The following is a 57,340-nucleotide window of genomic DNA, read 5'->3' on the forward strand; positions in this document are numbered from 1 at the left end:
TACGTGGACCCCACCATCAACGACTACGTGTCCCGACTCGTCGACGCGACCCGCAGCGCGACCGAGGTCCGACTGGGGGTCAGCGTCCGCGGCGCGCTCTCCCTCGTGCGTGCCGCGAAGACCCACGCCGCCGGACGCGGACGGCACTACGTCGTACCCGATGACGTCAAGGCCCTCGCCGAACCGGTGCTCGCGCACCGCCTGATCCTCGACCCCGAGGCGGAGTTCGACGGCGTGACGGCATCGAACATGATCGCCCAGGTGCTGATCGAGACGCCGCCGCCGTCAGCGAGGCAGGCCGGGTGACCTTCCAGACCCGCACGTCGATCCCGGAGGAGGCCGCGAAGCAGGGCCTCCTCGCGGTGACGATCGCGCGCGTGGTCGTGGCGGCTCGGCGAGCGGCATCCGTCGTCGAACGGTGGACGCGCGCGGGGCGCAGCGTGGTGACGCCCCTCGGGTGGGGTGTGCTGGCGGGATCCGTCGTCGCCCTGGTCCTCGCGTACGGGCTCGGATGGCTCGAACTGGCGATCCTCGGGTGGGGCGCGGTCGTCGTGCTCGCGGCCGCGTCGGCGTGGCTCGTCGGCCGCGGCGCCGGCGCCATCGAGCTCACGCTTCCCGTGCCGCGGGTGGCGGTCGGGGAGTCCGCGGAGGCGCGCCTCGTCGCGCACAACCCCGGGCGCCGACGCTTCTCGGGCGCGCGGCTCGAGATCCCCGTGGGGCGAAGGGTCGTCTCGCGGTTCGTGCCCGCGCTGCCCCGCGGCGGAACGTTCGACGAGCGCGTGGCGATCCCGACGGAACGGCGCGGCGTGGTCGAGGTCGGCCCCGTGCGCACGGTGCGCGCCGACCCGGTCGGGCTGATGCGACGCGAGATCGTCTGGTCCGACGTGCGGATGCTGCACGTGCACCCTCGTACGGTCGCCGTGTCCGCACTCAGCACGGGCTTCCTGCGGGACCTGGAGGGTTCGCCGACGCGCGACCTCACGGCGAGCGACATCGCGTTCCACGCGCTGCGCGAGTACCAGCCCGGCGACGACCGTCGGTACATCCACTGGCGGAGTTCGGCGAAGACCGGCACGTTCATGGTCCGCCAGTTCGAGGAGACGCGACGCAGCCGCCTGATGGTGCTGCTCGACCTCGCGGCGGACGCGTACGAGGACGCGGAGGACTTCGAGCTCGCAGTGAGCGTTGCGGCGTCCATCGGGGCTCGCGCCATCCGCGACGCCAGGAGCCTCGCGTTCGTGGTCTCCGGCCGGGAGCGCCTGCGGCGCGAGCCCGCGATGCGCGGCGAGCCCGGCGCGAGTCGCGGGGCCTCGGCGGCGGCCGTCGCCGGCGGCGGTGCGTCCCGACGCCGGCAGCCGGCCATCGCGGAACTGCCGACGGCGTCGCGCGACCGGCTGCTCGACGCGCTGTGCCTCGTCGAGGCCGACGACCGCGCGTCGAGCCTCGCCGACACCGCACGCGCAGCGGCCGAGTCGGTCTCGGGAGTGTCCCTCGCCTTCGTCGTCACCGGGGGCGCACGTTCGGTCGCCGACCTCAGGCAGGCGGCGTCGCGCCTCCCGCTCGGCATCGAGGCCGTGGCGGTGCGCAGCTCCGCGGAGGGCGAGGCGACGGCACGATCGGTCGGCGGACTGTCGGTCTACGGGATCGGCTACCTCGAGGACCTGACCGCGATGCTCGCGAGGACGGCGTCCGTCGCATGAGCACGGCGACCGGCGCACGCCGCGCGAGCTCCGCGCAGGATCGGACGCGCGCCCGGATCGCGGGCGGCAGCCTCGGGTCCGCGATCGTGAGCACGGTCATGATCGTCGCGGTCGTGGCGACGGCCATGCTGCCGTGGTGGCCGATCTACGAGAGTCCGGCGTTCGTGCACGCGGCCGGGGTGGCGATCCTCGCCGGAGCCGCGATCGGGTTCGCCGGCGCAGCGTGGGCATGGCCCTCGTGGGCGGTCGCATCCGCGATCGCGGCGGCCTACCTCGTGCTCGGCGTGCCCGTGGCCGTGCCGACGAGCGCATACGCGGAGGTCCTGCCGACCGCCGAGGGACTCGTGGAACTCGTCGCCGCGGTGGCGCTGTCCTGGAAGCAGCTCGTGACGATCTCCGTCCCGGTCGGCTCCTACCAGTCGCTGCTCGTCCCCCCGTTCCTCCTCGGGCTGATCGTGACCGCGACGGCCGTGACCATCGCGTTGCGCACGGCGCGAGCGTCAGCGGCGCTGCTCCCTCCCGCCCTCCTCCTCGTCGTCGGCGTCGTGCTCGGCGTCGTCCACGACGAGGTGGCCTTCGAGGCGGGGGTCGCATTCCTCGTGGCCTCGATCGCCTGGCTCGTGCGCGTGGGCATCGCGGAGCGTCGGAGGGCCGTCGTCGAACGCTCCGGCGAGTCCGCCCTCGCGGACGTCCGTCGGATCATCGGTGCGACCCTCGTCGCGGCCGTCGCCCTCGTGGGCGCGACCGCGGCCACGCTCGTGCTCCCTCCGGGGCCACGGGACGTGGTCCGCGCGGAGCTCCGCCCGCCGTTCGAGCCGAGCGACTACGACAGCCCGCTCGCCGCGTTCAGGGCGGCGTTCGCGCCCGAGGTCGCCGATGTCGAGATGCTCCGGGTCGCGGGCCTCCCGGCGGGCACGGGGCTGCGGATCGCCACGCTCGACACCTACGACGGCATCGTCTACTCGGTCGGCGACAGCGACCGCTCCGGCGCATCCGGGCAGTTCTCGCGGCTGCCCTACCGGCTCGACCAGTCGGCGACGCCCGGCGAGGCGGTTCGGCTCGACGTCGCCGTGCTCGCCTACGACGACGTCTGGGTGCCCGGTGTCGGCCGTCTCGAGCGCATCGCGTTCGCCGGCGAGCGAGCGAGCACGCTCGAGGACGAGCTCGCGTACAACGACGTGACCGGCACGGCCGCAGTGCGGTCCGGCCTCGAGCGCGACGATCGGTACACCGCCGACTCGATCGCCTGGATCGAACCGGTCGACCTCGCCGAACTCCGTCCCGGTGGCGCGATCCTGCCCGATTCCCCGGACCCTCCGGACGCGCTGCTGCGTCTGCTGGACCGCTGGACGAGATCCTCCGACGAGCCGGGCGTGCGGCTCGCCGGAATCATCGAGGGCTTCCACCGCGAGGGGTACGTGAGCCACGGCATCGGCGAGGACGAGGTGCCCAGCCGTTCCGGGCACGCCCTCGACCGGATCGCGGAGCTCGCCACCGCGAAGCCCATGGTCGGCGACGGCGAGCAGTACGCCGTCGCGGCGGCGATGCTCGCGCGATCCATCGGCTTCCCGACACGTGTCGTGGTCGGGTACCTCCCGTCGGGCGACGACCCGGCCGTGGACGGCGACGTGGTCTTCCGCAGCCCGGACCTCCAGGCCTGGATCGAGGTCCAGGCCGACGACGGCGCGTGGGTCTCGGTCGATCCGAACCCGGAGGTCCGGCCGATCCCGGAGCGACAGCCCGACGAACCGACGGTGGTCTCGCGACCGCAGTCCGCGCTCCCGCCCCCGGAGGACCCGACCCCCGTCGAGGACCGCGCCGCCGAGCCCGACTCCGGCTCCGACGATCCCGATCGCGGCGCGGGGTGGCTCGACGCGGTCCTGGCCGTCCTCCGCGTCGCGGGCATCGTGCTCGCCGCGCTCGCCCTGCTCGCCAGCCCGTTCCTCGCGGTCATCGCGGCGAAGGCCCGTCGGCGGCGGCTGCGCCGGCAGGCGAGGACGCTGGAGGGGCGCATCGAAGGCGGGTGGGAGGAGTTCGCCGACCAGGCGACCGACTACGGATACCCCATGGCGCAGACCGCCACGCGCGCCGAGCAGGCCGCCGTCGTCGGCGGCCTGGGCCCCGCGGTGCTCGCCTCGGTGGTGGATCGGGCCGTGTTCGGGCCCGACGGCCCCGGAGACGGCGACGACGAGCGGGTCTGGGCGGCAGTCGCTGAACTGCAGCGCCGCATGGACGAGCCGCTCTCCTGGCTCGAACGCGCGAGGGCGCGCGTCTCGCTCGGGTCGCTCGGCGGGTACGCTGGCTCGCGGAAGGGAGCCGGGACGTGAACTGCCGGATCTGCGGTGCGACGTTGCCCGACGGGGCGATGTTCTGCGGCGAGTGCGGAAGCTCGACCTCCGCGACGCCTGAATCGCGGCGGCCGCACGACCCCCGGCCCGGAGACACCTACGTCATCCACCGGTCCGATTCCGGCGTGCTGAGCGTCCCGCTCGGCGAGACGCCCGATGCCGGCCGACAGGACTCCGTCGACGTCCTCGGTTCCGAGCGGGACGCGGAGTCGTCGGATCCGGAGATGGCGGCATCGGAGCCGCCGTCCGAGTCCGAGGCGGCGCCATCCGCTCGTTTCGTCCTGACCTTCACGACCGGCGAGGTGGTCACCATCCGGGGCAGCGGACTGGTCGGGCGCCGACCGCTCGCCGAGCCGGGGGAGTCGTTCGACCACCTCGTGCAGATCGTCGATCGGGGGCTGTCGGTCTCGAAGACCCACCTCGAGTTCGGGGAGCACGAGGGCGACCTGTGGGTCGCGGATCGCTTCTCCGCGAACGGCACCGTCGTCCGGCGCCCGGGCGAGGGCGGCGTCCGATGCGAGCCGGGCCGCCGAGTGCTCGTGCCGAGGGGCAGCCGCGTGGAGATCGGCGAGCAGGCCTTCGTCGTGGCCTGACCGCGGCGGACCCGTCCTCCACGGGCGCTGCGGCGTACCGGTGATCCCGCGCGTCCTCGCGCGAGGCGCGGATGCCGGCCGGGCTCTGATCTGCTCGAGGCATGACGGATGCGGCAGCGACGAGCCTCGACGCGCTGCCGGCGCTGCACCTGCCGCCCGCGCCGCCGGAGCCGCCGCGTCCGCCGTTCCCGTGGATCGCGACCGCCGCGCCGGTCGCAGGGGCACTGGCGATCTGGGCGTTCACGGGGTCGGTCCTCTCGCTCGCCTTCGCCGCGCTCGGCCCGCTCGTCGCGATCGCCGCCACGCTCGACGCGCGTCGGAGCGCGCGGCGCGCACGCCGGACGCATCTCGTCGACCGCGAGGAGGCGCTCGGGCGGCTCCGGGCGGAGGTGGCACGGCGCCACGACCTCGAGCGCGCGGCGGCATGGCGGGAGATGCCCGCCGCTCGCTCGCTGCCGGATCGCGGTGCTCCGGCCTGGGGGGCGAGGCCGCCCGAGGCGGTCGTGATCGGATCGGGCACGGTCGCGAGTCGCGTGACGATCGAAGGCGCGCCGGGGGAGGATCCGGACGCCCTCCGCCTGGTCGCCGGTGCCGCGCTGCTCGCCGACGCACCCGTGCTCGTGACGCTCGGGGGCGGAATCGGCTTCATCGGGGAACCGGCGCTGGCGCGGGCCGCGGCGCGCGCCGCGATCCTGCAGGTCGCAGAGGCGACCGATCCGTCGAGCTGCCGCGTCGCCGGGCCCACGGCGGGCTGGGAGTGGCTCGCCGCCCTCCCGCATCGGGCTTCGGGGGCGGGCGCCGCAGTCCTCCGCGTCATCGAGGCGGATGCCCGAGCCGACGGCGCCCATGCGCCGACGACGCCCGTCCGAGCGAACGACCGCGACGGCGAAGGCGACCTGGTCGCGATCGCGTCCGACGCCGCGTCCCTCCCGCCCGGGCTGCGAACCGTGGTCCACGTGACGACACCGCGACATGCGCTCGTCCAGGTCACCGGCGCGGCCCCCCGCGCGGTCGTGCCGGAACTCCTCTCCGTGGCGGAGGCTCGGAGCGCGGCGGACCGGCTCGCCCGGGTCGCGACGCGTGCGGGCATCGCATCGGGTTCGCCGGTACTCCCGGACTCCGTCGGGCTGGGCGACCTCCTGCCGGCTCCGGATCCGACGGCGGATCGCTCGAGCCTCGCTGCGACCGTCGGCGTCGGCTTCGGCGGTCCGCTCGTGATCGACCTCGTCGCGGGCCCGCACGCCCTGGTCGCGGGGACCTCCGGCAGCGGCAAGAGCGAACTCCTCGTCGCATGGATCGCGGCGATGGCCGCACGCCACGCGCCCGACCGGGTGGCGTTCCTGCTGGTCGACTTCAAGGGCGGCGCGTCGTTCGAGCCGGTCCGCGGGTTGCCGCACGTGACCGGCCTGGTCACCGACCTCGACGAGGACGAGGCGGCACGCGCGGTCGAGAGCATCCGGGCGGAACTGCGTCATCGGGAGCGCGTGCTGGCCGCCGCACGCGTGCGGAGCATCGCGGAGCTGCCCGGCGATGCCGACCTCCCGCGACTGGTCGTGGTCATCGACGAGTTCCAGGCGATGATCGAGCGCTTCGGCGACCTCGGCGCGGTGATGGCGGATGTCGCGGCGCGCGGCCGATCGCTGGGCGTGCACCTCGTGCTCGCGGCGCAGCGCCCGAACGGCGTCGTCCGGGAGCAGGTGAGCGCGAACTGCGGCATCCGGGTGTCCCTGCGCGTCCTCGAGCGCGCCGACAGCGTCGCGGTGCTCGGTGTCGATCGCGCCGCCCGGCTCGACCCGGCCCGCCCCGGGCGCGCCCTGGTGGATGCCGGTGACGCCCGGGTGGTCGAGTTCCAGTCGGCGCTCGCGGACCGCGAGGCGATCGCCCGGATCGCCGCGCGGCATGCCCGGTCCGCGCCGCCGCGCCGGCCATGGCTCGATCCGCTGCCGTCGTGCATCACTCCGGATGACGTCGACGCGGTGCTCGGCACGGGCGCGGCCGACGTCGGTCGCGACGGCCCGACCGCGCCGGGCCGGCTGCTGCTCGGCGTCGCCGACGAGCCCGCGGCCCAGCGTCGTGCCGCGGTGACGTGGACCCCCGAGGTCGACGGGGCGCTCATGCTGCTCGGTGCACCGGGTTCCGGGCGAACGGCCCTCCTCGAGGCGCTCGCGACCCAGGTCGCGCGTCGCCTGGGCGAGGCCGCCGTGCTGCGCCTCGAGGGCCCGCGCAGCGCAGTATGGGATGCGCTCGTGATGCTCCGACGGCACGCATCGGGATGGCGTCGGCCCGACGAGGACGCACCCGACGTGCGGCTCGTGGTGGTCGACGACGTCGACCTGCGCTTCGCGGGGTGGCCCGAGGAGCACCGGCTGGCTGCGCTGGACACGCTCGGGGAGCTCATGCGGGCGACCCGCGGGGGAGGACCCGCACTCGCCCTCGCGGCAGGTCGCACCGCCGCGCTCGGCGCGGGCCTCCGCGACGCGGCGGCTCGGCACGTGCTGCTGCGGCACCCGAGTCGCGCCGACCTGGTCCACGCCGGCGGCGACGGTCGCCTGCATCGCGCCGACGCCCCTCCCGGCGCCGGTCAATGGCTCGGACGCCCGGCGCAGTTCCTGCGCGCGGACCGCACGGCGCCCGCCGCGCCGCGGATCGAGGCCCCGCCACTCCGTCTCGACCCCGCACGTCCGGTCGCGGTCGTCTCCGCGCGGCCGGGTGCGGACGCCGACGTGATCGGCCGGATCGCTCCGGGAATCGAGCTCTTCCGCCTCGCCGACGGCCCGGAGGCCGTGCGGCGTGCCCAGCATGCGATCGACGAGTCGTCCGCGGAGGTTGGCGTGGTCGTCGTCGGCGACGCCGACGCCTGGGCGGCGAACTGGAGCCTCGCGGCCGCCGCCCGGGCGAGGGCGGAGCTGGTCGTCCATGGCGGGAGCCAGGAGCTGCGCGTCCTGGTCCGCGACGCCGGCCTGCCGCCGCTCCTCGACGTCGATCGCGACCAGTGCTGGCGCATCCGCTCCGACCGGACGACGGAACGCGCGGCGTGGCCTCCGGCATGACGACGAATTCCACCTGTCGTGAGCCGGTATGGGTACTGATTCCGTGCGTGACGTTCGCAGAAATTAACGATTTGGACATCATCTGCTGCTTTCCGCCACGCAGTGTGTCAGTATCTTCGCACCCCTGCACGCGCATGCATGTCGATTGGAGACCTCGTGAGCAGCCGTCCCCTTCCCCAGGACCCCGTCGTCCGCGCCCTCGTCGCGCAGGCCCGCCAGGCGCAGCTGACGCGCCGCGGCCTGCTCGCCGGAGCGGGAGCCGGTGCATCCGCGCTCGCGCTCGCCGCCTGCTCGACCGGCGGCGGCCAGGCCAGGCCGACCGCCGCGACGGACACGTCCGACACGGACAAGACGCTCAACTGGGCCAACTGGGCCGCGTACATCGACGAGGACGACGACGGGAACTACCCCACGCTCGTCCGGTTCACCGAGGAGACCGGCATCGAGGTCAACTACGAGGTCGCGGTCGACGACAACAACACGTACTACGGCAAGGTCAAGGACCAGCTCGCCCTCGGCCAGGACATCGGGGCCGACACGGTGTGCCTCACCGACTGGATGGTCTCGCGCTGGATCCGCCTCGGGTACACGCAGGAGCTCGACCACGGGAACATCCCGAACATCGCCAACCTCGCGCCCGCGCTCGCGAACCCGAGCTTCGACGAGGGCCGTGCCCACTCGCTCCCGTGGCAGGGCGGCTTCGCCGGCATCTGCTGGAACACCGAGAAGGTGCCGGGCGGACTCGAGACCGTCCAGGACCTCTGGAGCTCCGAGCTGAAGGGCCGTGTCGGCGTGCTCTCCGAGATGCGCGACACGATGGGGCTGATCATGCTCCAGAACGGCGTGGACATCGCGAGCCCCGACTGGGGCGACGCCGAGTTCGACGCGGCGATCGAGATCCTCGACGAGCAGGTCGCGAACGGCCAGATCCGCAACATCAAGGGGAACTCGTACCTCGAGGACCTCAAGAGCGAGGACACGCTCGCGGCCATCTGCTGGTCGGGCGACATCACGGTCCTGAACGCCGAGGCCGGCGACAAGTGGCAGTTCGCCATTCCTTCGGCGGGCGGAACGCTGTGGAACGACAACTTCCTGATCCCCATCGGCTCCCCCCGCAAGGCGAACGCCGAGACGCTGATCAACTACTACTACGAGCCCGAGGTCGCGGCCGAGGTCGCGGCGTGGGTGAACTACATCACGCCCGTCGTCGGGGCGCAGGAGGCCGCGGTCGCGATCGACCCCGAGCTGGCCGAGAACCAGCTGATCTTCCCCAACGAGGAGACGCTCTCGAACGCGTTCATCTTCCGTGCGCTCTCCGGCGCCGAGGAGCAGAAGTACCAGACGCAGTTCCAGCAGATCCTCCTGGGTTCGTGATGTCGATCCGAGAGTTCGCCGAAAGCGGCGCCGACCTCGAGCTGGTCGGCATCCAGAAGCGGTTCCCGGGCTTCACGGCGATCGAGGAGCTCGACCTGACGATCCCGGCCGGGTCGTTCTTCGCGCTGCTCGGCCCGTCCGGCTGCGGCAAGACGACGACCCTCCGCCTCGTCGCGGGGCTCGAGGAGCCGACCGCCGGTCGCATCCTGATCGGCGGCAAGGACGTCACCGACACGAAGGCGCACCAGCGCCCCGTGAACACGGTGTTCCAGAGCTACGCGCTGTTCCCGCACATGTCGATCATCGACAACGTCGCGTTCGGCTTGAAGCGCCGTCGCATCGCGGACGCCGAGGCGAAGGCGCACGAGGCACTGAAGCTCGTCGAGCTCGACCACCTCGCGCAGCGACGCCCGGCGCAGCTCTCAGGCGGGCAGCAGCAGCGCGTCGCGCTCGCCCGCGCGATCGTGAACCGGCCTGCGCTGCTGCTGCTCGACGAGCCGCTCGGCGCGCTCGACCTGAAGCTCCGCCGCCAGATGCAGCTCGAGCTGAAGACGATCCAGGAGGAGGTCGGCCTCACCTTCCTGCACGTCACGCACGACCAGGAGGAGGCCATGACCATGGCCGACACGGTCGCGGTGATGAACAAGGGCGCGATCGAGCAGATGGGCGCTCCCGAGGAGCTCTACGAGCTGCCTCGCACCGCGTTCGTCGCGAACTTCCTCGGCAAGTCGAACCTGTTCACCGGAGACGTCGTCGGCACGACCGACACGGCGATGACCGTCGACGCGAGCGGTCACCGGATCACGATCGCGACGGCGCGTGCGCAGCGCCACCAGGGGCTCGTCACGGTGGGCGTCCGACCCGAGAAGGTCACGCTCCACGCGGAGCAGCCCGAGGAGGTCGCCGGTCGCAACCTGCTCGGGCCCGGTCGGGTGATCGACGTCTCGTTCGCCGGGGTCAGCACGGAATACATCGTCGCCGTTCCGGGCGTGGGCACGATCTCGGTCTTCGCCCAGAACATGAGCTTCGGCCCGGTCGCCCACGAGGGCTCCGAGGTCTGGCTCAGCTGGGACGTCGAGCACGGCTTCGGGCTCTCCGACGAACCCGACGAGTCGTCGCGATTCCCGGCCGACGCCGACACGCAGTCGATCGCGGTGCAGCGCCGGGAAGCGCTCCTCACGGAGCTCGAGGGCAGCTGAGCCATGGCCTTCGCAGCATTCGCGACGACGGAGGCGCAGCCGCAGACGGCACGGAGGAAGAGCCCCATCGCGCTCTTCCTCCTCCTGCCCGGCATCCTCTACCTCGTCCTGTTCTTCCTCACGCCGCTGATCTCCCTGATCCTGACCTCGCTGCAGGCCCCGAGCGAGTTCGGAGACATCGGCGTCTACGACTACGCGTTCAACTGGCAGAACTACGTCGCCGTCATCGAGAGCTACTGGCCGCACATCCTCCGCTCGTTCGGCTACGCCCTGCTCGCCACGGTGTTCGCGCTCCTGTTCAGCTATCCGATCGCGTACTTCATCGGTGTCAAGGCGCGGCGCAGGCCGCTCCTGCAGAGCCTGCTCCTGGTGCTCGTCATCGCCCCGTTCTTCATCAGCTTCCTGCTGCGCACGCTCGCGTGGAAGCAGATCCTGTCGGACGAGTCGCTGATCATCACCTCGCTCAAGGCGCTGTCGCTGCTCGCACCCGACGCGTACTTCGCCGGAACGCCGTTCGCGGTCGTGTTCGGCCTGACGTACAACTTCATCCCGTTCATGACGCTGCCGCTCTACACGGCGCTCGAGCGACTCGACACGCGCTACCTCGAGGCGGGCAGCGACCTGTACGCGAACTCCTTCACGGTGTTCCGCAAGGTCACGATCCCGCTGTCGATGCCCGGCATCGTCGCGGGCACGCTCCTCACGTTCATCCCCGCGGCCGGTGACTACATCAACGCCAGCCGCGACTTCCTCGGAGGCCCGGACACCCAGATGATGGGCAACGTGATCGAGGCGAACTTCCTCGTCCTGCTGAACTACCCGGCGGCCGCGGCGCTCTCGATCATCCTGATGGCGGCGATCCTCGTGCTCGTCGGCGTGTACGTGAAGCGATCCGGAACGGAGGACCTGCTGTGAGCGGCGAAGTCCAGGCGGCGGCCGTCCTCGGCGGCCTCGCCGAGAGCGAGGAACTCGAGGACCGGCGCGGGCCGCAGCGGCCCCGTCGACGCAGGATCGGCCTCGGCGACTGGCTGCTGCCCGTCTACGTCGTCCTCGCGTTCATCTTCCTCCTCATCCCGATCGCCTACACCTTCGTGTTCTCGTTCAACGACTCGCTGAAGTCGAACATCGCCTGGCGCGGGTTCACCTTCGACAAGTGGCTGAACGTCTGCAACGTCGAGGGCGGAGCGGTGTGCGAGGCCTTCGGGAACAGCATCGTCATCGGCCTCGTGTCGACGGTGGTCGCGACGACGCTCGGCACCATGATCGCGATCGCGCTCGTCCGCTACCGCTTCCGAGCGCGCTCGTCGATCAGCCTCCTGCTGTTCCTGCCGATGGCGACGCCCGAGGTGGTCCTCGGTGCGGGACTCGCGGCGCAGTTCCTGGCCGTCGGCGTGCCGAAGGACATGCTGACGATCATCCTCGCGCACACGATGTTCTGCATCAGCTTCGTGGTCGTCACGGTCAAGGCCCGCGTGGCGAGCCTCGACCCGGCCCTCGAGGAGGCAGGACGCGACCTGTACGGCTCCCCGCGGGAGGTGTTCTGGCGCATCACGTTCCCGCTGCTGACGCCCGGAATCATGGCGGCCGCGCTGCTGTCGTTCGCGCTGAGCTTCGACGACTTCATCATCACGAACTTCAACTCCGGTTCGGTGACGACGTTCCCGAAGTACATCTACATCTCGGCCTCTCGCGGCATCCCGGCCGAGGCGAATGTGATCGCGTCGGCGGTGTTCATCGTCGCACTCGCGATCGTGGTCATCGCGCAGGTGTCGCGTGCGGCTCGCGCCAAGAGGCTCGCAGCCGAGATGACCTGACCGGCACGCCCGACGAGGGAGGCCGCGACCCGTCGAGGGTCGCGGCCTCTCTGCGTCGAGGAGCGGGACGCAGGGCCCGAACGACGCTAGACCGTGGCGCGGATGCGGCCGACGACGCGCCCGCCGCCGAGCACGTCGAGACCGAGCTCCGGCTCGAGCGCATCGACGGCGGATGCCTCGAGCGCGCCGGCTCCGACGAGGAGCCGTGCCGCGACGACGACGGATGCGCGCGGGGAGCCGTCGAGCATCTTGAGCGCGACGGTGGTGCCGTCGGCGGCGGTCATGACCTGGACGCCCTCGGCTCCGAACTTGGAGAAGACGCCCAGGCGGTCGATCCCGACCGAGTCCGGTCGCCCGGGGCCGGCGATCGCCCACCCGTTCGCGCGCACGCCCTCGGCCAGCGCCGCCCCCTCGCGGAACAGCGCGAAGGGCGACGACGTCGACGACGACGCGATCTTCTGGATGCCGCGCGCGAGCGCCGTGAGTCCGACGGCATGCACCGGAGCGCCGCAGCCGTCGATCACGGTCGCCGACGGCCGCTCGCCGGTGAGGCGCTCGAACACGTCGAGGATGCGCTTCTGCAGCGGATGGTCGAGGTCGAGGTAGTCTCCCATCGACCAGCCGTTCGCATGGCAGGCGAGGAGCATCGCGGCATGCTTCCCCGAGCAGTTCATGGTGATCGGCTCGGGTCTCGTGCCGGCCCGCACGAGCTCGTCGCGGGACGCGCGGTCGGTCGGGAACTCGGCAGGGCAGCGCAGCGCCGACGCGGGCAGCCCTGCGCGTGCGAGCAGCCCGCGCACGAGTGCGACGTGCCCGGGCGTGCCGCTGTGGCTCGCGGTCGCGATCGCGGCGTCCTCGCCGCGGAGCGTGACCCCCGAGGTCATCACGGCGAGCGCCTGGAACGGCTTCATGCTGGAGCGGGGGAGCACCGGAGCGCTGGTGTCGCCGAGCTCGCGCACCACCTCGCCCTCGGGTGCGAGGACGACGGCGGAGCCGACGTGGCGCGACTCGATGAAGCCGCCGCGCTCGACGACGGCGAGCTGGGCTGCGGCCGAGGCCGTGAAGGTCTCGCCCACGGCTCAGGCGAGGGTCGCGAACGCGTCGTCGAGCACGCCGAGGGCGTCCTCGATGAGCTCGTCGGTCATCCGCAGGCTCGGCAGGAACCGGAGCACGTTGCCCCAGGTGCCCGCGCTCAGGAACAGCACGCCCTGCTGTGCGGCGTGGGCGACGATGGCGGAGACGGCGGCCGCGTTCGGGGCCTTGGTCGTCTCGGCGGTGCCGGACTCGACGAGTTCGATCGCGATCATCGCGCCGCGCCCGCGGATGTCGCCGATCACGTCGTACTTCGCGCGCAGCCGCTCGAGGCCCGCCGTGAGCGCGGCCTCGATGCGCCGGGCCTCGGCGAGGAGGTCCTCCTCCTCGATGGTCTCGAACACGGCCACGGCCGCCGCGCACGCGACCGGGTTGCCGCCGAAGGTCCCGCCGAGGCCGCCGGGGTGCGAGGCGTCCATGATCTCGGCGCGGCCGGTGACGGCGGCGAGCGGGAACCCCGCGGCGATGCCCTTCGCCGTGAGCACGAGGTCGGGTGTCCAGCCGAAGTGCTCCGACGCGTAGTAGGCGCCGGTCCGCGCCATCCCCGACTGGATCTCGTCGGCGATCATGACGACGCCGTTCGCGGTGCACCAGTCCTGCAGCGCGGGCAGGTAGCCGTCGGCGTAGACCATGAAGCCGCCCTCGCCCTGGATCGGCTCGACGACGAGGCAGGCGAGGTCGGATGCGCCGACGACCTTGTCGAGGTAGCCGATCGTGCGGGCCGCGGCCTCCTCGCCGCTGAGGCCGTCGCGGTAGGGGTACGAGCTCGGCGCGTGGTAGACGTCGCCGGCGAGCGGGCCGAACCCGGTCGCGTACGGCATGGCCTTGTAGTTCATCGCCATCGTGAGGTTCGTGCGCCCGTGGTAGGCGTGGTCGAGCACCGCGACGGCACGGCGGCCGGTGTGCTTGCGGGCGATCTTCACGCCGTTCTCGACCGCCTCGGCGCCCGAGTTCACGAGCACGGACTTCTTCGCGAAGTCGCCCGGCGTGTGCGCGGCGAGCAGCTCCGCGACGCGCACGTACTCCTCGTAGGGCGTGATGGTGAACAGCGTGTGCAGCACGTCGCGCGACTGCGCGGCGGCGGCCTCGACGACCCGTGCGGGCGTGTGGCCGGCCGTCGTCACGCCGATGCCGGCGCCGAAGTCGAGGAACCGATTGCCGTCGACGTCCTCGAGGACCGCACCGTGGGCACGCTCGATGTACACGGGGAGGACGCTCGACACGCCCGCCGACACGACGGCGTTGCGGCGCGCCTGAAGCTCCTGCGAGCGGGGACCGGGAACGGCGGTGACGATCCGTCGCTCCTGCGGCACGGTGGCCGATTCGGCCGACTCGGCGGGCACGGATTCGACGGGGATCCAGGTGTCAGTCATGATCGGACCAGCTTAACCCCGAGGCCGGTGCGCGACGTCGGCGGCCGGGTGCAGGATCGACGGCGGCGGGCGAGGCCCGCACCGCGTGACGGGAGGGATCGACATGCTCGGCGAGCACCACTACGCGATCGAGCTCGAGTGGCAGGGCGACCGCGGCGAGGGCACCTCGTCGTACCGGTCGTACGGCCGCCGGCACGCCGTGCGGGCGGCAGGCAAGCTGCACGAGATCGCCGGATCGAGCGACCGCGCCTTCCACGGCGACCGTGATCGCTGGAATCCGGAGGAGCTCGTGCTCGCCGCGCTCAGCGAATGCCACATGCTCTCGTACCTGCACGTCGCCGTGAACCACGGCGTCGTCGTGGTCGGCTACGAGGATGCCGCGACCGCGACGATGCGCGAGGACGGGCGCGGCGGAGGGCGGCTCGAGGTCGCGGTCCTGCGCCCGCGCGTCACGGTCGCCGAGGCGTCGATGCGCGAGCTCGCCGAGTCGCTGCACCACGAGGCGTCCGAGAAGTGCTTCATCGCGGCATCCGTCGCCTTCCCCGTCCGGCACGAGCCGACGACGCTCGTCCGCGGCGTCTAGGGCGCGACGCCGAGCGGATCAGGGAAGCGACTGGGTCGGCGCGAGCGCCGTGCCGGGCGGAGCGGGTGCCGGGCAGGGGTAGCCGCCGACGAGGCGAGAGCACGGCGGGAAGTACGCCGGGAGGCGTTCGTCGTGCGGGTCGCCGAACCACCGGTTCCAGATGCGCCAGAAGTTCAGGTTGCCGTAGGCCGAGCAGTCGTCCCCGGCCGACGGGTCGGCGAGGACGGCGTCGTTCGGCTGGTAGGGCGTGTAGTTGTAGAGGTTCGCGGTCGCCTGGTTGCGGATGCGCACGGTCGACGCGCCGCAGGCCGCGTCGGGGTGGAAGCCGACGTCGACCGTGCCGACGTGGAACTTCCGGACGGGCTCGGCCGTGTACTGCCGGAACTGCCACGCGGCCCGGTACACCTGGTTGAAGAACCCGAAGTACCGGGCGTCGCAGTCGGCCGTGTCCGGGCAGCCGTAACCCGTGGCGCGCTCGTAGCCGCGAGCGCTCGGCCTCGTGAGCAGGGACTGCTCCTTCTGCAGCAGCACGAGGAGCGTCTGCGGGCTCACGCCGCAGGCCGCGGCGACCTCGCTGACGATGCGGCTCGCGGGGACGGCCTCGCGGCCCGGGACGGCGGCGCAGTGCCGCGGCCCGGCCGCCGGGACGGCCGCCACGTCCTCGGTGTAGTCGCTGAGGCACGGCACGGCGTCGACGGGCCGGCAGTCGCGCGACTCGAGGAAGACCTGGATGTCGCGCACGCTCATCGCCGTCGAGTCGTAGAACGCGTCGTCGCTCACGATGAACCCCGGATCGAACCGATCGGTCGAGGGGATGCGCCGATCGGCGGAGGTCGGGTCGCGCTCGATCCCGGTGGTCGGCACGCACCCGGCCAGCAGCAGTGCGGCGGCCGCCGCGACCGCAGCGACCCACCCACGAGCGGTCGTCCTCATCGGGCCGACGATACCCGTGCCCACCCACCGGTCGCTGGGAGGCCGCCCCGACTCCGGCGCGTCGCGACCGATCGGTGCCGCGGCGCGGCTACACGCGTTCGCGGGGGGCGACGCGGTCCGCGAGCTTCGCGAGCGCGCCGTGCGGCGGCGCCTCGTTGTACGCGTCGGCGAGTTCCTGGCCCGTGAGTGCGTGGATCGCCGCCATGACCTCGTCGGTCGCGGCTCGGCGCGCGCGTCCCGACGACGGCGCCCCGTGCCTGCTGAGGTCGAGCGGCTCGCCGAAGCGCACCGTGACCGGGCGCACGCGCGGCACCGACGAGCCGACGGGCTGGATCTCGTGGGTGCCGATGAGGCCGACGGGCACGACCGTCGCGCCGGTCGTGAGCGCCAGCCAGGCGATGCCGGTGCGCCCCCGGTACAGTCGCCCGTCGAGGGAGCGCGTGCCCTCCGGGTAGAGCGCGAACGCGCTGCCGGAGTCGAGGATCCGGCGGCCCTGGTCGAGCGCGGCCTGCGCCTGCGCGCCGGCGCCGCGTTCCACGCTCACCGCGCCGATGGCGGTGAAGAACGTGCGGGACATCCATCCCTTGAGACCGGTGCCCGTGAAGTAGTGCGACTTCGCCAGGAACTGCACCGGTCGCGGTGCGGCGAGCGGGATCACGATGCTGTCGACGAAGGAAAGGTGGTTGGAGGCGAGGATGACGGGGCCGGTCCGCGGCACGTTCTCGGCACCGGTGATCGTCGGCCGGTAGATCATCCTGACGAGCGGCCGGAGGACGCCTCGGACGAGCCCGTACACCGGGCCGGGCTTCGCCCGCGGGGAGGGGACTGCGTCGGCCTCGATCTCACTCACCCTCCGACGCTACGTCAGGCCGTATGCGAGCCCCGGAATATGGCGGGGGATCGGCGGCAGCCCGGGAGTGCGACATCATGGGCGCATGGACATCGCATCCGCCGAGGTCGTCGAGCTCGAGGACGCCGGGGTGCGCGTGATGGTCGCCGCGGGCGGCAGGCGCGGCGCCGGCGTCGAATCGGTGCTCCGCGCGCACCTCGCCGCGTCGGCGGGCGTCCCGGCCGACGACGTCGAACTCGTCCACGCGTGCCCGGTGTGCGGCGTGCGGCACGGCAGCCCCGTCGTCCGGTACCCGACGACCCCGTCGGGCGGTCCGTGGTTCGCCGACGCGGCGACGGGAGCCGGAGTGGTCGTCGCGGCCGTCGGTACGAGGCATCCGGTCGGGGTCGGCATCGAGGCCGCGGCCCCGGAACCCGCGCCCGCCCTCGACGCCGCGGCGCTGCACCCGATCGAGCGCGCACGGCTCGACGACGTGGACCCGTCGGCGCGTGCGCTCGTGCGTGCCCAGGTGTGGGCGCGCAAGTCCGCACTGCTGCGGGCGGTCGGCCACCTCGAGGTCCTCGAACCCTGCCGCATCGCCCTCACGCTGCCCGGCGACGACCACGGCGACGCGCGCATCACGAGGAGCGTGCCCGAGCTCGGCTCGAGCTGGGCGGACGTCCGGATCATGGACGTCGCCGTGCCGGGCCGCGTCGCGGCATCCGTCGCCCTGCTGCCTCGACGCTGACGCCCGCGGCCTAGAGTGGCCTTGTGCGCAGCGTCATCATCCTCGGGTCCACCGGTTCCATCGGCACGCAGGCGCTCGACGTCATCCGCGCCAACCCGCGCCGCTTCGACGTCGTCGGGCTCGCCGTCGGGTCGAACCGCGCCGAGCTCGAGCGGCAGGCCGACGAGTTCGGCGTCGAGCACACCGCGGTCGGCATCGACGAGGCCGTGCAGCTCGTCCGGAGCGTCGACGCCGACGTCGTCCTCAACGGCATCACGGGCTCGGTCGGGCTCGGTCCGACGATCGCGACCCTCGAGCGGGGCATGACCCTCGCCCTGGCGAACAAGGAGTCGCTCATCGTGGGCGGCGACCTCGTGACCCGGCTCGCGGCCCCCGGCCAGATCGTGCCCGTCGACTCCGAGCACTCGGCCATCGCGCAGGCGCTGCGCTCCGGCACGCACGACGAGGTGCGCCGCCTCGTGCTGACCGCCTCCGGCGGGCCCTTCCGGGGTCGTCGGCGCGAGGAGCTCGCGGACGTGACGCCGGCCGAGGCCCTCGCCCACCCCACCTGGGACATGGGGCTCGTGGTCACGACGAACTCGGCGACCCTGGTGAACAAGGGCCTCGAGGTGATCGAGGCGCACCTGCTGTTCTCGGTGGACTACGACCGCATCGACGTCGTCGTGCACCCGCAGTCGATCGTGCACTCGATGGTCGAGTTCGTGGACGGCTCGACGATCGCGCAGGCGTCGCCGCCCGACATGCGCCTGCCGATCTCGCTCGGGCTCGACTGGCCGAACCGCGTGGCGGCGGCCGGGAAGCCGCTGGACTGGACGAGCGCGCAGCAGTGGAGCTTCGAGCCGCTGGACGAGTCCGCGTTCCCCGCCGTGAGGCTCGCCAAGCAGGTCGGTCGAGCGGGCGGCGAGTATCCCGCGGTGTTCAACGCCGCCAACGAGCAGGCGGTCGCGGCGTTCCACGCGGGTCGGATCGGGTTCACCGAGATCGTCGACACCGTGAAGGCGGTCGTCGACGCCCACGAGTCACCGTCGGGCGTCCTCACCGTCGACTCGCTCGCGGAGGCGGAGCGGGTCGCGCGCCGGGCGGCCGACCTGCGCATCGCGCGCGCCTAGGAACCCACGGCCGGCCCGCTGGGCCGCGCCGACCGTGAGCCGGCGGGATCCGTTCACAGTCCGCGGACAGCGCGCGCCAAGGGATCGCCCCTACGATGACGGGGTGGAATCCGTGCTCCTGTTCGTGATCGGCGTCGCCATCATCGTCGTCGGCCTCGCCGTCTCGATCGGCCTGCACGAGATCGGGCACCTCGTGCCCGCGAAGCTGTTCGGCGTCAAGGTGACCCAGTACATGATCGGCTTCGGGCCGACCATCTGGTCGCGCCGGAAGGGCGAGACGGAGTACGGGGTCAAGGCGATCCCGCTCGGCGGCTACATCGCCATGATCGGCATGTTCCCGCCCGGCAAGGACGGTCACGCGAAGGAGGACAGCACGGGCTTCTTCCGCACGCTCGTCCAGGACGCCCGCGATTCCAGCGCCGAGTCCATCACCCCGGGCGACGAGCACCGCGCCTTCTACCGGCTGCCGGTCTGGAAGCGGATCATCGTCATGTTCGGCGGGCCGTTCATGAACCTCGTCCTCGCGATCGTCCTGTTCGGCGTGCTGCTCATGGGCTTCGGCATCTCGCAGCCGTCCACGACGATCGGATCGGTCTCGGAGTGCGCGCTGCCCGCGACGAGCGAGCGCCAGACCTGCGAACCCGGCGATCCGGCGGCACCGGGCGCCGAGGCGGGCATCCAGCCCGGCGACACGATCCTCGTCGTCGCGGGCCAGCCGATCCAGACGTGGGCGGAGTCCACCGCCATCATCCGCGAGCACCCGGGCGAGGAGATCCCCGTCGTCGTCCTGCGCGACGGCGAGGAGGTCACGCTCGCGGTGACGCCGCTGCTCAGCGAGCGGTACGTGGTCGACGAGCAGGGCCGGATCGTCGACGGCGCCGACGGCGAGCCGATCACCGACGAGGTCGGCTTCGTCGGCATCGGGCCCGCAGCCGAGACCGTGCGCCAGCCGCCGTCGGCCGTGCTGCCGATGGTCGGCGAGAACGTCCAGGCGGTGGCCGGCATCATCGTGAACCTCCCGCAGCGGTTGGTGGATGTCGCCAACGCCGCGTTCGGCCCGGAGGAGCGCGACCCGGACGGGCCGATCTCGGTGGTCGGCGTGGGCCGGGTCGCAGGCGAGATCGCGAGCCTCGACGAGGTTCCGATCGCCTCGCGTGCGGCGGGGCTCGTCGGCATCCTCGCCTCGCTCAACGTCGCACTGTTCGTCTTCAACCTGATCCCGTTGCTGCCGCTCGACGGCGGGCACATCGCCGGCGCCCTGTGGGAGGCGATCCGTCGGGGCTGGGCGAAGCTCAGGAACCGGCCCGACCCGGGGCCGGTCGACCTCGCGAAGCTGATGCCGCTCACCTTCGCGATGGTCATCATCCTCGGTGGCATGAGCGCGCTGCTCATCTACGCCGACATCGTGAAGCCCGTCAGCCTGTTCTGAGCTCGATCCGTCCCCGGGTCGGGGCGGAGCCGGCCGGGGCCCGATCGCTCATGCCAGCGCGCGCTCGAGCGCGGCCGCCTGGTGGCGATGCCCGATGGTCTCGTAGCCGACGATCACGATCATGGGCGAGAGCGACGTGATCACGATGCCGAGGCCCATGCTCGCGCCGCCGGCGACGGCCATCACCGCGGCGACGAGCGGGATGATGCTGCCGACGTAGAGCACGACGTGGAACGGGTCGAACTCGCGCAGCAGCGCCGAGTAGATCGTGAACAGCGCGGTCGAGAAGGCGGCCACGGGGACGACGACGGTGAGCAGCGCCGTCGTGTCGTCGATGTGCGCGGTGCCCTCGATCACGTACGCCGCGACGTGCAGCCCCGCGCCGGTCGCGGCGAGCGAGCCGAAGATCGCCAGGTGCCCGTAGCCCCAGACGAACCCGCGTTCGCGGTGCCGCGCGAGCACTGCGCCGGAGGGCATGATGAAGTACACCCACCACAGCCCGAACGCGAGCATCGTGCCGCCGACGGTCACGAGCACGGCCTCGACGTCCCAGCCCTGCTCCTCGACGACCGCGCTGATCGCGAGGATGGTGCCGAGCACGATCTCGCCGAGCGTGATGATGACGAGCAGGCCGTACCGTTCGGCGACGTGGTGCGGATGCCACGGCGTGCCGCCGCCGACGCGCTCGGCGATCATCGGACCCGCCATCTCGAACGCCACGAGCGCCAGCCACACGAGCACCACGGTCGAGAGCGGGGGATTCGCGACGAGCAGCAGGATCCAGCCGACCTGCGCGGCCGAGACGAGCACGACGTAGGTCAGCGCGGTGCGGCGTCGCGGCGGGTCGTGGCGGGCGGCGCGGACCCACAGCGCGACGACCGCGACGCGCATGATCACGTACCCGATCACGACGACGCCGTTCTCGAGCTCGCCGCCCTCGTCGATCGAGTGGAACGCCTGGGGGAGTCCGAGCGCGAGCACGATGACGCCGATCATCACGACCATCGTGGCGATGCGGAAGAACACGTCGTCGTTGTCGTAGGCCGACGCGAGCCACGTGAAGTTGATCCAGGCCCATGCGATCGCGAACACCGCGAACACGAAGCCGGCGGTCGCCGCGCCGAAGTGCCCGAGCTCGAGCAGGTGCGCGGTCTGGCTCCCGGCTGCGCTGAACGCCGCGACGAAGACGAGGTCGAAGAAGAGCTCGAGCGGCGTGGCCGAGCGGTGCGGCTCGTCGGGGTCGCGGCCGGACATCCGGCGGAGGCGGTGGTCGAGGCGCGTCGGTCGGGCCGCCGGCTGCCCGGCGGCATCCGTCGTCGTCTCGCTCATCTGCGCCTCCTCACCGGACGGGCCCCTGCCGTGGGGAACATTCCACCACAGCAGGGGCCCGTCGGAGGGGGTCAGCGGGAGAGCAGGAGCGCCTCGCCCTGGCCGCCGCCGCCGCACAGTGCCACGGCCGCCCTGCCGCCGTCGCGCCGGGCGAGCTCGAGCGCGGCGTGCAGCGCCAGGCGGGCTCCGGACGCGCCGATCGGGTGGCCGAGCGCGATGGCCCCGCCGTGGACGTTGACGGTGTCGGGATCGAGCGAGAGGTCCTTCATCGACTGCAGCGACACCGCGGCGAAGGCCTCGTTGATCTCGACCAGGTCGAGGTCGCCGGCCTGCCAGCCGGCTCGGTCGAGCGCGGCCGCGATGGCGTTCGAGGGCTGCGAGTGCAGCGAGTTGTCGGGCCCGGCGACCTGGCCGGATGCTCCGACCAGCGCGAGCCACGGCAGGCCCCGCTCCTCGGCCCAGGCGCGGCTCGCGACCACGACGGCCGCGGCGCCGTCGGAGATCGGCGAGGAGTTGCCGGCGGTGATCGCACCGCCTTCGGCGAAGGCGGGCCGGAGCTTCGACAGCGTCTCGGGCGTGGAGTCGGGGCGTACGCCCTCGTCCGTCGTGACGACGACGGGGTCGCCCTTGCGCTGGGGGATCTCGACGGGCACGATCTCGTCGTCGAACAGGCCGTCGGCCTGCGCGCGGCCGGCGCGCACGTGCGAGGCCGCCGCGATCTCGTCCTGCTCGGCGCGGCCGAGGCCGTAGCGCTCGTTGAAGCGCTCGGTCGAGGCGCCCATCGACTCCTGGTCGAACGCGTCGGTGAGGCCGTCGGCGGCGGTGTGGTCGAGCAGCTCGACGCTGCCGTACATGTGCCCCTTCCGGGACCCGGGGAGCAGGTGCGGCGCGTTGGTCATGGACTCCTGGCCGCCGGCGACGACGACCTCGGCCTCGCCGAGGCGGATCAGCCGCGCGGCATCCGTCACCGCGACCAGGCCCGACAGGCACACCTTGTTCAGCGTGATCGCGGGCACGCGCCACGGGATGCCCGCCGCGACCGCGGACTGCTTGGCGGGGTTCTGGCCGGCGCCGGCCTGGAGCACCTGGCCCATGATCACGGCGTCGACGTCGTCGGGGGAGACCCCGGCCTTCTCGAGGGCGCCGCGGATGGCGACGGTGCCGAGTTCGACGGCGGTTCGACTGCCCAGGTTGCCGGCGATGCGGCCGAACGGCGTACGGGCGCCGGCGACGATGACGACGTCGGGAAAGCTCATTTCGGTGGGACTCCTTCGTCTCTGCGTCGGTGCACGGGGTCGGTGCGCCGATCCGGGTTGCGCGTCGTGCGCGATCGACTCTAGTGTACGTTCCTGAGACCTGAACCACCTGTCAGGTTCTGACACCGTCGTCACTCAGAGAGGCTCACAGCATGCGAGTTACACCGAAGTACCTCGCGCCGGCGCTCGTCGCCGCCGCGGCGATCACCCTGGCCGGTTGCGCACCGACCACCTCCGGGGGAGGCGACGCCGAGGGGGCGGACGCCGCTCCCGTCGCGATCGGCATGATCACGTCCCAGACCGGACCGCTCGCCGCCTACGGCGAGGCCTACACCGCCGGTTTCGAGGCCGGCCTCGACTACGCCACGGACGGCACCGGCGAGGTGGACGGCCAGGAGCTCGAGATCACCTGGGAGGACGACCAGGGCAACCCCGACACCGCGGTCGCCAAGGCCAAGGACCTCATCGGCCAGGGCACCAAGGTGCTCGCCGGCACGGTCGTCTCGGGCATCGCGACCTCGCTCGCCGAGCAGGCCGAGCAGAACGAGATCCTCTACATCTCGGGCCCCGCGGCCGCCGACGCCATCACCGGCGTGAACGACTACACGTTCCGCTCGGGCCGCCAGACCTACCAGGACGTCGCCACCGCGGGAACGTTCATCGGCGACCCCGACGGCAAGAAGGTCGTCGTCTTCGCCCAGGACACGGCGTTCGGCCAGGGCAACCTCGCGGGCGTCGAGGCCGTGCTCGGCGGCCAGGGCGCCGAGGTGCAGGGCGTGCTCGTCGCCGAGGACGCGACCGAGTTCACCCCGTTCGCGCAGCAGCTCATCGACGCGCAGCCCGACCTGGTCTTCGTCGCCTGGGCAGGCGCCTCCTCGGGCGCCATGTGGACCGCGCTGCAGCAGCAGGGCGTCTTCGACGCCGCACCGGTCGTCACCGGCCTCGGCGACGTCGCCACCTACCAGGCCTACGGCGACGCGTCGGCCGACATCTCGTTCCTCAACCACTACTTCGGCGGCGCCGCGGGCACCGACATCGAGGAGGAGATGATCACCCGCCTGGAGGAGGCCGGCGCCACGCCCGACCTGTTCTCGGTCGACGGGTTCGTGGCCGCCCAGATGATCGTGCAGGCCGTGCGCGAGGGCGGCGACGACGTCGACGCCATGATCGAGGCGCTCGAGGGCTGGACCTTCGAGTCGGTCAAGGGCGAGGTCACCGTCCGCGCCGAGGACCACGCCCTCATCCAGCCGATGTACCAGGTGAACCTCGTCGAGGGCGCCGACGGATGGGCCCCCGAGCTCATCGAGACGATCGACGCCGAGACCGTCGCCCCGCCGGTCGTCGGCTGACCGCACCACCCACCCGAACCGACCAGGAACGGAAGCACACGCGATCATGACCGACCACGCGGCGCTCGAACTCGAGCACGTCACCCTCCGGATCGGCGGAGCCCACATCCTCAAGGACGTGTCGCTCAGCGTGCCCGAGGGCGAGATGCTCGGCGTCATCGGCCCGAACGGCGCCGGCAAGACGACGCTCTTCAACATCGTCTCCGGCGTCCTGCGACCGACGGAGGGCGCCGTGCGCCTCGCCGGCGCCGACGTGACCACCCAGCCGGTGCACCGGCGCGCCGCGGCCGGCCTCGGCCGCACGTTCCAGACCTCGAGCCTCTTCCCGGCGCTCGACGTGCTCGAGAACGTGCGGCTGGCCGCCCAGGTGCGCGAGGGCCGCGCGGCATCCGTGTTCCGCACCCCGCGGCGCACGGATGCCGCGACCCGGCGAGCCCTCGCAGCCCTGGAGGAGGTCGGCATGGCGCAGCGCGCCGACGCCGGCGCCTCGGGGCTCTCGCACGGCGAGAAGCGGAAGGTCGAGATCGCGATGCTCATCGCGATGGAGCCCCGCGTGATCCTCCTCGACGAGCCCATGGCGGGCGTCGGCTCCGCCGACGTCCCCGCGCTCACCGAGGTCATCCGCGGGCTCCATCGCGGCGGGCGCACCGTGCTCATGGTCGAGCACCACATGGACGTCGTCCTCGGTCTCGCCGACCGGGTCGCCGTCATGCACCACGGCGAACTGCTCGCCGCAGACTCCCCGGAGGCCGTCATGGCGAACCCCACCGTCCAATCCGCCTACCTCGGGTCCGCCGCATGAGCGGGCCCGTCGCGGACGAACCCATCCTGAGCGTCCGGAACCTCTACGGCCGCATCGCCGGCCAGCAGGTCGTCGAGGACGTCTCGTTCGACGTCCCCGCGACCGGGGTCACCGCGCTCCTCGGCCGGAACGGCGTCGGCAAGACGTCGACGATCAAGTCGATCCTCGGCCTGATCGACCGCACCGGCGAGGTGCGCCTCGCAGGCGAGCGCATCGACCGGGCGCCCACCCACCGCATCGTGCAGCGCGGCGTCGCGTACGTGCCCGAGGACCGCGAGGTCTTCGGCTCGCTCACCGTGGCCGAGAACCTGCGCCTCGCCGAGCGCGACCGCTCACCGCGGCGCGAGCTCGTGGCATCCCTCTTCCCCGACCTCGAGGCGCGACGCGAGCAGCGCGCGGGCACGCTCTCCGGCGGCCAGCAGCAGATGGTCTCGCTCGCCCGGGCACTGGTGAACGAGAACCGGTTGCTGCTCGTCGACGAGCCGACCAAGGGACTCGCGCCGCGCATCGTCGACGAGGTCGCCGACGCACTCGCGGAGGCCGCGCGCACGGCCCCGATCCTCCTCGTCGAGCAGAACCTGTTCGTCGTCCGCCGCCTCGCAGAGCGCGTGGTGGTGCTCTCCTCGGGCCGCGTCGTCTTCACCGGCCCGGCCGAGGAGCTCCTCGACGATCACGACCGCGTGCAGCGGTTCCTCGGCGTGCACGACGAACGGGAGGCCGCCTGATGGACACCCTGGTCCTCCTGCTCATCACCGGCCTCGGCCTCGGCGCACTCTACTTCCTGGTCGCGAGCGGGCTCTCGCTCATCTACGGCCTCATGGGCGTGCTGAACTTCGCCCACGGCGCGTTCCTCACGATCGCCGCGTTCCTCGGCTGGGAGGCCGGCCGCCGGATCTCCGACGGCACCTGGACGGGCCTCGCGATCTCCGCGCTCGTCGGCATCCTCGTCGGCGCGACCGTCGCGGTGCTGACCGAGGTGCTCATCATCCGCCGCCTCTACGAGCGGCACATCGAGCAGGCGCTCGTCACCGTCGGGATCTCGCTGGCCGCGGTCGCCTTGTTCGAGGGGATCTGGGGCACCGACCCGATCTACACCGACCGGCCGGCCTGGCTCACCCAGACCACCGAGATCCTCGGCGCCCGCATCCCGAACGACCGGTTCCTGCTCATCGCGTGCGCGGCGCTCGTGCTCGGCGGCATCGTGCTGTTCCTCCGCAGGACCCGGTACGGCCTCATCATCCGCGCCGGCGTCGAGAACCGGCACATGGTGACCGCCCTCGGCATCGACGTCCGCCGCTCGTTCACGCTCGTGTTCGCGATCGGCGGCGCCGCCGCCGGGCTCGGCGGGGTCCTGGCATCCGTGTACTACGGCTACGTCTCGGCCCACCTCGGATCGGTGCTGCTCATCTTCGCGTTCATCGTCACCGTCATCGGCGGGCTCGGCTCGCTGACCGGCGCCGCGATCGCCTCGGTGCTCGTGGCCGTGCTGCAGCAGTTCGCGAACTTCTACCTCGGCGGCACCGGCGACCTGGTCGTCGTCGTGCTCCTCGCCGCCGTCCTGCTCATCCGCCCGCGTGGACTCATGGGGAAGGCCGCATGACCGCCAAGTCGCTCCGCCTCGTCATCGGCGGCATCCTGCTCGTCGTCGCACTCGCGATCCTGCCCCTGCTGGCCATCGACGTCCCGGGCGTCCTGCCCGGGCCGACCTACACGCCCGGCACGCTGCAGCTGCTCGCGTTCGCGCTGCTGATCGCGGCGCTGGCGCTCACCTACCGCATGATGTTCGGCCTGGCCGGCCTGCTCTCGTTCGGCCACGCGCTGTTCTTCGCCGCGGGCGCCTACGGGCTCGCGATGACGCTCGAGGCCTTCGGGCCCGCGGAATGGCCGAGCGCGCTCGTCTTCACCGTCGCGATCGCCGTGACGCTCGTGCTCGGCTTCGTGCTCGCCGCGACCGTCGGGGCGCTCGCGCTGCGGGTCACCGGGATCTCGTTCGCGATGGTGACGCTCGCGTTCGCACAGGCCGGCTCGGTGCTGATCCGTCGCAACCCGGGCAGCGCGACGGGCGGTGACGAGGGGCTCGCCCTCGACACCGCGCACGTCCCGCCCGAGCTCGTCGGCGTCGTCGACACGCGCAACCTCTACTGGGTCGCGCTCGGCATCCTCGTGCTCGTCTACCTGATCGTGCTGTGGGTCGAGAAGAGCCGTGCGGGCCACGTCGCCGAGGCGATCCGCGAGAACGAGCTCCGCGTGCGGGTCATCGGCCTGCGCCCGTACAACGTGAAGCTCCTCGTGTTCATCGCGGCCTCCGTCCTCGCGTCGGTCGCGGGCATGGGGTACCTCCTGCTGCAGTCCGGGGCGGCGCCGCGCATCGCGACGGCCGACTTCACGCTGACGCTCCTCGTCATCGTGGTGCTCGGCGGAGTGGGCGCCCGGTGGGGCGCGATCGTCGGCGGTATCGTCTACACACTGCTCGACCAGCGCCTCACGGCGCTCGCCGGGTCGGACGCGATCGCCGCCCTGCCCGACATCCTCCGGGTCCCGCTGTCCGAGCCGCTCTTCATCCTGGGGACGCTGTTCGTCCTCGTGGTGCTGTTCCTCCCGGGGGGAATCGCGGGGCTGCCCGCCCGCATCGCCACGGGCCGCAAGCAGCACCCGGCCGAGCCGGAGGAGACGGTGGATGCCTGACGGATCCTGCACGCTGGGCCGGTGGACCTCGGACCGCGCCCGCACGACACCCGACGCGATCGCGATCGACGACCGCGGCGTCGCGATCAGCTACCGCGAGCTCGATGATCGCGCCGAGCGGCTGGCCGCGGCCTTCCGAGCGGCCGGCTACGCGATCGGCGACCGCGTCGCGACGATCACCGGCAACAGCGCCGACCACGTCGTGCTGTTCTTCGCGTGCGCCAAGGCGGGGCTCGCGCTCGTGCCGCTCTCGTGGCGCCTGTCGCCCCGCGAGCTCTCGGAGCAGCTCGAGATCGCCGATCCGGTGATCCTCCTCGTCGAGGACGAGTTCCAGACGCTCTCGCGGGCGACGCTCGGCCGGCTCGCCCGGCGGATCCCGGTCGCGGCGCTCGGTGCGCACGGCGTCGAGCAGCAGGTGCCCCATCCGGGCGCGCGCGCGGAGGCGCCGACGACGCGGACCGACGTGCGCGACGACGACACGCTGCTCATCGTGTTCACCTCGGGCACCGCCTCGCGGCCGAAGGGCGCGATGCTCACGCACGCGAACTGCTTCTGGACGAACCTGTCGCTGTCGAAGACCATCGCGATCGCCGAGCACGACGTCGTGCTCGCCGTCATGCCGCAGTTCCACGTCGGCGGGTGGAACATCCAGCCGCTGCTCGCCTGGTGGTCGGGTGCGACCGTGGTGCTCGAGCGGACCTTCGACCCGGGCCGGGTGCTTCGGCTCGTCGCCGAGCGCGGGATCACGACGATGATGGGCGTCCCCGCGAACTACCTGTTCCTCGCGCAGCATCCGGACTTCGCGCACACCGATCTCTCGAGCCTCGGGCACGCCGTCGTCGGCGGGGCCCCGATGCCGCCGGCACTGCTGCGCACCTGGCATGCCAGGGGCGTCGCCCTCACGCAGGGCTACGGACTCACCGAGGCGTCGCCGAACGTGCTCTGCCTGCCCGACCGCGAGGCCCGCGAGCGCGTCGGCTCGGCCGGGCTGCCCTACGCGCACGTCGACGTCGAGGTCGCCGATCCGGCGACCGGGGAGCTCCTCGACGGAGCGGCCGAGGGAGAGCTGCTGGTCTCGGGGCCGGGCGTGTTCGCCGGGTACCTCCGCGACCCGGACGCCACGGCCGCGGCGCTCCGCGACGGCCGGCTGCACACGGGTGACCTCGTGCGTCGCGACGAGGACGGCTACTTCACGATCATCGACCGGCTGACCGACGTCTACATCTCGGGCGGGGAGGGCGTCTCGCCCGCCGAGGTCGAATCGGTGCTCATCGCGCATCCCGCGGTCGCCGACGTCGCGGTCGTCGGGGTGCCCGACGAGCGGTGGGGCGAGGCCGGGTCGGCCTGGGTCGTGCTCCGACCGGGTGCGATCACGGATGCCGCAGAGCTCGCGGAGTTCGCGCGAGCCTCGCTCGCGGGCTACAAGGTCCCGCGCGACATCCGCTTCATCGACGAGATCCCGCGATCGACGGCGGCGAAGACCCTCCGCCGCGTGCTCGCCGAGCGGGCGGCGCGCCTGGCCGAGGGAGCCGACGCATGAGCGCCGCACCGCGCACCGCGCGCGGCGAGCAGACGCGCCGGCGGATCCTCGAGGCGTCCGAGCACGTGTTCGCCGAGCACGGCTACACCGAGTCATCCGTCTCGCGCATCACCGAGCGGGCGGGCGTCGGCCAGGGCACGTTCTACCTGTACTTCGACTCGAAGCTCGACGTGTTCGACGAGCTCGTCGAGGACCTGAACCACCGGGTGCGGCAGGCGATGAGCGAGGGCGCGCGTGGCGCGACGACCCGGCTCGAGGCCGAGCGCGAGGGCTTCGCCGCGTTCTTCCGGTTCACCGCCGAGCACCCGGCGCTGTACCGGGTCGTACGGGAGGCGGAGTTCGTCTCGCCCGGCGCGCTGCGCCTGCACTACACCCGCATCGTGGAGGGCTACATCGACGGCCTGCGCCAGGCGCAGCTCGACGGCGAGATCTCGGACATCGATCCGACGGTGGCCGCGTGGGCGCTCATGGGCATCGGCGAGATGATCGGCATGCGCTGGGTGCTCTGGGGCGACGGCGCGGGCGGACCCGGCGACGACGCCGACCCGACCGCGTCGGGCACCGACGCGGTCCCCGAGCACGTGCTCGACGAGATGATGCGATTCATCGGCGGCGCCCTGGGACGGGGCGACCGCCGCGCCGAAGGGGAGGACTCATGACCGGACTGGCCGGACGGCGCGCGATCGTCACGGGGGGAGCGAGCGGCATCGGCCTCGCGTGCGCGGAGGCGTTCGCCGAGGCGGGCGCGCAGGTGACCATCGCCGACCTGAACGGCGCTGCCGCCGAAGCGGTGGCCGAGCGGATCGGCGGCGAGGCGTGGCAGGTCGACCTCGGCGACACCGCGGCGCTCGCCGACCTCGCCATCGAGGCCGACATCCTGGTCAACAACGCCGGCATCCAGCACGTGCGCCCGATCGAGGCGTTCGAGCCCGAGCGGTTCTCGCTGCTGCTGCGCATCATGCTCGAGGCGCCCTTCCTGCTGATCCGCGCCGCCCTGCCCGGCATGTACGAGCGCGGCTGGGGCCGCGTCATCAACCTGTCGAGCGTGCACGGGCTGCGCGCCTCTCCGTACAAGTCGGCGTACGTCGCCGCGAAGCACGGCCTCGAGGGCCTCTCGAAGGTGACGGCGCTCGAGGGCGGCCCGCACGGCGTCACGTCGAACTGCGTGAACCCCGGCTACGTGCGCACGCCGCTCGTCGAGAAGCAGATCGCCGACCAGGCGAAGGTGCACGGCATCCGGGAGGAGGACGTCGTCGAGCAGGTGATGCTGACCGAGTCCGCCATCAAGCGGCTCGTCGAGCCGTCGGAGGTGGCGAGCCTCGTGCGCTGGCTCGCGAGCGACGACGCGCGCATGGTGACCGGCGCGAGCTACACCATGGACGGCGGATGGAGCGCCCGATGACCGGACCCGAACCGTTCTCCGCACCGGTCCGCGGCGGCGACCTCGCCGGCGGCCAGTGGCGGTCGGACGCCACCGGCACGCCGGTGCTCGCCATCCACGGCATCACCGCGAGCCATCGCGCGTGGCACCACGTCGCTGCGGCGCTGCCGGATCGGCGCATCGCAGCACCCGACCTCCGGGGACGCGGCCGCTCCGCCGGCCTGCCCGGCCCCTGGTCGCTGCGCGACCATGCCGACGACCAGCTGCGCGTGCTCGACGCGCTCGGCATCGAGCGCGCGTTCGTGGTCGGGCACTCGATGGGCGCGTTCGTGACGGTCCGGCTCGCGGCGTCCCACCCCGACCGCGTCGCGGGCGTCGTGCTCGTCGACGGCGGCCTGCCGATCCCGCACCCCGAGGGACTGGACCCGGAGCAGGTCGCGGCCGCCGTGCTCGGCCCTGCCATCGCGCGGCTCGAGATGCGCTTCGCCGACCACGCCGCGTACGCCGACTTCTGGAAGGCGCATCCGGCGATCGGGCCGGCCTGGGACGAGCGGGTCGCCGACTACGTCGCGTACGACCTCGTCGGCTCGGAGCCCGAGCTGCGCAGCTCGTCGGTCGCGGAGGCGGTCGCCCAGAACGTCCTCGAGCTCGACGGCGGCGACGGCTACCTCGACGACCTGCTGGGGCTTCCCGCTCCCGTCGACTTCCTCCGCGCGGAGCGCGGGATGCTCGACCAGCCCGAGGGGCTGTACCCTGCCGAACGGGTGGCGGCGACCGCAGAACGGATGCCGGCGCTCCGCGTCACCGAGGTCGCGGAGCTCAACCACTACACCATCGTCATGACGGATGCGGGCGCGGCCCGGGTCGCCGCGGTCGTCGCACCGCGACTGGCCGAGGCCGACGCCGCGGCATCCGTCGGGACGCGTTGACGAGGAGGTCACACGATGACACTGGACAAGACCGTCGGATCGGCCGCGGAGGCGGTCGCCGACATCCCGGACGGCGCGTCGCTCGCCGTCGGCGGGTTCGGGCTCTGCGGCATCCCCATGGTGCTGATCCAGGCGCTGCTCGAGCGCCGGGTCGGCGACCTGTCGGTCGTGTCGAACAACTGCGGCGTCGACGACTGGGGCCTCGGGGTGCTGCTCGGGGCGGGGTTGATCCGCAAGATGACCTCGTCGTACGTCGGCGAGAACAAGGAGTTCGAGCGGCAGTACCTGTCGGGCGAGCTCGAGCTCGAGCTGACGCCGCAGGGCACGCTCGCCGAGAAGCTGCGGGCCGGCGGCGCCGGCATCGCCGGGTTCTTCACCCAGACCGGGGTCGGCACGCAGGTCGCCGAGGGCGGACTGCCGCAGAGGTACGCCGCCGACGGCTCGATCGCCGTCGCGTCGAAGCCGAAGCCCGTGCAGACGTTCACGATGCGCGGCGAGGAGCACGAGTTCGTGCTCGAGGAGGCCATCACGACGGACTTCGCGCTCGTGCACGCGATGAAGGGCGACCGGCACGGCAACCTCGTCTTCGACAAGTCGGCCCGCAACTTCTCGCCGCTGTGCGCGATGGCCGGCCGCATCTGCATCGCCGAGGTCGAGGAGCTCGTCGAGCCCGGCGAGATCGACGCCGACGCCGTGCACCTGCCCGGCATCTTCGTGGACCGCATCGTCGAGGTCGGCCCGGACATCGAGAAGCGCATCGAACGACGCACCGTGCGAGAGGGGAACTGAGATGGCGCTCACCAGGCTCGAGATGGCCGCGCGCGCGGCGAAGGAGCTGACGGACGGCTCGTACGTGAACCTCGGCATCGGCCTGCCGACGCTCGTGCCGAACTACGTGCCCGACGGCGTCACCGTCGTGCTGCAGTCGGAGAACGGCATCCTCGGCGTCGGGCCGTACCCGACCGAGGACCAGGTCGACCCCGACCTCATCAACGCCGGCAAGGAGACCGTGACGGTGCTCCCCGGTGCGGCCTACTTCGACTCCGCGACGAGCTTCGGCATGATCCGCGGCGGCAAGGTGGACGCGGCCATCCTCGGCGCCATGCAGGTCTCCGCGACGGGCGACCTCGCGAACTGGATGATCCCGGGGAAGATGGTCAAGGGGCCCGGCGGCGCGATGGACCTCGTGCACGGCGCCCGCAAGCGCATCGTGCTCATGGAGCACGTCGCCAAGGACGGCTCGCCGAAGATCGTCGACGCGTGCTCGCTGCCGCTGACCGGCAAGGGCGTCGTCGACCGGATCATCACCGACCTCGCCGTCATCGACGTGACCCCCGACGGGCTGAAGCTCGTCGAGCTCGCGCCCGGGGTCACCGTCGACGAGGTCGTCGAGAAGACCCAGCCCGCGCTCGACACCTCGAGCGTCACCGCACTCACGACGTAGACCCGTCCGCACCACCCGCACCACCCCGAAGGCCCGAAGGAGCGCCACATGGACCACTTCCTCCCCGGCATCGTCGTGCACGAGCTCGCGACGCCGCGCTACACCGCGCAGGTGCTCGAACGTCCCGCCGCGGACGCCGACTCGCCGCGCGCGACCGTGCTGTTCGTGCACGGCAACGTGTCGTCGTCGCTGTTCTGGCAGCCGACCATGCTCGCACTCCCGCCGGACGTCCGAGCGCTCGCCGTCGACCTGCGTGGATTCGGCGGCAGCGAGGTGCGGCCGGTCGACGCGACCCGCGGGCTCGGCGACTACGCCGAGGACGTGGCATCGGTCGTCGAGGCCCTCGGGCTCGACGAGGTGCACCTGGTCGGGTGGAGCATGGGCGGCGGGGTCGTGATGCAGTCGCTCCTCGAGCACGAGCTGCCCGTGGCATCCGTCACGCTCGTGAACCCGGTCTCGCCGTACGGATTCGGGGCGACGGATGCCGCGGGCCGGCTGCTCACGCCGGATGCCGCGGGCTCGGGCGGCGGGGGAGCGAACCCCGACTTCATCGCCCGGCTGAGGGACGGCGACCGGACCGCGGACGCGCCGTCGTCGCCGCGCTCGGTGTACCTCGGCACGTACGTGACGCCCGGGTTCGCCTCCGAGCACGACGACCGCTGGGTCGAGTCGATGCTCACGACCGCGGTCGGCGAGGACAACTACCCGGGTGACGCGCAGGCCTCGGAGAACTGGCCCGGCTTCGCGCCCGGCACGCGCGGCGTGCTCAACACGATGGCCCCGACCCGGTTCGACGCGAGCGGCATCGTCGACCTCGACGCCAAGCCGCCGATCCTGTGGATCCGGGGCGCGAACGACGTCATCGTCTCCGACACGTCGCTGTTCGACCTCAACCACCTCGGCGCGCTCGGCGTGATCCCGGGCTGGCCGGGCGAGGACGTGGCGCCGGCGCAGCCCATGGTCGCGCAGACCCGCGCGGTGCTCGAGACCTACGCCGAGCGGGGCGGCGCGTACCGCGAGGCCGTGTTCGAGGCGAGCGGGCACTCGCCGCTCATCGAGGAGCCGGAGCGCTTCGTCGCCGAACTCGTGGCGCATGTGCTGGGGAACGACGAGACGGCCGACTGAGCGTCGGCCGTGACGGAGTCGTGAGGCGGGGGTGCGCCGAGGGTGCACCCCCGCCTGCGCGCCACCCCCTGCCGCAGGCACGCCTTTCGGCGCAGGATGGTGGTCCACGCCCTGCGAGGGAGGAACGCATGCTCGGCGCGCCACTCGACCACGACGCCCCCGTGGCGGACCCGCGGGATCCGCGCAAGCCCTCCTCGCCGTTCCAGATCACCCGCCGCGCGTGGCGGTACGTCGCGCGCCGCGTGTTCCGCGAGTTCATCGACGACGAATGCCTCGACACCGCGGCGGCGTTGACGTTCTGGGGAACCCTCTCGGTCTTTCCCGGACTGCTCGCCGTCACCTCGCTGCTCGCCCTGATCGGACAGGGCGGCGCCATCCGCGAGATCCTCGGCCTCGCGCAGCAGGTCGCCCCCGGCCCGGTGCTCGAGGTGGTCGAGGAGCCCCTGCGGGCCTTCGCGGGGTCCCGGGCGGCGACCATCGGCTTCCTCACGGGCCTGGTCATCGCGCTCTGGTCGGCCTCCGGCTACGTCGCGGCCTTCACCCGGGCCATGAACCGCATCCTGGAGATCGAGGAGGGACGGCCGTTCTGGAAGCTGCGCCCGTTCCAGCTCCTCATCACAGTCGGGGCCATCCTGCTCGTGACGATCGTCGCCGTGATCCTCGTCGTCTCCGGTCCGGTCGCGGATGCCGTCGGCGAGGCGCTCGGCGTCGGTGCGACGCTGCGCATGGTGTGGGACGTCGCGAAGTGGCCCCTGCTGGGGGCGGTCGTCGTCATGGTGGTCGCCCTGCTCTACTACGCGACGCCGAACGCCCGTCAGCCGAAGTTCCGCTGGATCAGCCTCGGCGCCGTCATCGCGATCGTCCTCATGCTGCTCGCGTCGGGCGGGTTCGCGCTCTACGTCGCGAACTTCTCCAACTACGACCGCACGTACGGATCGCTCGCGGGCATCGTCGTGTTCCTGCTGTGGCTCTGGATCACGAACGCCGCGCTGCTGCTCGGCGCCGAGTTCAACGCGGAGCTCGAGCGCACCCGCCAGCTGCAGGCGGGGATCCCCGCGGAGGAGCGGCTCAGGATGCCGCCCCGTGGCACGCGCAGCATCGAGAAGGCCGCCGAGCGGCACCGCCGCAACCTCGAGCTCGGCCGTCGCATCCGAGAGGCGCCCGATGCGGAACCGGATCACGCCGGCGAGCGTGGCGAGGATCGGCGCGCCTGACCGGGATGCCCGCCCCGAGCCATCCGTTCGATGGAGGCCCCGCCCAGCGGGGCCGCCATAGACTGGCAGACGTGCCTGCAGTGAATCTCGGAATGCCCAAGGTCCCCGAAGTCCTCGCGCCCCGGCGCAAGTCGCGGCAGATCAAGGTGGGCAAGGTGCTCGTCGGCGGCGACGCTCCCGTGAGCGTGCAGTCGATGACGACGACGCCCACGCCGAACATCAACGCGACGCTCCAGCAGATCGCCGAGCTCACCGCGTCCGGTTGCGACATCGTCCGCGTCGCGGTGCCGAGCCGCGACGACGCCGAGGCACTGCCCATCATCGCGAAGAAGAGCCAGATCCCGGTCATCGCCGACATCCACTTCCAGCCGAACTACGTCTACGCCGCGATCGACGCGGGCTGCGCCGCCGTGCGCGTGAACCCGGGCAACATCCGCAAGTTCGACGACCAGGTCGGCGAGATCGCCCGCCGGGCGAAGGAGGCGGACGTCTCGATCCGCATCGGCGTCAACGCGGGCTCCCTCGACCCGCGCCTGCTGCAGAAGTACGGCAAGGCGACCCCGGAGGCGCTCGTCGAGTCGGCCGTCTGGGAGGCGAGCCTGTTCGAGGAGCACGACTTCCACGACTTCAAGATCTCGGTCAAGCACAACGACCCGATCGTCATGGTGAAGGCCTACCGCATGCTCGCCGAGCGGGGCGACTGGCCCCTGCACCTGGGCGTCACCGAGGCGGGGCCCGCCTTCCAGGGCACGATCAAGTCGGCGACCGCGTTCGGCATCCTGCTCTCCGAGGGCATCGGCGACACCATCCGCGTCTCGCTCTCCGCACCGCCGGTCGAGGAGGTCAAGGTCGGCCTGCAGATCCTGCAGTCGCTGAACCTTCGCGAGCGCAAGCTCGAGATCGTCTCGTGCCCGTCGTGCGGCCGCGCCCAGGTGGATGTCTACAAGCTCGCCAACGACGTCACCGACGGCCTCGAGGGCATGAGCGTCCCGCTGCGGGTCGCCGTGATGGGCTGCGTCGTGAACGGGCCGGGCGAGGCGCGCGAGGCCGACCTCGGCGTGGCATCCGGCAACGGCAAGGGGCAGATCTTCGTCAAGGGCGAGGTCATCAAGACCGTGCCCGAGGCCGAGATCGTCGAGACGCTCATCGCCGAGGCGAACCGCATCGCGGCCGAGATGGGCGTCGACGCGCCCGTCGGCTCGCCCACGGTCGTCACGCCATAGGACGCGGGCCAGTCGGTCGCAAGACCCTGTCGGCCCGCCGGCACGTCCGCTACCGTCGAGCCCGACGGCGCCGGGAGGGCGCGCGAGGGAGGACGGCGATGAGCGGAGACGGCTACGAGTACCCGGACGAGGCCGGGTACCCCGACGGGACGGGCACCCTGCACGAGGGGACCGACGATGCGCCGGAGTCGACCGGCGGCGAAGCGGACGATGCCGACGCGGCGGAGACCGAGCTGAACGAGTTCGCGATGGAGGACGAGGAGGACCTCGACGGGAACGTCTGATCCTCCGGAGCGATGCCGACCGAGCGGGCGGCCGACGGCCGCGGCATCCGCCCTGCATAGAATCGTCGGGTGCCCACACGCCTGACGAATTTCTTCCTCCGTACGCTCCGTGAAGACCCCGCCGACGCCGAGGTCGCGAGCCACAAGCTGCTCGTGCGCGCCGGCTACATCCGGCGCCAGGCGCCGGGCGTGTTCGCGTGGCTGCCGCTCGGCCTGCGCGTCAAGGCCAAGATCGAGCGCGTCGTGCGCGAGGAGATGGAGGCGGCCGGCGCGCACGAGGTGCACTTCCCGGCGCTGCTGCCGCGTGAGCCGTACGAGCAGACGGGCCGCTGGAGCGAGTACGGCGACGCCCTGTTCCGGCTCAAGGACCGCAAGGACGCCGACTACCTGCTGGCGCCCACGCACGAGGAGGTCTTCACGCTGCTCGTGAAGGACCTGTACTCGTCGTACAAGGAGCTGCCGCTCACGATCTACCAGATCCAGGACAAGTACCGCGACGAGGCGCGACCGCGCGCGGGACTCCTGCGCGGCCGCGAGTTCACGATGAAGGACGCCTACTCGTTCGACGTCTCCGACGCGGGGCTCGATGCGTCGTACCAGGCGCAGCGCGACGCGTACGAGCGCATCTTCAGCCGGCTCGGCCTGGACTACGTCATCGTGAACGCGGATGCCGGCGCCATGGGCGGCTCCAAGAGCGAGGAGTTCCTGCACCCGACGCCGGTCGGCGAGGACACCTTCGTGCGCTCGGCGGGCGGCTATGCGGCCAACGTCGAGGCGTTCACCACGATCGCGCCCGAGCCGATCCCGTTCGACGGGCTCCCGGCGGCCGAGGTGCTCGACTCGCCGAACACGCCAACGATCGCCACGCTCGTCGACCTCGCGAACCTCGAGTACCCGCGCCCCGACGGTCGCGACTGGGCCGCGGCCGACACCCTGAAGAACGTCGTGCTCGCGCTCACGCACCCCGACCACACGCGCGAGATCGTCGTCGTCGGCATTCCCGGCGATCGCGAGGTCGACGCCAAGCGCGTCGAGGTCGCGTTCGCGCCGGCCGAGGTCGAGGCCGCGACCGAGGAGGACTTCGCGAGGAACCCCGGTCTCGTGAAGGGCTACATCGGCCCGTGGTCGCCCGAGGGCGCCGTGCTCGGCGCCGACTCGTCGACCGGCATCCGCTACCTCGTCGACCCCCGCGTCGTCGACGGCACCGAGTGGATCACCGGCGCCAACCTCGACGAGAAGCACGTCTTCGGGCTCGTCGCCGGTCGCGACTTCGTCGCCGACGGCACGATCGAGGCGGCGAACGTGCGCGAGGGCGACCCGGCGCCCGACGGATCGGGGCCCGTCGAGCTGGCGCGCGGCATGGAGATCGGCCACGTCTTCCAGCTCGGTCGGAAGTACGCCGAGGCGCTCGGGCTCAAGGTGCTCGACGAGAACGGCAAGCTCGCGACCGTGACGATGGGCTCGTACGGCATCGGCGTGACCCGCATCCTCGCGATCATCGCCGAGCTGCACAACGACGACAAGGGCCTCGTCTGGCCCGCGTCGGTCGCGCCCTTCGACGTGCACGTGCTCGCGACCGGCAAGGACCAGGCGGCGTTCGAGGCCGCCGAGCGCATCGTCGCCGAGCTCGAGGCCGGCGGGCTCGACGTGCTGTTCGACGACCGCCCGAAGCTCTCGCCCGGCGTGAAGTTCGCCGACGCGGAGCTCATCGGCGTGCCGAAGATCGTGATCGCCGGTCGAGGCGTCGCCGACGGCGTCGTCGAGATCTGGGATCGTGCGACGGGCGAGCGCACCAGCGTCCCGATCGACGGCGTGCGCGCGGCGTTCGGCCGCTGAACGGCCTCGACTGACGCGGCGAGGGCCGGTGCGGATGCTCCGCACCGGCCCTCGCACTGCGCGGGCGCCTCACATGCGCGCGTAGCGCGCCCGGGCGAAGCAGTACGCCCCGTACACGATCAGGCCGGCCCCCACGAGCCAGAGCAGGATCGTCCCGAAGGGCAGGTCGGCGAGGCTCTTCAAGGCGGCATCGAGCCCGCCCGCCTTCTCCGGATCGTGCGTGAACGAGGCCACGAGCAGGAGGACGCCGACGACGCCGACCGCGATGCCCTTGGCGACGTAGCCCACGGTGCCGAGCGTGAGCACGCCCTTCCGCACCGGATCGGCGGGCAGCGACAGGTGCTTCGCGAAGCGCTGCGTGGCTCCGCGGTAGACGAACGCGATGCCGACGCCGACGATGACGAGCCCGACGAGGACGAGGAGGAAGACGCCGCCCGGCGCCGCGAGGACCTGCGCGGTCATCGTCTGCGACGACTGGTCGGAGTCGGAACTGCCACCGAGCGCGTACACGAGCGACGTGGCACCGATCGACACGTACGCGACCGCGGTCCCGACGTACTTGACCCGGTGGCCCCACTTCTTCTTCGTGTCCGGATCGCGCTCGAGGAACGCCTCGGTGACCTGCCAGATCGCGAGGGCGAACAGCCCGAGCGCGATCAGCCAGAGGAGCGCCAGGCCGAAGGGCAGGCTCGCAAGCTGCTGCATCGCGCCGCCCTGGTCGGCCTCGCCGCCTGCGCCCTGCGCGACCGAGATCGCGATTCCGCCGATGACCACGTGCACGATGCCGAGCACCACGTAGCCGACGCGCGCGGCGATTCGGAACGCGCGGGAGTTCTGCGCCGCGTTGGCCGCGGCCTTTCCGGAATCGGTCGTCATCCGCTCAGCGTAGCCACGGCGGGGCGTGCGCGGCAGGTCGTCGCTCGTGGTTGCGCTCGACTGATCGGGAGTGGTAGTCGCCCGCGCGCGCCCGGCGGCCCGTTCCCCGGCGTCCGCCGGTCGTTCACCGGCCGGACGCCGTCGCGTCGCCCGCCCGTCATGGGGAGCCGACAGGCTCGGCGCGTCCCTCCGGCCCGACGCGCGGGCGGCCGCGCACTGAACGAGGAGCCTCCATGACCATCCCCGAACTCCGTCTCACGCCGGTCTCGCACGCGATCGGCAAGCGGTCGCCCGTGACCTGCCGGCTCAAGTGCGCCGACGCGTGCCTCGGCCCCGAGTGCAACACCTCCTCGAACGCCCACTTCCGCGACATCGCGTCGCAGGCGATCTCGCGCCGCTCGGTGCTCGGCCTCGGCGTCGCGGGCGCGGTCGGCCTCGTGGTCGGCGGTGCGGCCGGCGGCTCCGCAGGTCCCGCGTTCGCGGCGAAGCCCGGCACCGCCGGTCTCGCGTTCACCCCGATCGCCCCCGTCGACCGCACCGTCGACGCGTTCACCGTTCCGGCCGGCTACCGCTGGCAGCCGATCATCCGCTGGGGCGACCCGCTGTTCTCCTCGGTGCCGGCGTTCGACTTCGATCACCAGACGGCCGAGGCCCAGGCCGGGCAGTTCGGGTACAACAACGACTACCTCGACATCATCGCCGACCCGTCCGGCAAGACCGGCGTGCTCGTCACCAACCACGAGTACGTGAACCCCGACCTCATGTTCACCCCGACGACCGACCCCGAGGAGCGCCGCCGCCGCGGCGAGATCTACAAGGCGGCGATGGGGATGGCCGTCGTCGAGGTGAAGCGCCGCCGCGTCGGCGACCCGTGGGAGCACGTCGTCGACGGCGCACGCAGCCGCCGGATCACCGTCGAGTCCGTCTTCGAGCTCACCGGCCCGGCCGCCGGCTCCGACCTCGTCACGACGGCCGCCGACCCCGAGGGCCGCTGGGTGAAGGGCACCCTCGGCAACTGCGCGGGCGGCACCACGCCGTGGGGCACCGTCCTCTCCGGCGAGGAGAACTTCAACGGCTACTTCGCCTGGGCCGCCGACACCGCAGAGCAGCGTCGCTACAGCGGCAGCTCGACGACGGCGACGGAGACCGGCTGGGAGCAGTACGACGAGCGCTTCGACGCGCACGACCCGCGCTACGTCAACGAACCGAACCGCTTCGGCTACATCGTCGAGATCGACCCGAGCGACCCCACATCCACGCCGAAGAAGCACACCGCGATGGGCCGCTTCAAGCACGAGGGCGCGAACGTCACGATCGCCGAGGACGGCCGCGTCGTGGCGTACATGGGCGACGACGAGCGGAACGACTACCTGTACAAGTTCGTCTCGAAGGGTCGGTACACCGCGGCGACCTCGACGGGCGCGCGTCGGAAGAACATGACGCTGCTCAGCGAGGGCGACCTGTTCGTCGCGCGCTTCTCGGGCAATTCGCCGGCCGCCGAGATCACCGGCACCGGCGCCATGCCCGCGGACGGGGCGTTCGACGGCACCGGCGAGTGGATCGCGCTCACCCGCGGCGGCGAGAGTGTCGTTCCCGGCATGACCACCGAGCAGGTCCTCGTCTACACGCGCCTCGCCGCCGACCTCATGGGCGCCACGAAGATGGACCGCCCCGAGGACGTCGAGCCGAATCCGCTCACCGGCAAGGTCTACCTCGCGCTGACGAACAACAGCCGTCGCACGGTCGCCACCCTCGACGAGGTCAACCCGATCACCGGCAACCGGTACGGTCACGTCGTCGAGCTCACCGAGACGTCGGGCCAGGCCGGAGAGACCTTCGGCTGGAGCATCCTGCTGCTCTGCGGCGACCCCGCCGTCACCGACTACACGTACTTCGCCGGCTTCCCCAAGGAGCTCGTCTCGCCGATCTCGTGCCCCGACAACGTCGCGTTCGACTCCGAGGGCAACCTCTGGATCTCGACCGACGGCGCCCCGAGCACGATCGGCTACAACGACGGCCTGTTCCGGGTGCCGCTCGAGGGCGACCAGCGGGGCAACGTGCAGCAGTTCCTCGCGGTCCCGCGCGAGGCCGAGACGTGCGGCCCCGTGATCCACGACCGCGAGGGCCTCGTGTTCGTCGCGGTGCAGCACCCGGGCGAGAACGGCGCGGTCGGCGCGCAGACGTCGTACTTCCCGGACTACGTCGCGACGCACTCGGGCGACAAGGTGGCCGCGCCGCGGCCATCGGTCGTGCAGGTCTGGAAGGGCTGAGCCGCCCCTGCGTCATGCCCGGCGGGGTCGCTGCGCAGGCGGTCCGGAGACGAGCGCGACGCCGACGGCCGAGACGACCGCGAACGCGGCGTCGGGCACCCAGGTGCCGAGCGCGGCGACCTGCCAGACGAAGAAGAGCGGGAACGCCCAGAGGCCGATGCGGACGACCCGCGAGCCGAGCCCGCCGATCACCGCGATGACGCCGAGCACGGCCGAAAGGGCGCCGAAGGAGGCGATGAGCACGGTCGCCGATGCCGGGAACGGGTCGTCGGCGAACAGGACCGACAGGGCGAACACCGCGGCGACGGCGAACAGGGCGACGAGGATCGCCTGCCCGGTCCGGACGCGCGCGCCGCGCCGCGCGCGATGATCGGGGGCGGAGCCCGCATGGCCGTCGGGTCCTGCGCCGGCAGCGCCTCCGAGGTCGGTCTGGGCAGTGGACATGGTCGTTCCCCTCTCGTGACCGCGAACCACGCGGCGGATCGGCTGATCCCGGTCGTTCCCGGCGACGCCAGCCTTTCGCGGCCCGCCGTGCGAGCGCACTGCGGTGGACCGCACGACCGCTGCGGTCGACCGCACGATCGTGCGCGGCCGATCGGTGGGATACTGCGGGCATGCCTCGGATGCGGTCGGCGATCGGTGCGGTCGTGCTCGCCGCGACGGCCGGCGCCGCGCTGGTCGTGGTGATGGTCGCGTCACCGCTCCCGCTCGCCGAGACCGTCCCCACGCTCATCGTCCCCGTGATGTTCGTGCTCGCCGGGTTCCTCGGCCCGATCTGGCGAGCGAGCGCGTTCACGTGCACCACCGTCGCCGGGATCGGGGTGCTGCACCTCGTGGCCCTGGCGGCCTCGGCGCTCGCGCTGGCCGATGCCGGACCGGGCCCCGCCTGGCATCTCGCCTCCCAGATCGCCTTCGTCGCCGGCTTCGGCCTGCTCGTGCCCCTCGCCGCCGGCTACCCCGACGGTCCCGCTCCCTCGTGGTCGCTGGTCGTCCTCGGTGCCGGCGTGGCCGTCCCCGTGCTCGCCGCGTTCGCCGGACCGACCCCGGTGGTCCTCGACGGCGCCACGATGCTCGGACCGGTCGCCGAGGTCCTGCCCGTCTGGATCGCCGCGGCGAGCGCGATCGTGTTCCTGCTGCCCGCGGCATCCGTCGTCGTCGGCCTGGTCCGGCTTGTGCGGGGCGACCGGGCGTTGCGTCGTCGGCTCGCCTGGCCGCTCGCTGCGCTCGCCGCGATGGCCGCGGTCGTCGCGGTCGGCGCCGCGTTCCAGTCGACCGCGACGGGACTCACGACGGCCCTGTTCCTCGCCTCCTCGCCGCTCGTGCCGGTCGGCCTGATCGCCGGTGCCCGCGTGGGCGACGACGCCGATGCGGATGCGGAGGCCCGTCGGCTGCGACGGGAACTCCAGTCGATCGCCGCGCGGCTCGAGGCCGCGTCGCGCGCGCTGCCGACCGGGCAGGCGGAGATCGCCGCACCGGAGCCGCGCACCGCCGACGCCGTGGGCCCCGACGCGCGACTCGATCGCCTCACCGACCGCGAGTCCGCGGTGCTCGCGCTCGTCGCGGCCGGCCGCAGCAACCCCGCGATCGCACGCGAACTGCACGTGTCGCTCTCGGCCGTGGAGAAGCACGTCAACGCGATCTTCCAGAAGCTCGAGCTGCAGCCCGGGCCCGACACGCACCGCCGCGTCGCGGCGAGCGTCGCCTACCTGCGGGATCGGCCCTGAGCGGCCGCCGGATACCCGTGAGACCCGCCCGGATAGCGAACGGATAGTGCCCTGATGCAGCCTCGGAGCACGAGAGGGGAGAACGTACCGCGCTCCCCGGCCGAGGGCGACGACCACATGCCGCCCGTTGCAGAGTCCGAGAGGTGGAGAGAATGATGTTCGAAGCGACCACTGATCGCAGCGGCGTGCATCGGAAGATCGCAGGAGTGGCGACGGCGGCCGCGCTGCTGCTCACCGGGTGCGCCTCCGGAGGCCAGGCCGGACAACCCGCGGCGACCGCGACCGCCGGATCGGATGCCGCCGCCGAGGCGGAGTGGGACGACCCGATCTGGGAGGCCTACGGCGAGGAGGGGGAGTTCGTCGAGGAGATCGACGGCGTCGCGGACGACTTCCCCGCGCAGTTCCCGCTCCCGGACGGGGAACTCGTCTACTCCGCCGTGGCTCCAGGGGTCTTCGACATGATCTTCGAGACCGACGAGCCGGAGCAGGCGCAGCAGTTGGCCGAGCGGATCGGCGAGATCGTTCCGCAGGTCTCGAACGGCCCACTCCGCAGCGGTGACGAGGGCGAGCACTGGGGCTTCGCCGACGACGACTTCGTCGTCGCGCTCGAGATGCGACCCGGTCCCGTCCCGCCGCCGATGGTGGCCATCACCGTCCTCGAGCGGTGACCCGACCCCGTTGACGTGTCCGTCGCACCGACCCACACTGCCATCATGACCGTGTGCGTGCTCGGTCCCCTCGACACCGGCGGGCCGGTGCTGAGCCCGAGGGAGCGGATCGTCCTGTCCGCCCTGGTCGTGCGGCGCGCGCGGCCGGTGTCGCCGGACGAGCTCGCCGACGCGTGCTGGGGTGAGCGGCTCCCGAAGACCTGGACGCAGCAGGTCCAGAACGCGATAGCCAGGATCCGATCGCGTCTCGGCAGGGACGCCGTGCTCACGGTCGGCGGCCGCTACCGACTCGGCATTCCGGATGACGCGGTCGACGCCGTGACGTTCGAGCGCGAGGTCTCCCGTGCGCGGCGATTCGGGTTGGAGGGTGCGCACGACCGCGCCGCTGCCGCCTATCGCCGCGCGCTCGACCTGTGGCGAGGCGACCCCTACCCGGACGTCCCCGACTGGCCGCCCGCTCGCGTCGAGGCGGCCCGCCTCGCCGAGATCCACGCCGACGCCGAGGAGGAGCTGCTCGACGCGCGACTCCGGCTGGGCGAGGACGCGGCGGTCATCCCGGATGCCGAGCGGATGGTGCGAGAGGCGCCGTTGCGCGAGCACCGCTGGGCCGTTCTCGCCCTCGCGAACTACCGTGCCGGGCGCCAGGCCGAGGCGGTCGGGGTACTCCGATCCGCCCGCGTGCGGATCGTGGAGGAGCTGGGGCTGGACCTCGGCGACGAGCTCCGCGGCCTCGAGGTCGACATCCTCCGCCACGACCCCGCACTCGAGCCGGACGTCGGACCCCCGGGCGGGCGGCCGGGCGGCGCGGACGAGTCGTGCCCGTACCGCGGACTCGTCGCCTACGACGTCGACGATGCGGCGGTGTTCTTCGGACGCGATCGCGACATCGGGGCGATCCTCGCCCGCGTCCGGCCCGGAGCGGTCGTCACGATCGTGGGCCCGAGCGGGTCGGGCAAGTCCTCGGTGCTGCGTGCCGGCGTGGTGCCGCGGCTGCGCGAGCAGGGCCGCAGCGTGGTCGTCATCACTCCGGACGAGTCGGGCCTGGCCGAGCTTCGCGACACGGTCTCGGGCGAGCCCGTCACGCTCGCGGTGGACCAGGCGGAGGAACTGCTCGAGCTGCCGGACGACGAGCTGCGCGAGCTCGGCGCGCTCATCCGCTCGTGGCTCGATGCCGGCGGCAGCATGGTCCTCACGCTCCGGTCCGATTTCCTGGACCGGGCCAGCGCGGTCCCGGTGATCGGCGCCGCGCTCGGGCAGGACGTCTACGCCCTCGCCCCGATGGACGAGGGCGGACTCCGTCTCGCGTGCACCGGGCCCGCGGAGGCCGCGGGTCTCTCGCTCGAGACCGGCCTGGTCGAGGTGATCCTCCGCGACGCCGGGAGTGGCGCCGCCATCCTCCCGGCGCTGTCCCACGCACTCGCGGCGACGTGGGGCCGTCGCGACGGCGCGACCCTCACCCTCGAGGGATACGACGCCGTCGGCGGGATCGCCGGCGCGATCGCCGGTTCCGCCGAGCAGGTCTACGGCGCCCTCGGCACGGAGGGGCGGGAGGTCTGCCGCTCGCTCATGATGCGACTCGTCGAGCGCACCCCCGAGGGCGCGACCGTCCGACGCCGCGTGCCGCTGGAGACGCTCGCCGACGGGGCAACGCGTCGCGCCGTCGTCGAGTCCCTCGTCGGGGCGAGGCTGGTCACGATCGACCGCGACTCCGCGATCATCGCGCACGAGGCCGTCGGTCGGGCCTGGCCGCGGCTGGACGCATGGCTCGACGAGGATGCCGGGGACGCGCGGATGCTGCGCCGGACCGAAGCCGCCGCTGCCGCGTGGGACGCCGCCGGACGACCCGACGACGAGCTCATGCGCGGTGCGAGCCTGCAGGCGACCGTGGAATGGCGGGAGCGCGCCGCTCCCGAGCTCACGAGCACCGAGTCCGACTACGTGGCGGCGTCGCTCGCCGCGCACCGCGATGAGGTGCGGGAACTGGAGGAGCGCGCGGAACGGGAGCGGGCGAGCAACCGCAGGCTTCGCGTCGCTCTCGCGGTGTCCGCGATCCTCGCGGTGATCGCCGTCATCGCCTCGGGCGTGGCGGTCGTCCGGAGTGCGGACGCCGAGGCCGCCGCCGAGGAGGTCCGCATCGAAGCGCTCACCTCGACGGCGTCGAGCGCGGCGACGGATCGGGAGGTCGCGGCGCTCGTGGCGGCGGAGGTCCACCGGCGCTGGCCCGAGGACCCGCGTGCCAGGATCGCGCTGGAGGGGGCCCTCGGCAATGCGGACGGGTTGGTGCGCACGGTGCGGTTCCCCGATGCCGTGAGCGTCGCCGCGGCGGTCGTCCCCGGAACCCGCACGGCCCTCATCGCCGTCGATCCGGCCGGGGAGGGCGGTGAGGCCGGCTCGGGTCCCGTCACGATGATCCTCGACCTCACGACGGGCGAGGTCGTGCGCGAACTGGACGTGGACCTGACGTCCCTCGGGGGCGAGGCGGCGCGCAGCGTGAGCCGCTCGGCCGCCTCGTACCGCCAGGTGATCGTCAGCGATGACGGGTCGACGGCGCTGATCCACACCCGTCGCCCCTCGTCGACCGAGCCGGAGTCCTGCTGCGTGAGCGACCTCGTCGGCGTGCCCCTTCGATCGAGCGGGTTCGCGCTCGAGGCGACGACCCTGGCAGTGGATCTCACGGATCGCCCGGTGCTCGCCCCCGACGGCCGCGCCGCCTACCTGCTCCTGCGGGGTGCCGGCGAGCCGGCGATGATCGACCTGACGACCGGCCGCCTCATCCGCCCTCCTGAGGCCGCAGCGGCGTCCGAGGACGGGATCGGCCTCCAGCGGCTCGCGCTCGTCGACGGCCGCCTGTACGTCGGCGCCCGCGACCACCTCCGTGTCTACGACGCCGAATCGCTCGCGCTCACCGAGGTCATCGACCTTCCCGTCGACGGGAACCTCTCGATGACCTCGCTCCTGCTGGCGTCGGACGGGAGCGGCGGGCTGTTGGCGATGTCCTCCGACCGGGCGGCGCGGATCCGCGTGCCATCGGGTGACGTGGACTGGGTCCGGACGGATCTCCGATGCCGGACGGTGATCGTCGCCCCGGTATCCGGCTTCCTCTGCAGCCGCGTCGACGGGATCTGGTCGTACGACCTCGACAGCGGGCAGCCGCTCCGCAGGGTCTTGGAGCCGCTTCCGTCGTCGACGTCCACGATGGATCGGGTCGTCGGCACCTCCGAGATCGTGACCGTCACGCGCGATCCCGCCACCATCCGGCGTTGGCGACCGGACGGCGGAATCGCCGCCCGCGACGTCGACGCGATGCGCGTCGCGGCGTGCGCGCTCGCGTCGCGCCAGCTCACGAGGACCGAATGGGCGGACCACTTCGGTGATGAGCCGTACCGACGCACCTGCCCCGACGCGCCCTGACCGGCGGCACTCGCCGACTCAGGAGAGCGCGACCGCCTTCGCCGCACGCTCGCCCGACTCGACGGCGCCGTTCAGGAAGCCGAAGTAGTAGACGCTGGTGTGCTCGCCCGCGAAGTGCACGTTGCCCTCCGGCACCGCGGCGACGCCGAACAGCTCGGTGTACTGGCCGGGACGCTGGCAGGTGTAGGCGCCCTTCGACCACGGGTTGGCCCACCAGGCGTCGCGGTACGAGCGGCCCGTGTACGCCGCGGTGACGCCGGGGAAGATCGGCTCGAGCTGTGCGAGGTAGGAGTTCACCTGCGCGGTGGGGGCCACGCCGAACGGGTCGCCCTTCCAGGCCTTGACCTGGTCACCGGCCGGGAAGAAGTTGAACACCCCCGCGGGCAGCGGCTGGTCGGCCGTGTCGTCCCAGCCGCACTGGAAGCCCTCCTTGTTCGTGTACGCCGCGCCGCCGTAGCCCTGCTCGACCCAGGGGCGGCGCGAGAGCTCGACGTGGATCTTCGAGTTCGCGCCGAGGCCCACCTCGGCGATCGCACGGCGCTTCAGCGCCGAGAATCCCGACTGGGACAGGTCGCAGTCCTTGAGCGTCGTGAACGGCAGCGCCAGGATCGCGCGATCGGCGACGACGTCGATGGTCGAGTTGCCCGAGCGGAAGCTCAGCCGGACCGTGCCGTTCGCGAGTTGCGCGACCGCGACGAGCTCCCTGCCGTACTGCACCGTCCCGGCCGGGAGCTGGTCGATCATCCGCGAGACCAGCAGGTCGTTGCCCCCGCGGACGGTGTACTTCTCATCGGCGCCGTTCACGGGCGCGAGGCTGTTCTGCGAGTTCCAGCCGAGCAGGTAGACGAGGTTGAGCGCCGACTGCTCGTGCGGTTCGAGGCCGTACTCGGCCATGACGTTCGACTGCATGAGCTTGGCGAACGGGCTCGCGAGCCCGCCGGGGACCTTCTGCTGCAGCCACTCGTCGACGGTCATGCGGTCGAGCGCGACCCCCGCCGCCGTCTGCACGTCGTAGGTCTGGCAGTACGGCGCGGCCGCGAGGTCGGCCTTGAAGGCCTGGTAGACGGCGCCCCAGTCCTCGTTCGCGTCGTCGTACGGGTAGTCGACGCCGTCGATCCAGTACTTGTCCTCCCAGCCCTGGTAGCTGCCGCCGGCGACGACGTCCAGGCTCAGGCCGAGGTTCGAGGCGAGGTTGCGGGTGGCATTGTGGTCGGTGTTGATGAGCGCGCCGCCGTGCTCGACGACGAAGCCGTTCGAGAAGTGGTCGCGCAGCGACCAGCACCGGCCGCCGGCCCGCGAGTCCGCTTCGTAGACGGTCGAGGCGATGCCCTTGACCCGCCACAGCCAGTGCGCGGCGCGCAGGCCGGCGAGTCCCGCGCCGACGATGGCGACGCGGGGTGCGGGGGGCTTCGCTGCGCTCGCCGCGTGGGCGGGGCCGGCCATCGCGAGCGCGGCGCCGGCGCCGATGGCCGCGCCGCCGCGGAGCAGCGTGCGCCTCGAGATGCCGGGCGGGCCGTCGTCCGCGCGGCCGAGCACGTCCTCGACGGGAACGCCCGTGCGATCGGATTCGGCGTGTGCGCGGATGATGCGTCCGATGCGCGCCGACGTGGGGGTGGTGCCCATTCGTCCTGCCATGATGAGAGCCTCGCAATCCGGTGCAGTGGGGGAGGAGTGCTGCTTAACATGTTGCTTAGTGCTATTGAGCAGCAATCCATGCCCGGCGTCAACACCTGTCCGGGCCGCGGGGGTGACGGCGGTGGGCGATGAGGGCGTCGGCGAGCAGGTCCGCCGGTACCGCACGGCGAGGCGGATGTCGCAGCGCGCCCTCGGCGCACAGGTCGGGGTCACCTCGGGCTTCCTGAGCCAGCTCGAGACCGGCCGCGCGAACGCGAGCGTCGCGACGCTCCGGCGCCTCGCGGACGCGCTCGGCGTGTCGCTCGGCGACCTCGTGGCCCCGGGGCCGGTCCCCGCGGGCCGGGTCGTGCGCGCCGGGCAACGCCGCAGGTTCTCCGCGAGCGACGGCATGGTGAAGTGGTTCCTCACCGAACCGCCCCACGGGCACGTCGAGATGTACGCCGTCACGATCGAGCCCGGGGGATCGACGGGGCCGCGGCAGTATCGCCACGGCGACTCCGAGGAGGTCATCCTCGTGACGCGCGGCGACGTCCGCGTCGAACTCGGCGACGAGGTCTACGAGCTCGGCCCGGGCGACAGCATCGTGTTCGCGAGCAGCACGCCGCACCGGGTCGCGAACACCGCGGACGAAGGCGCCGAGCTCGTCTGGGTGAACTCGCCGCCGACGCCCGAGTGAGCAGCGTCGCGCTGCGGCTCAGTCCTCGTGGTGCAGGTGGTCGCGGTGCTTCTCGGCCTGGTGCCTCGAGGTCGACACGTCGATCGGGCCGGTGACCGAACGTTCGTCGACCCAGCACTCGATGCCCGAGACGTCCGGGAGCAGGTCGCGCGTGAACACGGGATCGCGCCCCTGCCGTCGCTGGCTCGTGTAGTCGCGGAGCAGCCGGAACGCGATGCCCGAGAGCAGGGCGATTGCGATGAGGTTCACGATCGCCATGAGGCCCATGACCCCGTCGGCCGTGTTCCAGACGAGGTCGGATGCGGCGACCGAGCCGACGAAGATCGCAACGACGACGAGCGAGCGGTAGGTCGTGAGCAGCCACGGCTTCGGCGAGATGAACTCGATGTTCGACTCGCCGTAGTAGTAGTTGCCGAGGATCGAGCTGAACGCGAGCAGGAACACGACGATCGTGAGCAGGATGCTCGCCCACGGCCCGAGGTTCGCGACCATCGCGTCCTGCGTGAGGCCGATGCCGCGTTCCGCGCCCGCGAGGTCGGGGTTCGAGACGAGGATGATGAACGCCGTGATGGTGCACACGAGGAACGTGTCGAAGTAGACGCCGAGCGTCTGCACGAGTCCCTGCTTGACCGGGTGCGTGACCGCGGCGCTCGCGCCGGCGTTCGGCGCCGAGCCGAGGCCCGCCTCGTTCGAGAACATGCCGCGCTTGACGCCCGTGAGGATGATCGTGCCGAGCGTCGCCCCGACCACCTCGTTGAAGCCGAACGCCTCGGTGAAGATCGAGGCGAACACCTCGGGCAGGCGCGTGATGTTCATCGCGACGATGATGAGCCCGACCAGGAGGTACAGCAGCGCCATCAGCGGGACCACGGCCTGCGTGACGTGCGCGATGCGGCGCACGCCGCCGAAGACGACGAGCCCGGTGAGCACGGCGAGCACCGCCCCGGCGACCCATGCGATCCACTCGGCGCCGCCGTCGGGCGCGACCGCCCCGGTCAGCGACGCGCTGATCGTGTTCGCCTGCAGCGACGAGAACGCGAACGGGAAGCAGACGATCAGGATGACCGCGAAGAGGATGCCGGCCCATCGGGCCTTGAGGCCGCGCTCGATGTAGTACGCCGGTCCGCCGCGGAAGCCGTCCTTGTCGCGCACCTTGAAGAGCTGCCCGAGGCTCGACTCGACGAACGCGCTGGCGCCGCCGATGAAGGCCATGAGCCACATCCAGAAGATCGCGCCGGGCCCGCCGATCGCGATCGCGGTGCCGACGCCCGCGATGTTGCCGACGCCCACGCGCGAAGCCGCGGAGATCGTGAACGCCTGGAATGCGGAGACCGACTGCGGCTCGCCCGACTCGTCGCGCGGGGTCTTGTCGGTGAGGGTCCGGAACATCTCGGGGATGAGTCGGAACTGCACGACGCCGGAGCGCACCGTGAAGTAGAGGCCGAGCAGCACCACGACGGGCAGCACGATCCAGGTCCAGAGCGTGTCGCCCGCGGCGAGCACGAGGTCGTTGAGCGCGTCCATCCCGCAAGCATGCCAGCCGCTGCGAGGGAACCTCGGGAACCCGGCTGGATCGGCGTGTGGATCGGCGTGGTCGCGGTCGAGGCGACGTCGTCGGCGCGTGCGGACGGAGCCCGCGTCATCCGGTACGCTTGAGTGTTCCGCCCGAGAGGGGAGGGCGGACCGAGAGCTGAATAGAGGAGGCCGTAATGGACATCGACCTCAGCGTGCTCCGAATGATGGAGCGCGAGAAGGAGATCCCGTTCGACGAACTGGTGCAGATCATCGAGCAGGCGATCCTGATGGCCTACCTCAAGCACACCAACCCCGGCCAGCACGGCCACGCGAACCCGAAGGGCGCACGCGCGCACCTCGACCGGAAGACCGGCCACGTCTCGGTCTTCGTCCCCGAGTACGACGAGGAGGGGAACGTCGTCGGCGAGGCCGAGGACTCCCCGAGCGACTTCGGCCGCATCGCCGCCTTCGCCGCGAAGCAGGTCATCAACCAGCGCCTGCGCGACATCGCGGATGACGCCGTCCTCGGCGAGTTCCGCGGTCGCGAGGGCGACATCGTCGCGGGCATCATCCAGCAGGGCCCGAACCCCCGCATGGTGCACATCGACCTCGGCACCGTCGAGGCGATCCTGCCGCCCGAGGAGCAGGTGCCCGGCGAGGAGTACCCGCACGGCCAGCGGATCCGCGTCTACGTGACGAGCGTCGCCAAGGGCGCGAAGGGGCCGTCGATCACGGTCTCGCGCACCCACCCCGCGCTCGTCCGCAAGCTCTTCGCCCTCGAGGTGCCGGAGATCGCCTCCGGCGTCGTCGAGATCGTCTCGCTCGCGCGCGAGGCCGGTCACCGGACGAAGATCGCGGTCCGGGCGAACCAGCCCGGCGTGAACGCGAAGGGCGCCTGCATCGGCGAGCTCGGGCAGCGCGTGCGCGCGGTCACCGCCGAGCTCGGCAGCGAGAAGATCGACATCGTCGACTGGAACGAGGACCTGTCCACGTTCGTGGCGTCGGCGTTGTCGCCGGCCAAGGTGACGAGCGCCTACGTGATCGACGAGGGCACCCGCGCCGTGCGGGCCCTGGTCCCCGACTACCAGCTCTCGCTCGCCATCGGCAAGGAGGGCCAGAACGCCCGCCTCGCGGCCAAGCTCACCGGCGCGAAGATCGACATCCAGCCGGATTCGATCCTCGACCAGGCGTGAGGCTCGCCGACCGCCCGGGCAGCGGTCGGAAGACGCCCAGCGTGGAGGTGTAGGATGGGTCCGGTCAGAACGTGCATCGGATGCCGTTCGCGCGCCCCGCGGTCCTCACTTCTGAGGGTCGTCGCCCAGCACACCAGAGTCGTCGTCGATACGTCGGCGGTGCTCCCCGGGCGCGGCGCGTGGCTGCATCCGACGCCCGAGTGCTTCCGACTCGCCCAGCGACGGCGCGCCTTCGGGCGCGCGCTTCGCGTGAGCGGCGAGCTGGACACTTCCGAAGTAGAGAACAGGCTGAACGGCTAATGGACAACTCATGAGCGGCTCGAAATGAGACCCGTCCGCCATTGATGGTCCGCCCCTGTCCCGGGGTCGGACCCGGAACAGGAGAAAAGTGGCTGCCAAACCACGCGTACACGAGATCGCCAGCGAGCTCGGCGTCGACAGCAAGGTCGCGCTCGAGAAGCTGAAGGAGATGGGCGAATACGTCAAGGGCCCGTCGTCCTCGATCGAACCCCCCGTCGCACGTCGCCTCCGGGCCGCCCTCGAGGGCGCCGGCGCGGCGAGCAAGCCGGCAGCGGCGCCCAAGCCCGCCGGCGCGAAGCCCGGCCCCAAGCCGGCACCGAAGCCCGAGGCAGCGCCGCCGGCCGAAGCTCCCATGAGCGTCGCCGAGCGCCAGGCCGAGGCCGAGAAGCGCGCCGCGGCCGCGGCCGCCGAGAAGACCACGCCCGAGAAGGCGCCCGCCCCGGCGGCATCCGCCGAGACCGCAGCGCCGTCGGCGCCGCGCCCCGGTTCCGCGCCGAAGCCCGGCGCGCCGAAGCAGGCCGACGTCGCGCGCCCCGGTGCGCCGAAGCCCGGCCAGAGCGCCCCGCGCTCCGGCGGTCCCCGCCCCGGAGCCCCGCGCCCCGGCAACAACCCCTACTCGAGCTCCCAGGGCATGGGCCAGCGTCCGAGCCAGCCGCGTCCGGGCAACAACCCGTTCTCGAGCTCGCAGGGCATGGGCCAGCGCCCGACCCCGGGCAACATCCCGCGGCCCCAGCCCCCGCGTCCCGGTTCGCCGCGCCCCGGCGCACCGCGTCCGGGCGGCGGCGGTGGCGGCGGTCGTCCCGGTGGCTTCCAGCGCCCCGGCGGCGGCGGTGGCGGCGGTCCGCGTCCCGGCGGCGCCGGCGGCGGGTTCCGTCCGGGCGGTGCGCCCGGCGGCGGCTTCGGCGGCCCGCGCCCCGGTGGAGGCGGCGGCCGCGGTCGCGGCCCCGGCGGCGGCACCGCGGGTGCCTTCGGTCGCGGCGGCGGCAAGAGCAAGGCCCGCAAGTCCAAGCGGACGAAGCGGCAGGAATTCGAGATGCGGGAGGCCCCGTCGCTCGGCGGCGTGAGCGTCCCGCGCGGCGACGGCAGCACCGTCATCCGCCTGCGCCGCGGCGCCTCGATCTCCGACTTCGCCGACAAGATCGACGCGAACCCCGGTTCGCTCGTCACGGTGCTGTTCCACCTCGGTGAGATGGCGACCGCGACGGAGTCGCTCGACGAGGCCACCTTCGAGGTGCTCGGCGCCGAGCTCGGCTACAAGATCCAGGTCGTCTCGCCCGAGGACGAGGACCGCGAGCTGCTCGAGGGCTTCGACATCGACCTCGACCAGGAGCTCGAGGACGAGACCGACGAGGACCTCCAGCAGCGTCCTCCGGTGGTCACCGTCATGGGCCACGTCGACCACGGTAAGACGCGACTGCTCGACGCCATCCGCAACGCGAACGTCGTCGCAGGCGAGGCCGGCGGCATCACCCAGCACATCGGTGCGTACCAGGTGCACACCGAGCACGACGGGATCGACCGCGCGATCACCTTCATCGACACCCCGGGTCACGAGGCGTTCACCGCCATGCGTGCCCGTGGTGCGCAGGTGACCGACATCGCGATCCTCGTGGTCGCGGCCGACGACGGCATCATGCCGCAGACGATCGAGGCGCTGAACCACGCCCAGTCGGCCAATGTGCCGGTCGTGGTCGCGGTGAACAAGATCGACAAGCCCGACGCCAACCCCGCCAAGGTGCGCCAGCAGCTCACCGAGTTCGGCCTCGTGGCCGAGGAGTACGGCGGCGACGTGCTGTTCGTCGACGTGTCGGCGAAGAACGACATCGGCATCCAGGACCTGCTCGACGCGGTGCTCCTCACCGCCGACGCCGGTCTCGACCTGCGCGCCAACCCCGACAAGGACGCGCGCGGCGTGGCCATCGAGGCGAAGCTCGACAAGGGGCGCGGCGCCGTGGCGACCGTGCTCATCCAGTCGGGCACGCTGAAGGTCGGCGACGCGATCGTCGCGGGCACGGCCTACGGCCGCGTCCGCGCGATGACGGACGAGAACGGCGACGCGGTCGCCGCGGCGACCCCGTCGCGTCCGGTCCAGGTGCAGGGCCTCTCGAGCGTCCCGCGCGCCGGTGACACCTTCCTCGTCACCGAGGAGGACCGCACGGCCCGCCAGATCGCCGAGAAGCGCGAGGCCGCCGAGCGCAACGCGCAGCTGGCCAAGGCCCGCAAGCGCATCTCGCTCGAGGACTTCACGCGTGCCCTCGAGGAGGGCAAGGTCGAGGCGCTCAACCTCATCATCAAGGGCGACGTGTCGGGTGCCGTGGAGGCGCTCGAGGAGTCGCTGATGAAGATCGAGGTCGACGACTCGGTCCAGCTGCGCATCCTCCACCGCGGCGTGGGTGCCGTCACCGAGAGCGACATCGACCTGGCGACGATCGACAACGCGATCGTCATCGGGTTCAACGTCCGCCCCGACGTGAAGGCGCGCGAGCGCGCCGCCCGTGAGGGTGTCGACGTGCGCTTCTACAACGTCATCTACAACGCGATCGACGACATCGAGAACTCGCTGAAGGGCATGCTCAAGCCCGAGTTCGAAGAGGTGCAGTCGGGTGTCGCCGAGATCCGCGAGGTGTTCCGCTCCTCGAAGTTCGGCAACATCGCCGGTGTCATCGTGCGGTCGGGAACGATCACGCGAAACGCCAAGGCACGCGTCATCCGCGACGGCGTCGTGGTCGGCGACAACCTCGCGATCGAGTCGCTCCGCCGGTTCAAGGACGATGTCACCGAGGTCCGCACGGACTTCGAGGCGGGCATCGGCCTCGGCAAGTACAACGACATCCAGGTCGGCGACGAGATCGAGACCATCGAGATGCGCGAGAAGCCGCGGGCCTAGGCCCTCGGTGCGGGGCCCCGTTCGTCGACGCGATGAGCGGGGCCCCGACCCCTCCACCAGAACCGAAGGGACCGCACCGGGCGACGCCGCAGCCGCGGCATCCGGAGCGGAACGGAAAGGCAGGCCATCATGGCCGATCCGCAGCGGGCCAGGAAGCTGGCCGACCGCATCAAGGAGATCGTGGCGCGTCGCCTCGACAAGGGTCTTCGCGACCCGCGCCTCGGGTTCGTCACGATCACCGACGTCCGCGTCACGGGCGACCTCCAGCACGCCAGCATCTTCTACACCGTGTACGGCACCGACGAGGAGCGCCGCGACTCGGCGCTCGCGCTGAAGGCCGCCACCGGCATGCTCCGCACCGAGGTGGGGCGCAACATCACGGCCCGACTGACCCCGACGCTCGAGTTCATCGCGGACGCGATCCCCGAGAACGCCCAGCACATCGAGGAGCTGCTCCGCGAGGCGCGCGAGCGCGACGCCGAGACCTCGGCGCTCGCGGCCGGCGCGCAGTACGCGGGCGACGCCGACCCCTACCTCACCCCGCGCGACCTCGACGAGGACGAGGACGAGGTCGGCGAGGAGTCCGCGGCGCGCTGATCGCGCACGCATCCGCCGTCGTGCGGTTCCGCACGCCACGCCGATGGTCGCACGGCCCTGTCGTGGGCCGCGACGCCCGGGTACACTGCGGGCGTCGGCGGTACCCGGTCGACGACCCGAATGGGTGGTGCCGGCGTGTCGACAGGAGGAGTTGGCATGACGAGCGCACGACCGGTCATCCTCGTGGTCGCACGGGACGTCGGCGCGCGCACCTCCGTGGTCACCGAACTCGAGCGCCGCTACCGCAACGACTACGACGTCATGGCCGCGCACCATGAGCAGGAGGCCGCCGAACGCATCGACGCACTCGCCGACGAGGGCGGCCTGCTCGCGCTCATCCTCGCCGACCGCGCGGGCGACCTCGACGGGCGGACCGTCTTCTCGCACGCTCGACGCCGATTCCCCGACGTCCGACGCGGACGCCTCATCGAGTGGGGGCAGTGGGGCGATGCCGCCGTGCGCGAGGAGATCCTCTCGCTCATGGCCGCAGCCGAGCTGGAGTACTACGTGATCCGCCCGTGGCACTCGCCCGACGAGTACTTCCACCGCACGATCACCGAGTTCCTCCTCGAATGGGAGCGCTCGATCGGCCTGCGGCCCAGGGAGGTCGCGGTGATCGGGAAGGCCGGCCTGCCGCGCACGCACGAACTCCGGAGCCTCCTCGCCCGGGGCGGCATCCCGCACGAGTGGCTCGAGCCCGGCTCGGATGCCGCGCGCGAACGGCTGGCGGCGGTCGGCGTCGAGGGCGAGGTGCCCGACGTCCCCGTCGTGCTGCTGCTGGACGGCCGGATGCTGCGCGACCCGGGCAACGCCGAGCTGGCGGCCGCCTACGGGCTCACGACGACGCTCGACGGGGAGGCCGACGTGGTCGTGGTCGGCGCCGGACCCGGAGGGCTCGCCGCGGCGGTCTATGCGGCATCCGAGGGCCTGGACGTCCTCGTCGTCGAGCGGGAGTCGATCGGCGGACAGGCCGGCTCGAGCTCGCTGATCCGCAACTACCTCGGTTTCTCGCGCGGC

General features: G+C 72.2%; 49 protein-coding genes (2 of these 49 only partly in view). 39 read left to right on the plus strand and 10 right to left on the minus strand.

Annotation, left to right across the window (positions count from 1 at the left end; genetic code table 11):
- From ACFVHK_RS04745 to ACFVHK_RS04785, 9 genes are all read left to right on the plus strand, one after another.
- Positions 1-306 carry the 3' portion of an AAA family ATPase gene (locus ACFVHK_RS04745; RefSeq protein WP_376927830.1) on the plus strand. The gene continues 666 nt to the left of window position 1, outside the view, so 306 of the gene's 972 nt are visible here — the last part of the coding sequence; its start codon lies off the left edge, out of view; the stop codon is at positions 304-306.
- Positions 303-1,700 carry a DUF58 domain-containing protein gene (locus ACFVHK_RS04750; protein ID WP_376927831.1) on the plus strand — a complete coding sequence of 466 codons (1,398 nt, stop codon included), beginning with the start codon at positions 303-305 and terminating at the stop codon, positions 1,698-1,700. The genes ACFVHK_RS04745 and ACFVHK_RS04750 overlap by 4 nt, the downstream gene beginning before the upstream one ends.
- Positions 1,697-4,027, plus strand: coding sequence for a transglutaminase-like domain-containing protein (locus tag ACFVHK_RS04755; protein ID WP_376927832.1), 2,331 nt, complete (start codon positions 1,697-1,699; stop codon positions 4,025-4,027). The genes ACFVHK_RS04750 and ACFVHK_RS04755 overlap by 4 nt, the downstream gene beginning before the upstream one ends.
- A 146-nt stretch (positions 4,028-4,173) precedes the next feature.
- Positions 4,174-4,641 carry an FHA domain-containing protein gene (locus tag ACFVHK_RS04760; RefSeq protein ID WP_376927833.1) on the plus strand — a complete coding sequence of 156 codons (468 nt, stop codon included), beginning with the start codon at positions 4,174-4,176 and terminating at the stop codon, positions 4,639-4,641.
- A gap of 101 nt (positions 4,642-4,742) precedes the next feature.
- Positions 4,743-7,691 carry an FtsK/SpoIIIE domain-containing protein gene (locus ACFVHK_RS04765; protein WP_376927834.1) on the plus strand — a complete coding sequence of 983 codons (2,949 nt, stop codon included), beginning with the start codon at positions 4,743-4,745 and terminating at the stop codon, positions 7,689-7,691.
- 156 nt (positions 7,692-7,847) lie between these two features.
- A complete protein-coding gene (locus ACFVHK_RS04770; RefSeq protein ID WP_376927835.1) occupies positions 7,848-9,065 on the plus strand; it encodes an ABC transporter substrate-binding protein in 1,218 nt (405 codons plus the stop codon).
- The gene (locus ACFVHK_RS04775) at positions 9,065-10,264 is read left to right on the plus strand and encodes an ABC transporter ATP-binding protein (RefSeq protein ID WP_129234336.1); all 1,200 of its coding nucleotides are present in this window, start codon (positions 9,065-9,067) and stop codon (positions 10,262-10,264) included. Before ACFVHK_RS04770 ends, ACFVHK_RS04775 begins: the two co-directional genes overlap by 1 nt.
- A gap of 3 nt (positions 10,265-10,267) precedes the next feature.
- Positions 10,268-11,179, plus strand: coding sequence for an ABC transporter permease (locus ACFVHK_RS04780; RefSeq protein WP_129234335.1), 912 nt, complete (start codon positions 10,268-10,270; stop codon positions 11,177-11,179).
- A 95-nt stretch (positions 11,180-11,274) separates the two neighbouring features.
- On the plus strand, positions 11,275-12,078 hold the full coding sequence (locus ACFVHK_RS04785) for an ABC transporter permease (protein ID WP_207207052.1): 804 nt from the start codon (positions 11,275-11,277) through the stop codon (positions 12,076-12,078).
- A gap of 86 nt (positions 12,079-12,164) precedes the next feature.
- Here ACFVHK_RS04785 and ACFVHK_RS04790 read toward each other — a convergent pair whose 3' ends face one another.
- Positions 12,165-13,154 (minus strand): asparaginase, encoded by a 990-nt coding sequence (locus ACFVHK_RS04790; RefSeq protein ID WP_376927836.1) that lies wholly within the window; start codon positions 13,152-13,154, stop codon positions 12,165-12,167.
- Between the two features lie 3 nt (positions 13,155-13,157).
- Entirely contained in the window at positions 13,158-14,543 is a 1,386-nt protein-coding gene (gabT, locus tag ACFVHK_RS04795; protein WP_376927837.1) for a 4-aminobutyrate--2-oxoglutarate transaminase, read from the minus strand.
- A gap of 103 nt (positions 14,544-14,646) precedes the next feature.
- On the opposite strand from gabT, the gene ACFVHK_RS04800 reads away from it, so the two are divergent.
- Complete coding sequence (locus tag ACFVHK_RS04800; RefSeq protein WP_376927998.1) at positions 14,647-15,126, plus strand: OsmC family protein; 480 nt, start codon at positions 14,647-14,649, stop codon at positions 15,124-15,126.
- 18 nt (positions 15,127-15,144) lie between these two features.
- Here ACFVHK_RS04800 and ACFVHK_RS04805 read toward each other — a convergent pair whose 3' ends face one another.
- Together ACFVHK_RS04805 and ACFVHK_RS04810 are read right to left on the minus strand one after the other, a co-directional pair.
- The gene (locus tag ACFVHK_RS04805) at positions 15,145-16,059 is read right to left on the minus strand and encodes a hypothetical protein (protein ID WP_376927838.1); all 915 of its coding nucleotides are present in this window, start codon (positions 16,057-16,059) and stop codon (positions 15,145-15,147) included.
- 88 nt (positions 16,060-16,147) lie between these two features.
- Complete coding sequence (locus ACFVHK_RS04810) at positions 16,148-16,909, minus strand: lysophospholipid acyltransferase family protein (protein ID WP_376927839.1); 762 nt, start codon at positions 16,907-16,909, stop codon at positions 16,148-16,150.
- Positions 16,910-16,994: 85 nt separating this feature from the next.
- Here ACFVHK_RS04810 and ACFVHK_RS04815 point away from each other — a divergent pair, with 85 nt between their 5' ends.
- From ACFVHK_RS04815 to ACFVHK_RS04825, 3 genes are all read left to right on the plus strand, one after another.
- Entirely contained in the window at positions 16,995-17,636 is a 642-nt protein-coding gene (locus tag ACFVHK_RS04815) for a hypothetical protein (protein ID WP_376927840.1), read from the plus strand.
- A gap of 23 nt (positions 17,637-17,659) precedes the next feature.
- Positions 17,660-18,745: a 1-deoxy-D-xylulose-5-phosphate reductoisomerase gene (dxr, locus tag ACFVHK_RS04820; RefSeq protein ID WP_376927841.1), complete on the plus strand. Its 1,086-nt coding sequence runs from the start codon at positions 17,660-17,662 to the stop codon at positions 18,743-18,745.
- 103 nt (positions 18,746-18,848) lie between these two features.
- Positions 18,849-20,174 carry a M50 family metallopeptidase gene (locus ACFVHK_RS04825; protein ID WP_376927842.1) on the plus strand — a complete coding sequence of 442 codons (1,326 nt, stop codon included), beginning with the start codon at positions 18,849-18,851 and terminating at the stop codon, positions 20,172-20,174.
- A gap of 48 nt (positions 20,175-20,222) precedes the next feature.
- On the opposite strand, the gene ACFVHK_RS04830 is transcribed toward ACFVHK_RS04825, so the two are convergent.
- On the minus strand, positions 20,223-21,503 hold the full coding sequence (locus ACFVHK_RS04830; protein WP_376927843.1) for a low temperature requirement protein A: 1,281 nt from the start codon (positions 21,501-21,503) through the stop codon (positions 20,223-20,225).
- Between the two features lie 71 nt (positions 21,504-21,574).
- Positions 21,575-22,759, minus strand: coding sequence for an acetyl-CoA C-acetyltransferase (locus ACFVHK_RS04835; protein ID WP_376927844.1), 1,185 nt, complete (start codon positions 22,757-22,759; stop codon positions 21,575-21,577).
- A gap of 152 nt (positions 22,760-22,911) precedes the next feature.
- Between ACFVHK_RS04835 and ACFVHK_RS04840 the strand changes: the two genes are divergently transcribed.
- The 16 genes from ACFVHK_RS04840 to ACFVHK_RS04915 all read left to right on the plus strand — a co-directional run bounded on the left by ACFVHK_RS04840 (position 22,912) and on the right by ACFVHK_RS04915 (position 38,571).
- Positions 22,912-24,108, plus strand: coding sequence for a substrate-binding domain-containing protein (locus ACFVHK_RS04840; RefSeq protein WP_376927845.1), 1,197 nt, complete (start codon positions 22,912-22,914; stop codon positions 24,106-24,108).
- Positions 24,109-24,154: 46 nt separating this feature from the next.
- Complete coding sequence (locus tag ACFVHK_RS04845) at positions 24,155-24,910, plus strand: ABC transporter ATP-binding protein (RefSeq protein WP_376927846.1); 756 nt, start codon at positions 24,155-24,157, stop codon at positions 24,908-24,910.
- Positions 24,907-25,635, plus strand: coding sequence for an ABC transporter ATP-binding protein (locus ACFVHK_RS04850; protein ID WP_376927847.1), 729 nt, complete (start codon positions 24,907-24,909; stop codon positions 25,633-25,635). The genes ACFVHK_RS04845 and ACFVHK_RS04850 overlap by 4 nt, the downstream gene beginning before the upstream one ends.
- Positions 25,635-26,510 carry a branched-chain amino acid ABC transporter permease gene (locus tag ACFVHK_RS04855; protein WP_129233202.1) on the plus strand — a complete coding sequence of 292 codons (876 nt, stop codon included), beginning with the start codon at positions 25,635-25,637 and terminating at the stop codon, positions 26,508-26,510. Before ACFVHK_RS04850 ends, ACFVHK_RS04855 begins: the two co-directional genes overlap by 1 nt.
- Positions 26,507-27,595: a branched-chain amino acid ABC transporter permease gene (locus ACFVHK_RS04860; protein WP_376927848.1), complete on the plus strand. Its 1,089-nt coding sequence runs from the start codon at positions 26,507-26,509 to the stop codon at positions 27,593-27,595. The genes ACFVHK_RS04855 and ACFVHK_RS04860 overlap by 4 nt, the downstream gene beginning before the upstream one ends.
- Positions 27,588-29,135 carry a class I adenylate-forming enzyme family protein gene (locus tag ACFVHK_RS04865; protein ID WP_376927849.1) on the plus strand — a complete coding sequence of 516 codons (1,548 nt, stop codon included), beginning with the start codon at positions 27,588-27,590 and terminating at the stop codon, positions 29,133-29,135. Before ACFVHK_RS04860 ends, ACFVHK_RS04865 begins: the two co-directional genes overlap by 8 nt.
- A complete protein-coding gene (locus ACFVHK_RS04870; protein ID WP_376927850.1) occupies positions 29,132-29,794 on the plus strand; it encodes a TetR/AcrR family transcriptional regulator in 663 nt (220 codons plus the stop codon). Before ACFVHK_RS04865 ends, ACFVHK_RS04870 begins: the two co-directional genes overlap by 4 nt.
- Positions 29,791-30,537 (plus strand): 3-hydroxybutyrate dehydrogenase, encoded by a 747-nt coding sequence (locus ACFVHK_RS04875; RefSeq protein ID WP_376927851.1) that lies wholly within the window; start codon positions 29,791-29,793, stop codon positions 30,535-30,537. The genes ACFVHK_RS04870 and ACFVHK_RS04875 overlap by 4 nt, the downstream gene beginning before the upstream one ends.
- Positions 30,534-31,445 (plus strand): alpha/beta hydrolase, encoded by a 912-nt coding sequence (locus tag ACFVHK_RS04880; RefSeq protein WP_376927852.1) that lies wholly within the window; start codon positions 30,534-30,536, stop codon positions 31,443-31,445. Before ACFVHK_RS04875 ends, ACFVHK_RS04880 begins: the two co-directional genes overlap by 4 nt.
- 15 nt (positions 31,446-31,460) lie before the next feature.
- Positions 31,461-32,234 carry a CoA transferase subunit A gene (locus tag ACFVHK_RS04885; RefSeq protein ID WP_376927853.1) on the plus strand — a complete coding sequence of 258 codons (774 nt, stop codon included), beginning with the start codon at positions 31,461-31,463 and terminating at the stop codon, positions 32,232-32,234.
- A 1-nt stretch (position 32,235) separates the two neighbouring features.
- The gene (locus ACFVHK_RS04890; RefSeq protein ID WP_376927854.1) at positions 32,236-32,889 is read left to right on the plus strand and encodes a CoA transferase subunit B; all 654 of its coding nucleotides are present in this window, start codon (positions 32,236-32,238) and stop codon (positions 32,887-32,889) included.
- Positions 32,890-32,937: 48 nt separating this feature from the next.
- A complete protein-coding gene (locus ACFVHK_RS04895) occupies positions 32,938-34,014 on the plus strand; it encodes an alpha/beta fold hydrolase (protein WP_376927855.1) in 1,077 nt (358 codons plus the stop codon).
- Between the two features lie 128 nt (positions 34,015-34,142).
- Positions 34,143-35,228, plus strand: a complete 1,086-nt coding sequence (locus tag ACFVHK_RS04900; protein ID WP_376927856.1) for a YihY/virulence factor BrkB family protein — start codon at positions 34,143-34,145, stop codon at positions 35,226-35,228.
- Positions 35,229-35,320: 92 nt separating this feature from the next.
- The gene (ispG, locus tag ACFVHK_RS04905) at positions 35,321-36,451 is read left to right on the plus strand and encodes a flavodoxin-dependent (E)-4-hydroxy-3-methylbut-2-enyl-diphosphate synthase (protein ID WP_129233216.1); all 1,131 of its coding nucleotides are present in this window, start codon (positions 35,321-35,323) and stop codon (positions 36,449-36,451) included.
- Positions 36,452-36,549: 98 nt separating this feature from the next.
- Positions 36,550-36,735: a hypothetical protein gene (locus ACFVHK_RS04910; protein ID WP_376927857.1), complete on the plus strand. Its 186-nt coding sequence runs from the start codon at positions 36,550-36,552 to the stop codon at positions 36,733-36,735.
- A gap of 69 nt (positions 36,736-36,804) precedes the next feature.
- The gene (locus tag ACFVHK_RS04915; RefSeq protein WP_376927858.1) at positions 36,805-38,571 is read left to right on the plus strand and encodes a proline--tRNA ligase; all 1,767 of its coding nucleotides are present in this window, start codon (positions 36,805-36,807) and stop codon (positions 38,569-38,571) included.
- Positions 38,572-38,640: 69 nt separating this feature from the next.
- Here ACFVHK_RS04915 and ACFVHK_RS04920 read toward each other — a convergent pair whose 3' ends face one another.
- Positions 38,641-39,447 (minus strand): DUF1206 domain-containing protein, encoded by an 807-nt coding sequence (locus tag ACFVHK_RS04920; RefSeq protein ID WP_376927859.1) that lies wholly within the window; start codon positions 39,445-39,447, stop codon positions 38,641-38,643.
- Between the two features lie 233 nt (positions 39,448-39,680).
- Between ACFVHK_RS04920 and ACFVHK_RS04925 the strand changes: the two genes are divergently transcribed.
- Positions 39,681-41,717 carry a PhoX family protein gene (locus ACFVHK_RS04925; RefSeq protein WP_376927860.1) on the plus strand — a complete coding sequence of 679 codons (2,037 nt, stop codon included), beginning with the start codon at positions 39,681-39,683 and terminating at the stop codon, positions 41,715-41,717.
- A gap of 12 nt (positions 41,718-41,729) precedes the next feature.
- On the opposite strand, the gene ACFVHK_RS04930 is transcribed toward ACFVHK_RS04925, so the two are convergent.
- The gene (locus tag ACFVHK_RS04930; protein WP_376927861.1) at positions 41,730-42,161 is read right to left on the minus strand and encodes a hypothetical protein; all 432 of its coding nucleotides are present in this window, start codon (positions 42,159-42,161) and stop codon (positions 41,730-41,732) included.
- A gap of 170 nt (positions 42,162-42,331) precedes the next feature.
- Between ACFVHK_RS04930 and ACFVHK_RS04935 the strand changes: the two genes are divergently transcribed.
- From ACFVHK_RS04935 to ACFVHK_RS04945, 3 genes are all read left to right on the plus strand, one after another.
- Positions 42,332-43,441 carry a helix-turn-helix transcriptional regulator gene (locus tag ACFVHK_RS04935; RefSeq protein ID WP_376927862.1) on the plus strand — a complete coding sequence of 370 codons (1,110 nt, stop codon included), beginning with the start codon at positions 42,332-42,334 and terminating at the stop codon, positions 43,439-43,441.
- A gap of 152 nt (positions 43,442-43,593) precedes the next feature.
- Entirely contained in the window at positions 43,594-44,109 is a 516-nt protein-coding gene (locus ACFVHK_RS04940; RefSeq protein WP_376927863.1) for a hypothetical protein, read from the plus strand.
- A 45-nt stretch (positions 44,110-44,154) separates the two neighbouring features.
- On the plus strand, positions 44,155-47,520 hold the full coding sequence (locus ACFVHK_RS04945) for an nSTAND1 domain-containing NTPase (protein ID WP_376927864.1): 3,366 nt from the start codon (positions 44,155-44,157) through the stop codon (positions 47,518-47,520).
- 18 nt (positions 47,521-47,538) lie between these two features.
- Here ACFVHK_RS04945 and ACFVHK_RS04950 read toward each other — a convergent pair whose 3' ends face one another.
- Positions 47,539-49,155, minus strand: a complete 1,617-nt coding sequence (locus ACFVHK_RS04950) for a flavin monoamine oxidase family protein (RefSeq protein WP_376927865.1) — start codon at positions 49,153-49,155, stop codon at positions 47,539-47,541.
- A gap of 121 nt (positions 49,156-49,276) precedes the next feature.
- Between ACFVHK_RS04950 and ACFVHK_RS04955 the strand changes: the two genes are divergently transcribed.
- On the plus strand, positions 49,277-49,831 hold the full coding sequence (locus tag ACFVHK_RS04955) for a helix-turn-helix domain-containing protein (protein WP_376927866.1): 555 nt from the start codon (positions 49,277-49,279) through the stop codon (positions 49,829-49,831).
- Between the two features lie 18 nt (positions 49,832-49,849).
- Here ACFVHK_RS04955 and ACFVHK_RS04960 read toward each other — a convergent pair whose 3' ends face one another.
- Positions 49,850-51,355, minus strand: a complete 1,506-nt coding sequence (locus ACFVHK_RS04960) for an alanine/glycine:cation symporter family protein (RefSeq protein ID WP_129235334.1) — start codon at positions 51,353-51,355, stop codon at positions 49,850-49,852.
- A 185-nt stretch (positions 51,356-51,540) separates the two neighbouring features.
- Here ACFVHK_RS04960 and nusA point away from each other — a divergent pair, with 185 nt between their 5' ends.
- The 5 genes from nusA to ACFVHK_RS04985 form a co-directional block, all read left to right on the plus strand.
- On the plus strand, positions 51,541-52,539 hold the full coding sequence (nusA, locus tag ACFVHK_RS04965) for a transcription termination factor NusA (RefSeq protein ID WP_376927867.1): 999 nt from the start codon (positions 51,541-51,543) through the stop codon (positions 52,537-52,539).
- Positions 52,540-52,593: 54 nt separating this feature from the next.
- Positions 52,594-52,839, plus strand: coding sequence for a YlxR family protein (locus ACFVHK_RS04970; protein WP_376927868.1), 246 nt, complete (start codon positions 52,594-52,596; stop codon positions 52,837-52,839).
- Between the two features lie 88 nt (positions 52,840-52,927).
- Entirely contained in the window at positions 52,928-55,726 is a 2,799-nt protein-coding gene (gene infB / locus ACFVHK_RS04975) for a translation initiation factor IF-2 (RefSeq protein ID WP_376927869.1), read from the plus strand.
- 129 nt (positions 55,727-55,855) lie between these two features.
- Positions 55,856-56,323, plus strand: a complete 468-nt coding sequence (rbfA, locus tag ACFVHK_RS04980) for a 30S ribosome-binding factor RbfA (RefSeq protein ID WP_376927870.1) — start codon at positions 55,856-55,858, stop codon at positions 56,321-56,323.
- A 156-nt stretch (positions 56,324-56,479) separates the two neighbouring features.
- Positions 56,480-57,340, plus strand: the 5' portion of a protein-coding gene (locus ACFVHK_RS04985) for an FAD-dependent oxidoreductase (protein WP_376927871.1). The gene runs 969 nt beyond the window's last position; 861 of the gene's 1,830 nt are visible here — the first part of the coding sequence; the start codon lies at positions 56,480-56,482; its stop codon lies beyond the right edge, outside the window.

Source organism: Agromyces binzhouensis (genome assembly GCF_042672355.1).
Lineage (GTDB): Bacteria > Actinomycetota > Actinomycetes > Actinomycetales > Microbacteriaceae > Agromyces > Agromyces binzhouensis.

Bases quoted from the DNA above. Each gene is read 5' to 3' on its own strand.
- ACFVHK_RS04755 (WP_376927832.1), top strand. From the start codon at position 1,697: ATGAGCACGGCGACCGGCGCACGCCGCGCGAGCTCCGCGCAGGATCGG.
- ACFVHK_RS04765 (WP_376927834.1), top strand. From the start codon at position 4,743: ATGACGGATGCGGCAGCGACGAGCCTCGACGCGCTGCCGGCGCTGCAC.
- ACFVHK_RS04775 (WP_129234336.1), top strand. From the start codon at position 9,065: ATGTCGATCCGAGAGTTCGCCGAAAGCGGCGCCGACCTCGAGCTGGTC.
- ACFVHK_RS04780 (WP_129234335.1), top strand. From the start codon at position 10,268: ATGGCCTTCGCAGCATTCGCGACGACGGAGGCGCAGCCGCAGACGGCA.
- gabT (WP_376927837.1), bottom strand. From the start codon at position 14,543: ATGACTGACACCTGGATCCCCGTCGAATCCGTGCCCGCCGAGTCGGCC.
- ACFVHK_RS04800 (WP_376927998.1), top strand. From the start codon at position 14,647: ATGCTCGGCGAGCACCACTACGCGATCGAGCTCGAGTGGCAGGGCGAC.
- ACFVHK_RS04805 (WP_376927838.1), bottom strand. From the start codon at position 16,059: ATGAGGACGACCGCTCGTGGGTGGGTCGCTGCGGTCGCGGCGGCCGCC.
- ACFVHK_RS04815 (WP_376927840.1), top strand. From the start codon at position 16,995: ATGGACATCGCATCCGCCGAGGTCGTCGAGCTCGAGGACGCCGGGGTG.
- ACFVHK_RS04830 (WP_376927843.1), bottom strand. From the start codon at position 21,503: ATGAGCGAGACGACGACGGATGCCGCCGGGCAGCCGGCGGCCCGACCG.
- ACFVHK_RS04835 (WP_376927844.1), bottom strand. From the start codon at position 22,759: ATGAGCTTTCCCGACGTCGTCATCGTCGCCGGCGCCCGTACGCCGTTC.
- ACFVHK_RS04840 (WP_376927845.1), top strand. From the start codon at position 22,912: ATGCGAGTTACACCGAAGTACCTCGCGCCGGCGCTCGTCGCCGCCGCG.
- ACFVHK_RS04845 (WP_376927846.1), top strand. From the start codon at position 24,155: ATGACCGACCACGCGGCGCTCGAACTCGAGCACGTCACCCTCCGGATC.
- ACFVHK_RS04850 (WP_376927847.1), top strand. From the start codon at position 24,907: ATGAGCGGGCCCGTCGCGGACGAACCCATCCTGAGCGTCCGGAACCTC.
- ACFVHK_RS04855 (WP_129233202.1), top strand. From the start codon at position 25,635: ATGGACACCCTGGTCCTCCTGCTCATCACCGGCCTCGGCCTCGGCGCA.
- ACFVHK_RS04860 (WP_376927848.1), top strand. From the start codon at position 26,507: ATGACCGCCAAGTCGCTCCGCCTCGTCATCGGCGGCATCCTGCTCGTC.
- ACFVHK_RS04865 (WP_376927849.1), top strand. From the start codon at position 27,588: ATGCCTGACGGATCCTGCACGCTGGGCCGGTGGACCTCGGACCGCGCC.
- ACFVHK_RS04870 (WP_376927850.1), top strand. From the start codon at position 29,132: ATGAGCGCCGCACCGCGCACCGCGCGCGGCGAGCAGACGCGCCGGCGG.
- ACFVHK_RS04875 (WP_376927851.1), top strand. From the start codon at position 29,791: ATGACCGGACTGGCCGGACGGCGCGCGATCGTCACGGGGGGAGCGAGC.
- ACFVHK_RS04880 (WP_376927852.1), top strand. From the start codon at position 30,534: ATGACCGGACCCGAACCGTTCTCCGCACCGGTCCGCGGCGGCGACCTC.
- ACFVHK_RS04885 (WP_376927853.1), top strand. From the start codon at position 31,461: ATGACACTGGACAAGACCGTCGGATCGGCCGCGGAGGCGGTCGCCGAC.
- ACFVHK_RS04890 (WP_376927854.1), top strand. From the start codon at position 32,236: ATGGCGCTCACCAGGCTCGAGATGGCCGCGCGCGCGGCGAAGGAGCTG.
- ACFVHK_RS04895 (WP_376927855.1), top strand. From the start codon at position 32,938: ATGGACCACTTCCTCCCCGGCATCGTCGTGCACGAGCTCGCGACGCCG.
- ACFVHK_RS04900 (WP_376927856.1), top strand. From the start codon at position 34,143: ATGCTCGGCGCGCCACTCGACCACGACGCCCCCGTGGCGGACCCGCGG.
- ispG (WP_129233216.1), top strand. From the start codon at position 35,321: ATGCCCAAGGTCCCCGAAGTCCTCGCGCCCCGGCGCAAGTCGCGGCAG.
- ACFVHK_RS04910 (WP_376927857.1), top strand. From the start codon at position 36,550: ATGAGCGGAGACGGCTACGAGTACCCGGACGAGGCCGGGTACCCCGAC.
- ACFVHK_RS04920 (WP_376927859.1), bottom strand. From the start codon at position 39,447: ATGACGACCGATTCCGGAAAGGCCGCGGCCAACGCGGCGCAGAACTCC.
- ACFVHK_RS04925 (WP_376927860.1), top strand. From the start codon at position 39,681: ATGACCATCCCCGAACTCCGTCTCACGCCGGTCTCGCACGCGATCGGC.
- ACFVHK_RS04930 (WP_376927861.1), bottom strand. From the start codon at position 42,161: ATGTCCACTGCCCAGACCGACCTCGGAGGCGCTGCCGGCGCAGGACCC.
- ACFVHK_RS04935 (WP_376927862.1), top strand. From the start codon at position 42,332: ATGCCTCGGATGCGGTCGGCGATCGGTGCGGTCGTGCTCGCCGCGACG.
- ACFVHK_RS04940 (WP_376927863.1), top strand. From the start codon at position 43,594: ATGATGTTCGAAGCGACCACTGATCGCAGCGGCGTGCATCGGAAGATC.
- ACFVHK_RS04945 (WP_376927864.1), top strand. From the start codon at position 44,155: ATGACCGTGTGCGTGCTCGGTCCCCTCGACACCGGCGGGCCGGTGCTG.
- ACFVHK_RS04950 (WP_376927865.1), bottom strand. From the start codon at position 49,155: ATGGCAGGACGAATGGGCACCACCCCCACGTCGGCGCGCATCGGACGC.
- ACFVHK_RS04960 (WP_129235334.1), bottom strand. From the start codon at position 51,355: ATGGACGCGCTCAACGACCTCGTGCTCGCCGCGGGCGACACGCTCTGG.
- nusA (WP_376927867.1), top strand. From the start codon at position 51,541: ATGGACATCGACCTCAGCGTGCTCCGAATGATGGAGCGCGAGAAGGAG.
- ACFVHK_RS04970 (WP_376927868.1), top strand. From the start codon at position 52,594: ATGGGTCCGGTCAGAACGTGCATCGGATGCCGTTCGCGCGCCCCGCGG.
- rbfA (WP_376927870.1), top strand. From the start codon at position 55,856: ATGGCCGATCCGCAGCGGGCCAGGAAGCTGGCCGACCGCATCAAGGAG.